A 51,655-nucleotide genomic window follows, 5' to 3' on the forward strand; every position below is an offset into this window, starting at 1 on the left:
ATCGCATGTAAAAAAGATGAGCATAGTCTGGGTACTGTGCTGGATAAATCTGAAATTAAATATTCAGTAACACAGGATCTCACTGCTGATCCAGGTGGTAATACCGTGATCTTGAAAAACCTCACGCCTGCTACTTTGCCGATGTGGGATTATAGCACGGGTACTTCCAACAGAATGACTGATACAGTAAGATTTCCTTTTGTGGGTGATTATAAGATCAAATTTTCCGTATCCACAGGAGGATCAATTGTTCAGTTAGACTCTGTCATCGTGAAAGTAACTAAAGATAACCTGGCCTATGTGAATGATCCGTTATGGCTTGATATTTCTGGCGGCGTAGGGAACGAAAAACAATGGGTGCTTGATGTTAACGCTAAGAATTTTAATGGTCCTATGGCATTTTATGGCACTACAAATGGCTGGCTTGCTGAAGGTGGACCATGGTCTTCTGGTGCTTTTTCAACTGGTTGTTATGGTGGCGACTGCTGGACATGGGGGCCGGACCTTGCAACCATTTATGGAGGTATGATGACTAAGGGTGACTATGGTGTGATGACTTTCGGTTTGAAAAATACCGCTTCGTTTAATGCAGTTAAATTGATGGAAAATGGTGTAATACAAAACGGAAGTTATACGATCAACACAGGTGCTAAAATATTAACCATCAACAATGGCAATATCCTGCGTGGTTATAAACCGGCCAAAAATGGGATTACCGGAATCAGTAACTGGACTACTTATAAAATCCTGACCTTAAATGAGAACTTTATGCAGTTAGGCGTAATTAGGGACAAAGATGTAGATGGCGAGGGCCCCGCAATGATTGTTTACAACTTCATTTCAAAGAGTTTCGCTGATAATTAGTTATTTCCTGGCGTTCTCTTTTAATAATAACGGTCATTAAATCGTTGAAAAGCCTGAAAGCATTTTTTGCTATTCGGGCTTTTTTAAAAACTTATATACTTAAACTTATTCCCTTGAAGATATTTCCAATTTTTAAGCTAGTACTTCTCGTTTCCTGTGTAACGGGCTCATTGTTTGCACAGCAGAATCCCAGGGTCATTTCGGATTTTAACGCGGACTGGAGATTTATATTAGGTAATCAGACTGGCGCCTCTGCTAAAGTGTATGCAGATAAAAACTGGCGTAGTTTGAATTTGCCGCACGACTGGAGTATTGAAGGCAAATTCAGTAAAGACCATCCTGCAACAGTAGGGGGTGGAGCATTACCCGGTGGAACAGGCTGGTACCGTAAAACGTTCACCATTCCCGCAACAGCTAAAGGAAAATACATCGCGATTGATTTTGATGGCGTTTACCGCAACAGTGAAGTATGGATCAACGGGCATTTCCTGGGTAAACGCCCTAACGGTTACATTGCCTTCCGTTATGAATTGTCGCCCTACCTGGTTTACGGCGGAAAAAACACCATTGCTGTTAAAGTGGATAACTCGAAACAGCCCAATTCGCGATGGTACAGTGGTTCGGGAATTTACAGAGATGTAAAACTGATTACTTTAAACAAGACGCATGTAGACCAGTGGGGCACTTTTGTAACTACTCCGGTTGTAACGGCAGAACAGGCACAGGTTAAGGTGCAGATCAAATTAAGCTCTTCTGTAAAAACCACCCAGCAGGTTACGGTAAAAACACAGCTATTTGATCAGGATAAAAAACTTGCAGGCAGTTCTTCGAAGATAATTGCACTGAATCTAAATGCCACTCTGAACGATGAAATTAATGTAAAACAGCCAAACCTCTGGTCTGATGTCAATCCTTACCTATATACTGTTCAAACGCAGCTATTGGTTAAAGGTATAGTCGTAGATCAGTGTACCAGTTCTTTGGGGATCCGCAGCTTCAGTTTCGATGCTGACAAAGGTTTTGTACTGAATGGTAAAGAACTGAAGATCCGGGGCGTTTGCAATCACCATGACCTTGGTGCCTTAGGTGCTGCATTTAATGTCCGTGCTGCGGAAAGACAGCTGGAAATGCTGAAAGTAATGGGCTGTAACGGTATCAGGACATCACATAATCCTCCTGCTTCGGCACTGCTGGACTTATGTGATAAAATGGGCTTTATCGTAATGGATGAGGCTTTCGATCTGTGGGCAAAAAAGAAGAATGACTTCGACTATCATCTGGACTGGGCGAAATGGCATAAAAAAGATCTGGAAGATCAGATTTTGCGCGACAGAAACCATGCTTCGGTTTTTATCTGGAGTATTGGAAATGAAATTCAGGAGCAGTGGGGTACAGGCGCTGATACTGCAGGCCGCGTAATTGCGAGAGCGCTGGCCGGCATCGTCAGGAAGCTGGATATGACCAGACCTATCACTACAGCTAACAATGATGTTGCCCTATACAATAACCTGATACAGTCGGGCGCAACCGACATCATCGGTTACAATTACAACCACGACAAATGGAAAGATTTTCATAAAACCTACCCGGGTAAAAAATTGATCGCTACAGAAACTACTTCTGCCTTACAGACCCGCGGACATTATGATATGCCGTCCGACAGTGCCAGAATCTGGCCTACTGCCTGGGATAAACCCTTACTGACAGGTAACGCAGATTTCAGCTGCTCTGCATATGATAATTGTTATGCGCCCTGGGGTTCTTCACATGAGCAAACGCTAAAAGCATTTGAAAACGATCCTGTAGTTTCGGGTATGTTCGTATGGACGGGATTCGATTACCTCGGCGAGCCTACACCTTATGTATGGCCGGCCAGAAGTTCCTACTTCGGCATAATTGATATCGCAGGTTTCCCGAAGGATGTGTATTACCTCTACCAGAGTGTATGGACGAACAAACCAGTGCTGCATATTTTTCCGCATTGGAACTGGAAGGCCGGTCAGACGGTTGATGTTTGGGCTTATTATAGTCAGGCAGATGAGGTTGAGCTGTACCTGAGCGGTAAATCATTAGGTAAAAAGACGAAACAGGGCCGGGACATGAAAGTGACCTGGAGAGTGAAATACGAGGCTGGAGAAATTAAAGCGGTATCGCGAAAAAATGGAGCGACTGTATTGGAGCAGGTGATCCATACAGCTGGTAAAGCGGCTAAATTAATGCTGGTAGCAGATCGCAGCAAGATCAGCGCAGACGGTAAAGATCTGTCGTTTATTACGGTGAAAGTATTGGACAAGGAAGGAAATCTGGTACCCGATGCAGATCAGCTGATTCATTTTAAAATCGAAGGAGATGCAACGCTGGAAGGTGTTGATAATGGCAGCCCGATTAGTCATGAATCCTTCAAAGGTAAGCAGCATAAAGCTTTTAACGGACTGGCCCTGGCCATCGTGAAAGCTGGTAAAACTGCCTCGACAATCAAACTGATCGCTACCAGTGAAGGATTGGGACGCGAAAGTATAACAATAGACCTGGAGTCTCCCAACCTTAAATAAGCGTGGATATGAAGAAAAGAATATTTTGCCTTCTTCCTTTTATAATAGGAACAATCTTAAGCTACGGACAAACAGGTCAGTTTTTACAACCTGAGCGAGGGTTTACCAGCTGGCAACCTGCGGAAAACTGGGAGCAGTCGTTACTGACCGGAAACGGAACTATGGGGGCAATGGTAACAGGACAGCCATATGAGGAAACGATCATCCTGAGTCATGCTGCCCTCTATCTTCCGCAAAAAAGATCAGGAAAGGTGTATGAGCAAAAGAGTCAGCTAGCCGCCATCAAAAAGATGCTGCTCGCGGGTAAGTATGCTGAAGCAGGAACGCTGACAGCAACCATGCGTAAGGAACAGGGATTTAACGACATCAGAGACCCGTTTATTCCTGCTTTTGATTTAAAAATTGAGCAGAATCCTAAAAATGTGATCAAATACCAGCGATCGGTTAATTTTGAAACGGGCGAAGCAATTGTAGACTGGCAGGATGACGAAGGTACCTACCAGCGTAAAGTATTTGCATCAAGAACAGATAGTGTAGTGGTCGTTTCCATCAAAGGGACAAAAAAAATCAATTGTGCGATCAATTTTGCACAAAGACCTGTGGCGTATGACCAATGGGCATTTGTGAAGGATGGAATCAAAGAAATGAAAGCGGGAGCAGAAGAAGATTACCTGAGCTTCAGCAGTGAGTTTAACCATAAATATCCCAAAGGATTAACAGGTTATGCTGGCTTGGGGAAACTAGTGCAAAAAGGTGGGAGTCACCAGTTACAAAACGGTCGCCTGCTCATCAAAGATGCCGATGAAATTACATTACTGATCAAAATAAAACCTGCCTATGCCAATATCAGCGATCTGTTGCCCGGATTAAAATCAGACTTAACAGTTGCATCAGGGAAAAATTACAAGGCATTAATTCAGTCTCATACTGCTGTTCATGGAGCCTTGTTCAGTAAAGTTAAGCTTGACCTGGAAGGGAGTGCCGAAGAAAGAAACCTCAGCAGTGAGGCATTGATCCAGTTGGGTAACCACCAAAATAGCAAGGCGCTCATCGAACGCACTTTTGATGCAGGCAGATACAATATACTCAGCGCAACCGGCAGCCTCCCACCCAACCTGCAGGGCTTATGGTCGGGCACCTGGACAGCCCCATGGAGTTCCGGTTTTACAGTAGACGGCAATTTACCCACCGCTATTTCGATCCTGATGCCGGGCAACATGCCTGAACTGATGAAGGGGTATTTCGATTACCATGAAAAGCAGATGGGGGATTATCGCCAGGAAGCTAAACAACTCTATGGAACAAGGGGAATCCATATTCCTGTGCAAATTACGACCAGGGGAGTTGAAACTGATTTCGGTGCTACCTGGTGCCTGACCTATTGGACAGGCGGTGCAGGGTGGACCGCTAACTTTTTCAATGATTACTATTTGTATACCGGAGACAGGAAATTTTTACAGGAGCATGCCTATCCTTTTATGAAAGAAGCCGCCTTGTTTTATGAAGATTTCCTTAAAACCGGAGCAGATGGTAAACTTCTTTTTAACCCCTCATATTCTCCCGAAAATAATCCAAAGGGGATAGAAGCGCAGGCGACAATCAATGCAACGATGGATGTGATGATAGCGAAACAATTGCTGAATAATTGTATAGCTGCAGCCAAAACGCTTCATACAGATACTGAAAAAGTTAAGTTGTGGCAAAACATGCTGTCTAAAATGCCCGCTTATGAAATCAATAAAGAAGGTGCGTTGAGAGAATGGATCTGGCCCGGTCTGGAAGATAACTACAGTCACAGGCATGCGTCACAATTATACGATCTGTATGATGGCGTGAGTCCTGATTTTCAGCAAGATACCGCTTTAGTAAAAGCTGCAGGCGTTCTGCTGGATAAGAAAATGGATTTCCGGAAAGCAGAAGGAGGGGGCGAAATGGCTTTCGGACTGGTACAGTTAGGTGCTGCTGCAGCACATTTAGGTGATGCAGGAAAGGCCGGCCAGCTACTTAACTGGCTTGCTGCTACGTACTGGTCAAAGGGCATGGGTTCTTATCACAATGTTAAAAGCATGTTTAACACCGATATCAGCGGTGGTTTGCCTTACCTGGTTACGCAAATGTTATGTTATGCAGAAAGAGATGAAATCCATGTGCTGCCTGCATTACCCGAAAGCTGGAGCAAAGGCAGAATAGAAGGACTTTTATTAAGGGGACAAGTGACGGTCGATCAGCTGGAGTGGAACGATCAGGAAGCAGTGATCATACTCAGGTCTCCTGTTGCTCAGTCGCTGAAATTGAATTCAGGTACTTCAGTAGTCAACGTTGAGCTAAGGGCTGGAAAACCGCAGACCTTTAAATTGAAACGTTAAGATATCAGTGGTGCTTTAAGGGTGGTTGTTTATCCAACAGCATTATAAAACCTGTAGCGCTGATCACAAGGCTATAATTAAAGCGCCCGATTTTCTGATCGGGCGCTTTAATGCAATATTATTATTTAGATAATTCACTGAACTCTTCTTCAGTAAGTTCAATATTTGCCGCAGCCAGGTTTTCCTGTAAATGTTCAACAGATTTTGTGCCTGGGATCAGCAAAATGTTTGGTGATCTTTTTAACAACCATGTCAATGCAATCTGTGCAGTGGTTGCTTCATATTTAGCAGCTATTTTATTGATTTTTTCGGCTAATTTATCAGGTCCTGACGCAAGCGGAAACCAGGGAATAAATGCCATTTCTCTTTTTGCGGTATAGTCCACAATCTCATCCCATTGTTTGTTTCCCAGATTGTACAGATTCTGCACAGATACTATCGGCACTACTTTTTCTGCCTGCTCAATCTGTGCGATATTCACTTCCGATAAACCGACATATTTGATCTTGCCTGCTTTCACCGCTTCCAGCACGGGTGCCAGTGTTTCTTCAACAGGTATCTTTGGATCAAACCTATGCAGCTGCCATAAATCAATTGTTTCTACCTTCAGACGCTTTAAACTGCCCTCTATATTCTGACGGATATACTCAGGATCACCATTGGGTTCCCATTTATTGGGGCCTGGGCGATCGAATCCACCTTTTGTGGCTATCACCAGATCATTTGTATAAGGATATAAAGCCTCAGCAATGAGCGACTCGTTCAGTTCAGGGCCGTATGCTTCTGCCGTATCGATAAAGTTAACACCAGACATTACTGCCTGTTGCAATACCTTTTTCGCATTTTCACGGTCCGACACTTCTCCGAAGACGCCAAATCCGGTTAATTGCATCGCACCGTATCCAATTCTGTTGATGTCCAGCTGTCCTCCGATTTTGTAGGTCAGCGTTTGTTTTGTTGTTTCCATCTGTAAAAATTTGATTTGTAAGTCATTCAATTACGTCTACAGAAGTGCTATTACCCGGCTTTTGTTTGGATTGTTGCAGAAATTGACATAAGTCAAACGGATAGCCGTCACCCGGACTGCCAGCGCTGTTAAAAAATCAAAGAATATAATATAGGATTAATATAAATAAGCGTACATTCACAGAATATATATAATTGCATTCCTATGACATTTTTAGACACCGTTTTAGATCCCCCTGCTTACGGGTGGGCCGATCAAAAAGGCGAACTATCTAAACCTACTGCTGCTCAAATCTGGAAAGAATTCTTCTCCCGTCTGAATATCTTCAAAACAAGAAAAAACTGGTTACCTGCATTCAGCTGGTTTAAAGTGTTACTGACTATCCCTTTGTTAGCTATGTTCATTTTCTACTACTTTAGCTGGCCTTTACTGGGTGCTGCCTTTATTTACAGCATGATTGTAATGGGAACCCATGGTACCATCTGGCACCACAGGTTTTGTACGCATAATGCTTATCAGTTTAAGAATAGATTCTGGAAGTTTTTTACACAGAACCTGACGATTTCAATGATCCCTGAAGAGATTTACGTGGTATCACATCACGTGCACCATGCAAAATCAGACATGCCGGGAGATCCCTATAATGCTTCAGGAGGCTTCCTGTATTGTTTCCTTGCGGACGTAAATCATCAGCCTATCGCAAAAGATCTGAGTGAAAAAGATTATTACCGGGCTACACGTTTAATGAAACATACGGGTATTACGCCAAATACCTATGCACAATATCAGAAATGGGGTTCTATCGCCAATCCGGGAAGAACCGTACTGGCGACAGTACTCAACTGGGGATTCTGGTATGCTGCTTTTTATTTGATAGGCGGTCATGGATTGGCATGCACCTTATTTGGCGCTGCAGGGATCTGGGCAGTCGGCGTAAGGACTTTTAACTACGAAGGTCATGGTAAAGGCAAGGATATGAGAAGGGATCATACAGATTTTAACCGGAATGACATGTCCATTAATCAGTTATGGCCAGGTTTTGTAGCGGGCGAGTGGCATAATAACCACCATCTCTTTCCAAAAAGTGCAAGAACAGGATTTCTTCCTCACCAGATTGATATTGCTTATTATTATATCTTCCTGATGCACAAATTAGGGCCAATTGCTGCCTACAGAGATTCTAAGAAGGATTTTTATAACGATCACGTGAATAAGAAGGAGTGATACATCCAATTTTTATTCAAATGGCCGGCAGGATTTCATACATCCTCAATATTTTTCTTAATTTTATCAGCGCGTAATTCCCGTTGATTACAATTAAATTTTATAGCATTTTGGATATTCAGTCGACTGAAACAAAAGACCTCGAAAAGCAGGTTGCAGCCCGTGAAGCGGTGAAGTTTATTAAAAATAATGATATCGTAGGATTAGGTACAGGTTCTACTGCTTACTTCGCCATTGTGGAAATAGCAGAACTGGTCAGAAATGGCCTTAAAATCAAAGGCGTGCCTACCTCAGAACATACTGCTGCACTCGCTACCTCATTGGGTATAGAATTGCTGGATATGAATGAGGTGAATACGATTGATGTGACTATCGATGGCGCGGATGAATTTGATGAGCAGCTTAACCTGATTAAAGGTGGTGGCGGTGCTTTATTCCGCGAGAAAATTGTTGCTTCTCTCACTAAAAAAGAAATCATCATCGCCGATGCTGCAAAGAAAGTAGAAAAACTAGGCGCGTTCAGAGTGCCGGTAGAAGTGGTGCCTTTAGCGCTTAATTACGTTTTGCAGGAATTGAGCAAGCTGAATGGTGTGGGTACCGTTAGAATGAAAGGTAATGTTCCTTTTATCTCAGATAATCACAATTATATTGTAGACACTGATTTCGGACTGATCGAAAATGCCGCATTTTTATCCGGGAGTTTAAATCAGATTGATGGTGTTTTGGCACATGGACTTTTTGTAAACCTTACTTCGATAGTTATTATGGGTAAAGGATCAGAAACTGTCACTTATGCTAAACATTAACTTCAACCCTTTTCCTAATTTATTGTCAGACCGGTTGCGTCTTCGGCGGATTACCGCTGACGATGTGTATGAGGTCTTTTTACTCAGGTCTGATCCTGAGATCATGAAGTATATTCCAAGGCCTCTTGCAAAAAACAAGACAGATGCCATGGATCATATCACAATGGTGAATAAAGGGGTTGCTGATAATACATCAATCAATTGGGCGATTACCATGAAGGAGGATAACAAACTGATTGGAATGATCTGCCTGATCCGCATGCAGCCCGAAAATTTCAGAACGGAGATTGGTTATATACTTCATCCTGCTTATCATGGGATGGGTATTATGCATGAGGCTGTCGGCGTGCTGATCAATTATGCTTTTAACATTCTTGGCTTTCACTCACTGGAGGCAGTCATAGATCCTGATAACAAAGCTTCCGAACAGGTGCTCCTGAAGCACCATTTCGTGAAGGAAGCACATTACAAAGAAAATACTTTTTATGATGGCAAATTTCTTGATGCAGTGGTGTATTCACTGATCAGGCCGGCCTGAATTTAAATCTAAAAAACGATACGATAGAATGGAGTGGAAAGAATTATTGTCTGCCAGGCGGTGGGGTACAAAAGAGGCGGATTATACAGACCAGGATTTGGCACGTTCACAGTTTCAGCGGGATTACGACCGATTGATATTTTCATCTCCATTCAGAAGGTTACAGAATAAAACACAGGTTTTCCCTTTGCCGGGAAGCGTTTTTGTGCATAACAGGTTAACACATAGTCTTGAAGTAGCCAGTGTTGGTCGTTCGCTGGGCCGTATATTTTATAACCAGCTCAAAAAAGATAATCCTTTGCTGGACGAAGAAAATCCCCTCATCAGTGAAGTAGGAAATATCGTTGCAGCAGCCTGTCTTGCACATGATCTTGGCAATCCTGCATTCGGACATTCCGGTGAAGCGGCTATCTCCAGATATTTTACAGATGGAGACGGCACAAGGTATCAGCAGGATGTTACTGAAGCGCAATGGAAAGACCTGATTAATTTTGAAGGTAATGCCAACGCGATCAGGATCCTGACACATCCCTTTAATGGTAAAGGTTTTGGTGCTTTTGCGCTGACCTACTCTACATTGGCAGCAATTGGAAAGTATCCCTGTGCAGCTATTGCGGGGCATCAGAAGAAGATCCTGCATAGAAAGAAATATGGTTTTTTCCAGTCAGAACAAAATACTTACAAAGAGATAGCTGAGTTTTTAGGTGTGCAGAAAGAAAGCGAAGAGCCGCTGATTTTTAAGCGTCATCCGCTAACCTTCCTCGTAGAGGCAGCTGATGATATTTGTTACAATATCATTGACCTAGAAGATGCGCACCGTTTAAAAATCCTGACTTTTGCTGAGGTTCGTGCCTTGCTGGAGCCCTTATGTAATGATAAAAATCTGGATACACGTTTTCTAAGCGAAGGCTATGATGATGACGCCAAGGTAAGTCTGATGCGTGCGAAAGCGATCAATACACTCACGCAGGAATGTTCCAGGATTTTTTATGAGGAACAGCCGCAGATTCTGGCAGGGGAATACAACAGGAGTATCACGGATGCTATCCCTGAACCTTACCTGACCGCCTGGAAAAATATTGAAACGATTTCCGTACAGAAGATCTACAATTCCTCCTCTGTGATTCAGAAGGAAGTAGCCGGTTATAAAGTAATGGCCGGACTGCTGGAAGAATTTATTCCTGCGCTATTACATAACAATACCCATTATTATAAAAAGCTGGTACAACTGATACCGCCGCAGTTCCACACAGACAAGGAAGATACCTATTCAAGGATACAGAGTGTGCTGGATTTTGTATCGGGCATGACAGATTTATACGCAGTAGAACTGTACAGTAAAATTAAAGGGATATCTTTTCCTTCGATTAGTTAGATTTACTAGGTTCATTATTGTTTTGGATTGATTAGTAGAAGCGAGATAACGGACTGTTACCATCTTATAAAAAAACAATTGCGCTTAAAGGAAATAACAATGCGGCTTACAGGCGCTTAAACTTGTATTTGTTTTTCACAAAGGCATTAAAATATTGTCCTTTGGATCCCGCTGTTTTTAATCCCTGAAACACCTCATCCGGAACACTTTTATAAATATATACTTTGCCCGACAGAAAAGTAATCTTCAATTCTGATGATTCCGCATGGTAACTGAAATGGTCTATTACTGTGGATGGCATAATATCCAGACATTTTATGGCTAAACCTTTTATAAGTCAAATAGTTTGCCATAAGAACGAAAAAACCCCTTCGCAAATGAGCTGAAGGGGTTAACGAGCGAGTGTTGAATTTTTTAATATGATTATGTCCCAAAAGACCGGATTGTCTTCGAAAGGAGTGAAGCGAATGTAATGTCTTCTTTATGAGCAGTTTTTTTAAGCTCTTTCAACTTCCGGCCCAGGTATTGAATTTTCACCTTTTTATGCAGCTCATCGTAAGCTATAATATGTTGCTCTAAATTGATGAGCATTTTTTGGTAATTCGCATACATTAAATCCAGTTCATTCCTGTATTCTCTGACTTGCAGTAATTGGTTATAACTCCTGTCGCCATCGCTTACAATTTCTTCCAGCTGATTCAGCGCTTTCAGGAGATGAACATGTTTGGATTTATTGATGCCCTGCATGAGTTTATTGTAATGATTTATTTAAAAGCAGATGAATAATCCTGAATGTTATAACTATCTCCAAGCATTGTAAAAGGATCAGATGTTGCCGGACTAATCGATAATAACTGACTGTCTCCAGGCACAAAATTATCAATCGTACTCACAATGTTCGCCGGATCTACATTACTTAGGTCAACTTTGTCTGTATATGGTAATTCTTTAGTTCCGGCTTTATAAACTTTGATAGCGTATCTTAAGAGATAGGTATCGGCAGTTTGCAGTGTTGGCAGTTCAATAAATTCGCTGAATGAACCTGTTACATTTTTGATAACTTTAAAACTGGTATAAGTAAATTCAAAAGTTTCGTAATCTAACTTTTGAACAAAGAGCTCAACATCTACTGGTCCTCCATAAAAAGCGCCAAATGTTGTACTAAAGTTTACTCTTATTCCCATGTTATCAGGATTGGTTACAGGTGTAAGCTCTACATTATCGGAAACGTTTATTCCATCATAAAATATTTTTCTTGTCTGATTGAAGTTCGTACCCAAAGTAAATTCTCCAAGTGATTTAGTCGTTGATTTCTTACGGATCTGTACCTTACTATTGGCACTATATAGTTTGCCATTCGTGATGAATGTGTTGTCAAATCCAGTACTAATTATGTTGTCATTGATTAAAAATTCCAGGGTATCTGATAAAATCAGACCCTGGAGATTAACCTGAACAAGTTTTTCCTGATCTTGATGGAATAATTCCTGCTTTTTACAAGATGCCAGTGTTAATAGGGAGACTAAGAGGAAAAAGTATTTAATTTTTATCATTTTTGATATTTTGTTTAAAAATTGGAGCGCGGTTTCCTGCGCTCCAATTTTAATTTGATTTTATGAGGATTAGTAAGCGAATTTAGTCCAGCTTGCTATCCAGTTAGTAGATGTTGATGTAACCGCGCCTCTTGCTCCCAAGAAGTTTAGGTTAGCAGGAGCACCAGCTAAGTTAAACCATGGTTGAACCATTGTCAGGTTATTAGCAGTAGCACTCGAAGTTTGAGTAATTCCAGCATAAGTTCCGGCAGGTAATACAGCAGGAGATACAAATGAATTCACTGCATCATTAGTGAAGCTAGATAATGCTGGTGTAGTTCCATCGAAAATAAATGCGGTATTGAAACCAGTAATGATAGAATTATTCAATGTTACTTCTGAACCTCTGCGGTTACGGTAACCATATCTGTAACCAAGGCCGGTTGCTACTGAAGCAGTTCTTGTACCAATTACACTGAAATTATTCAATGTAGGATGAGTTTTTGGTAATAGACCAAAAGTTGCATCTTCAGCTGGTGCATTGTTATCTGACTCTATACCATTAGAATCACTTACTCCGCCGCTCACGCTATGTGTAGAATTACCATCAGCTAAAGCTATTGCGAAACTAATAGTTCCTGTAAAGCCATTGTCAAAATCAAACTGATCATCGTCATTACCTAAAGCTACCAGATAAGAAGGACTTACAGTACCACCAAAGAACTCAAATCCGTCATCTAAACCATAAGATACTTGTACGTGATCAACTGTAGTACCTGATCCAACGGCACCTAATGTTAGTCCATTGACTTCAATATTTTCAGCTAATACATAACCAGCATATTCAATGCGAACATATTGGAACGTTCCACGGTTATCTGCATTATTATTGCCACCATAAAAATATTTAGATTCGTTTGGAAGACCCTCAATTAATTTTGATCCACCCGGTGCATTAATTACTGCGTTACCTAATATAATTACGCCGCCGAATTCACCTGGTTTTCCAACTGTAGCTGCATTGTTATCTAATAAGTTACGGCTGGTAAATACGATTGGGTTTGCAGCTGTTCCGGTTGCATTGATGTTACCATCTTTTCCAATTACTAAAACTCCGTTTGCAGCACTGGTGTTCACAGAAGATTTAATATAGGTACCTGGTGCGATAGTTAAAGTTGCACCATTTCTAACAGTTACAATGCCTGAAATTTCCCAAACATGATCAGCATCCCAGGTAGTATTGGTAGTAATATCACCGCTCACAGCTGTTACTGGTAGGGTAGAAGCACTATAATCAGCAGCAGCAGTACTGCGGTTTGCGAAGTTAGCAGAGTTATCTCCGTCTTTTTTACATGAAGTAGCTGTGATGGCTGCTAAAAGTACTACAGCACATAATGTTTTTAAATTTTTCATATTTTTTGTTCGTTACAAACAGGATTAATTAAAATCCTTTTTTTAATTATTGGTTCGGTTCTGGATGTTCATTATTAGCCTGATAATGATTTGGTTTTTTGCAGTTGATTTAAAATTTACTACATTGGCTTTCCGGTAATCAATTTTTACTTTCGGGTGTTTCCTGATTGTGCCTTTGTCTACATTATCGGATATTAAGCGAGAGGCTCTGATACAGTCTTTCGCTTTTTTTTGGACAATGGGAATACACGATGTTATCCTCCTTTCTTTTTAAGATGTGACCATTTATATCTACATTCATGATGTATTCAATTAAAAGTTATAGCTTATAGAAGTACTGTAAGTGCGGCCGAATTTCTGACGGAACATCACCTGATCACCCTCCTCATATTTATTTGTGAAACCTGGTTTCAGGCGCAATGCATCGCTGGTATCACCCCCGCCTAACTGGAAATCCGGATTTACTTCGTAACTAGCGGTATTTCTATAAAACAGTGAAGCTCTGTTCAGTAAATTTCCTGCATTCACTTTGATTTCCATTTTACCTTTCAATAATTTGTAGCTGATCTGTCCATCAATCTGCTCTCTCGATTTCTCATACTCAATATCAGTAGGTAGTTCACTAACTACATATGTTTTATAGCCGGATCTGTTATACATAATATTGAAACCAAAATGACTGTCATTATATTGAAGTCCGGCATTAATCAGGTAAGGTGATTGACCATACATGGAACGCTTTTGTGTACTAGTTGCGTAATAGATACCGGTTGCGTTCGGATCCGGATTCTGAGAAACATAAGTCCCTTTAACTTTAGAATTTTGCAGCGTTAGATTTCCGTAAAGTGATAGATTGCTTAGAATTCTTGTGTCGGAAATAAAGCTGAGGCTTTTTCTCAATTCGAATTCCAAACCATAAACTTTAGCCATATCTGCATTCCTGAGGTAATAAGCGATATTACCCGAAAACGTATTCAGCGTAAGTTCTACGGGCTGGTCGAATTTTTTATAAAATCCACCCACAGAAAGTATTTCGCCTAATCCGGGAAACCACTCCGCTTTTACATCAAAACTATTGATCCTTGTGCTGCTCAAACCAGCATTACCTACCTGTGCACCAAAAAATGCGTTGTATCTCCAGAACTGACTATTGTCCATTAATTCTGGTCTCACTACACTACTGGAATAGGCAGCCCGGAGATTTATTGCAGAAACAGGACTGTAGGTTAAATTAGCAGATGGTAACCATTGCCATTTCTGATCTGCTTTTCTTTCATACACGCTATTTTTCTCATTGCTTGGATTGTTGATCTCTGTGTAATGGAAATATTCACCTCTTACTCCCCATACCAAGCGCAATTTCTCCAATAGCCTGCTATCGAACATCAGGTAACCCGCATGGGATTCGCTTTTTCCTTCATACCTGTCTACACCAGCTGGTGTAACCTGATAGGAGAATCCGTTGGCACCTAAATACTCAGGTTTTAGCATCTCTGCCAGAGAAAGATATCTTAAGCTATCAGGTAAGGTTGCTGACTGACTAAAATCAGCGATTTGCCAGCCAAAGCTGCCTTTTTTTCTGATGCCGAAGTAGCCTGTTTTTAAACTGTTGTTTATACCGGCAACTTTAAAAGGAATTGTTGCAGCGGCACTCCAGGAATAATGTTCTTCGCTGGTGTTGTAGTTATGGCGCGACATTGGAACGACTTTAGGTTCAGTAACATTACCAGCGTAATAGAAATATTGATAATTGCCGTTCACCAATACTGGTCTGCTGGTGGCGATACTCAGGTCCTTTTCGTTCCTGTCAATTGAAGTCCTTGCTACATTCCACTCTATTTTTACTTTTCCTGCCTGATGTTGTCCGGTTATTTTATTTTGCAATAAATCTGTAAACGTAGGATCATCCGCTTCTTCGATGCGATCTGGAACTACATTAGGCCCCGCATTCGGTCCCTCGCCGGCATCATCATAACCGACAGTTCTAATCAGCGTATTATCATACATATGCGTATAGGTATTGCGCATACTGAAGCGGTTTGTACCTAACTGCAGCCCTGCATTCAATAATGCTCCCCAGGTGGTATTGAAACCATATGTCGAACCGTTGTTATCGTAATCATCTCTCCAGGCTGTTCTTGTCTGATGATCAAACACATTTATATTTTGTGTATTCCGGTAACTCAATGAACCTGTGAATCCGAGTTTATTCTGGTTTGCAGTGTCTAAAGCAATCAGATGGCCAACTGTGAACTGGTAATTTTGTGAAGGAACGGCCTTTGTTTTATATAAAGTAAAATTGTCATTGGTAAATCGTTTGCTTTGATCATCTACCTTTTTCTGATATTGTTCCGGTGTTAATTCTGTATTGGGAGATGTATTCACGTTAGTTTGTACCAGTCCCTGAGGATAATCACGTCTTCCGTCATCAAATCCCAGATAATCATATTTACCGCGTTTGTGGCTCAGGAAATCCTTACCCGTACTTTGGTCATTATAAGAGCTGCCTATGGTAAAACTCATAAAATTCTCATTAGGAATGTCTTTGGTATTGATTTGAATCAATCCACCACCAAAACTGGCATTCATATCCGGTGTAACTGTTTTACTGACCACCACATTATCTACCAGATTGGACGGAATCAGATCAAAAGAAAAGTTTCTTGTTTGTGCTTCAGTACTTGGCAAAACTGTACCATCGAGGGTCGCCGAATTGTAACGCTCACCAATTCCTCTAACCAGCACGAATTTATTATCCATTGTACTTACACCGCTAATTCGTTTTAAGCTTTCTCCAATGTTTTTATCGGGTGTACGTGCCAATTGTTCAGCACTAATACCGTTGCTTAATTCCGCAGCATTTTTCTGACGTACCAATAAACCTTCTACCGAAGCTTTTTTATAGTTAGCCGTCACCATCACCTCTTTCAGGCCTTTCGAATCCTGTTTCAGGGAAACATCCAATGGGGTGTTTTTTCCTTCCGCTACGACCACACCAGTAATGCGTTTTGATTGGTAGGAAATATAACTTACTTCTAAAGTATAGGTTCCCGGAGCAATGCTCATGATATAAGTACCATCTACGCCAGTTTGTGTACCGGCACCAGTTTCTACCACTCTGATTGAAGCGCCGGGCAAGGTCTCGCCTTTGTCATCCAGCACGCGACCACTGATTTTGCCTGGCTTAACAGGATCTGGCAACTTATATAATAAGATAGTTTTTGAATCTTCAAACTTGAAGCCTACGTGGGTATTTGCAAGCATTCTTGTCAGCACCTGCTGCAGGGACATTCCTTTTACGTCTATGCTGATATTGCTGTTGTTTTTGAAAAGAGACTGATTATAATTGATCACACATCCTGTTTTGCTTTCCAATACGGAAAGACCAGCCGGAATAGTTACTGCAGTTAGCTTAAGGTTGATAGCCTGTTCTGGTTGTGAATAGCTTACCGTAGCCGCCATCACGTTATTCAGAAAGCAAAATAATAAGACCGTAACCATCAGGGGACGGACTTTCAAAGTGCTAAAATATTCTTTTAAATGAGAGAAAACCTCTATATTCATAGGTTCAATGCGTTTTTTAATTTTCACGAGTTACGAAACTTTTGTTTTTTGGCCGTTCTGTTGACGCAGAACGGTTTTTGTTTTTATTGCTAGTACAATTGTTTTGGTGCTGGTTGATTTAATGGTAAAAAAGCCCAAACACCACTTTTTATCTTATGTATAAGTTAATAGCTCATTGACATCCTTCCCCCCATAAGGCAATCGTATTTTTATTATTGTTGATCTTATATTTGATTTTATTTCCGCTCATCACCCTTAACTGCTCCATTACCTGTTTAATGCTCTTGTTGTTAAACGTGGCATTAAAGTGGCAGCCGGCCAGATCGGGATTCTTCAATTCAAAATGAACGTTGTAGTATCGTTCAAGTCTCTCAAGCATCATACCCAGGTTCTCTTTGTGAAACACAAACCGGTTTTCTGTCCAGCTTTTCACATCTTCCACACGTTCAGTATTGATTGCATATCTGCTGCTCTTCTCCTGATAGGTTAGACTCATGCCCGGCGTAAGAATTGAAAGAGCCTTGGTTTTACCGTTAATATGCTCTGCTACTGCAACTTTTCCTGTTCTCACTGTCACACTGAAGGCCTGATCATCAGGATAAGCATAGATATTAAATGAAGTACCTAATACCTGCGTCTTTAAATGTGCGGCATATACAATAAAGGGGCTGCTCACATCATGCTTCACTTCAAAGAACGCTTCACCTTCCAGGCGTACATTACGCAGACTGCCTTTGATAAAACGCGCCGGCCAGCTTAATTTACTTTTACTGCCCAGGTAAACGATTGAACTGTCTGGCAGGATCATTTTAACTTTTTCACCAGCACCAGTAGTTTTACTCACCCATTCTATCACAGCTTCTGTTTTCTGTTTTTGATAACTATACCAGCCTAAACCGGCCGATGCAAAAAGTATAACCGATGCTGCATATTTTAATAACAGGAACCGGTGGTCTTTCCTTTGTTTCTTTTGTTCTACTTTATTCCAGATTTGATTTAATCCTTCTGCAGCGGCAGATGATTCATCACGTGATGCTGGTTGTTCTTCCCATGCCTGTGACATCAGATCGTTAAAATCCTGATCGTTTTTTTTATTGTTCTTCAGGTAACTGAATAATATTTTCTCCTGCTGTGGGTTTGTACCGCCCTGCAGATATAGCTTAAATAATCTTTTTATGTCTTCGTATTGTTCCAATCTTTTAATATTAAATCTTTCCTGTATTCCGCTTTCTATAACTATATATGCACTGCAAAGAGACAACAGCTAGTCACAATTGAAATTTATTTTGAGATTTATTTAAATAGCTGTAAATCAGTTTACTATTTTTGATATTTTAGTGCAAAAAATAAGAATAGCCTAAAATAGAAATTGCCCTTTCGGGCAATTCAATATATCATTTTAGATTTAAGGTATTAGATTACTGCAAAAGCAGGATCCATAAAATGGAGGAAATTATAGTTTCCGGTGAGTAGCTGTTAAAATGTTTACGAATATGACCAAGCGATTTTTTGATATGGTTGTTCACCGTATTCTTAGTGATGCCCATTTGCGAAGAAATATTTTCATGAGAAAATCCTTCATTGCGACTCAGCATATAAGCCATTTTTGCCTGCGGAGGTAAGGTCTCAATAGCCTGGTTGGCCAATTGCTGACAATCTTTAAAATCAATATAGTTTTCAATGGAATTCATCATCGGCTCATCTTCCAGCATCTCATTTCTGAATACATTCATTTTTGCCTTTCTCCTCAATGCACCTAAAAAGATATTGCGGATAATGGTAAACAGATAAGCATCGAAATTTTGTGAAGGATCAATTTTCTCTCTGTTTTCCCAAAGACGAACAAATACATCTTGCGTAAGCTCTTCTGCCTCTTCCGTACAGCGTACAAAACGATAAGCATAACCCTGAACCTTTTTGCGGTACCTGCAATAAACCTCGTTAAAGGCATCACTATTCCCAATTTGTACTGCAATAAGAAGTCGTTCAACTGTATAATCGTACAAGTGTTCCATATAGGCAATGGTTTTAAACAACGGCAAGTTAGGGTTGTAAGTTTAACTCAATGTTAAGTTTACAAAAATTATAAATATTAACGATGGGTAAAGACCAGGCTGTTAGCTGCATCAAGCGTTCTGGTGTCTGTAAGCACTTTTCCTGCTTTTAAATTACTTGTTCTGAGTTTTGAATTTACCGATGCAGTATTGCTGCTGCCCGTTATACTATTAATCGCGGCCTGAACCAGCGGATCGCCGGTATCACCTAAGGCGAGCAGTGGAAGTGATGATAACTCGTTCACTGCAATGTCTGGTGCGATGCCTGAGCTGTAGTTGCCGCTGCCAGCAGCATTGAATAGCTTATACACAATAGGATGTAGTTCCCATTCCACCTGCTTTGGATTTCGCATATCAGCTATAGTAAAAGAAGCTTCATCTTTGCCCCGGGTTTTTTCTCCTACCACTATCACCTGCATGTAGGGCTTTAAATTATTGATCATGATTTCAGCGGCCGATGCCGTGGCACCTGTTGCTAAAATAAAAATTCTTCTCAAGTCAAGATTGCGCTGTAGCAAGCTATTAAAATTCAGGCTGCGGTCGAACGTTGATGCCGTGCCGATAGATTCAGTTTTCGCTCCACCGTTTTTATTTCCTTTGTAGGTGATGAAAGGAGTGCCATAAGTAATCCCCGGTGCGATCATCGTACACAGTCCGGCAGCTTCCGCTACCTGACCGCCAGAATTATAACGCAGATCAAGAATTAACTCTGTTACTCCTGCATTTTTGAAATTGCTGAATGTATTATTTAATGAGCTGGCCAGTCCGGTGTTAAAGTCGTTGGTATATAAATAGCCGGTTTTAACATTTCCTGTTTGTAAGATTTTGCTGATGGAAGGTTGTTCAAAAGTAGCACCTGCATTAATTTCGACAGGGCCGGCGTCCATTCCGAGCAGTACTTTATTTGCACTGATGACTTCCTGTTGCAGTGCCGCTGCATCCGCAGAATTTAGCTGTTTTCCGTTAATCTGATAAATATAGTCTCCTCGTTTTAATCCGGCTCTGGATGCCGGCGAATCGTTTAAAACCTGTTTAATAACGCCGATAATATTTCCACTGGACTCTTCTGTGAAGGTGGTATAATCAAAACCATACTTGCTTCTGGTAGATACTGTTCCTGTTGAGGGGTCTGAGGGAAGTATAAGATAAGAAAAGCGGTCGGCAGTATTGCGTATTGCATTCAAGAATGATTTAGGATCAGGCGTAAGATCTGGTTTGCCGGGCAGGCTTTCATTCCAGTAATAATAACGTTGCAGACTATCTAAAATCCAGGTGTTTATGTTCTCGTTAGTTCCTGCCGGATAATCTGGTTTAGCGATGTTTTTTTTGCAGGATTGTAATATTAGTAACAGCAGAATCAGCGCTGTAAATTTATGCAAATGGCTGTTTAGAGGAAAAAAATCACGCTGCATAGTGTCGTATTTTTAGGAAATATATACAAACATAGCTTACGAATGTTAATATATGGTTAAGTTTTGGATATGCTGTAAGGTTTAAATTCGGGAATGAAAAAATTCAGCAATCAGCTACTCTGAATATAAATTAACTGAGGGTGAACACTAGTCAGGTTAGATTCATCCTTGGGATGGGCTCGGATTTGCCTGCGGAATTGATGGAATGCAGCTCGTATTTTGGTCGGCAAGGAACCAGGTTGGAAGCAAGGTGGAAGCACGGTAAAAGCACGTTTTTTCAATAAAACCTGCTTTTTTCTTACTTCCGGTCAGGATCCATTCTGCTTTGGATATGTAGGACGTCCGCACAACGTTCGACCAGCTATTGAACTATTTTAGAGCCAGCTATTGACAAAGGTCCTTTCAGTGCTTATCTTTAACGAAATTAAATCATATAAAAAATGGGAAAAATCAAAAATGGATTTGTGACGGGGCCTGTCGGACCCGTTACTTATAGAAAAGACGGCGATCAACAAATAATACAGTCCAGACCTGGAAAGGGTAACACTAACATGTCTGAAGTGACAATGGAATTTGCTTCCAGCTTTTCGATTGCCAGTGCTTTGGGATCAAACATCAGGGAGTGCTTTCAGAAAAGTATCAACGGTTGGTATGAGGGCAAGATTGTTAACCAATTGAATGGATTGCTGAATACCATTGTCACACAGTGCCGGGATGTAAAGACGCAAAAGCTGTCTTATGATGAATACAGCTTTAAAAAATTAGCTGGTTTTGAATTTAACCCTACATCGGCTTTAGGTAAACAGATTGGTTTTGATGTTCAGACTCAATGGTTATCTGGCCAGTTGAAGGTCACTATTCCCCGGATACACCTGCCTTTACAATTAAAATTTCCGGCAGGAGTGAACAGATGTGAGCTCTGTTTCAGTCTGGGTATAATGAGACCTCAGGAAGGTTACCGGCTTCAATATCCTGAGCGGAGATCAATGGTTGTATTAAAGCATCAGCCTGAAACTGAAGAAACAGTATTTACTTTCAATGTGCCTGAAGGCTGTCTTTACCTCTTAACCTTAGGTCTGCGATACATTACGCAGCGAGGTAACACTGAAACACTGTTTAACAGTAAGACCTTTAATCCGGTGGGCATTCTTGAAGCTTATTTGGTCCCGGGTATCTATTCAGGCGAGGACGGGCTGGAATGGATCGATATGCCTCGTGTAAAAATCAATTAATTGTACACCTTAAAATTTATTAAAAATGGGAATATTAAATAAAGGCCTCCTGGGCGCAGTTTCAGGAAAAGTAGGTCCGGTGATAGGTGTCATACGCAAGGCAATGGCGATTATCCGCTCCTTACCTAGGGAAAGTAAGAAAAAGGCTTCGGAAGCTCAGGTATTTAACAGAAATAAATTTGGTAGCATATCCGCCTTGCTGTCAGAATTCAGAGAGCTCATAGAGATTGGTTTTTATGATAAAAAAGAACCAGGTAATCAGATGGATAGGGCTATCAGCTGGAATGGGAAGCATGTTTTTGGAATTGATGGTATGCAAGTAAAGCCCGACTTATCAAAATTGGTATTGAGTATGGGTACTTTATTCAGGACAACAGGTGCGAAGCTGATTCCCGGGCCGGAAAAAAGTTTGCGGCTGACCTGGAATGATGATGAAGAACACTGGTCAGATCAGCATGCGATGCAGCGAGGGGCTGATCACGCGATGGTGGCAGTGATGTATAAGATAAAAAAGGATTATAATGTCGATATTTACTATGAACAGGGCAGAAGAGCAGATCTGGAGTTGAACTTGCAGCTGAAATATGCCGATATTAAGCATCCAGTGCACCTGTGGCTGTTTTTCGCTTCAGAAGACAGGACGGCAGCGTCGAAAAGTGAGTATTTTCAGACAATGCTCGCACAAGATTAACTTGGCAGCTGGATCAATAAGATGGGGATCCTTGTCCCCATTTTCAAATTTCTTCCTGATAATGCATCTTAAAAACTTACCTTTGTCATTCCAAAAATCACGTTGTATTGATTGGAGTATAAATTTTTTTAAATTCACATATAAATCATAGTTGTAGATGATTAACATTACACTTCCTGATGGCTCTGTCCGTCCTTATGAAAATGGGACTACTGCACATCAAATTGCCTTATCAATTTCTGAAGGCTTAGCGCGTAACGTACTGGCTGCCGAAGTTAACGGCGAGGTTTGGGATTCAAGCCGCCCTATTGAAACAGATGCTGCTGTTAAATTACTGACATGGAACGACCAGGCTGGTAAAGCTACATTCTGGCATTCTTCTGCGCATATTATGGCAGAAGCACTGGAAGCTTTATACCCGGGTACTAAATTCGGTATAGGTCCAGCTATTGAAACCGGTTTCTATTATGATGTGGATTTCGGCGACCGTGAGTTTTCTTCGGATGATTTCAAGGCAATCGAAACTAAAATCATTGAGCTGGCTAAACAGAAAGAAGTTTTTGTCAGAGAGAGCGTTTCTAAATCAGACGCGGTAGCCTATTTTACTGAAAAAGGCGACGAATATAAACTGGATCTGATTGATGGTCTGGAAGACGGAAAAATTACGTTCTATTCGCAAGGACAGTTCACTGATTTATGTCGCGGTCCGCATATCCCGAATACCGGATTTGTAAAAGCGGTTAAATTAATGAATGTTGCAGGTGCTTACTGGAGAGGTGATGAGACCAAAAAACAGCTGACACGTATTTATGGGGTTACTTTCCCTAAAGCAAGTGAGCTGACTGAGTATCTTTTAATGATTGAGGAAGCTAAAAAACGCGACCACAGGAAATTAGGTAAAGAGCTGGAGTTATTCGCTTTCTCAGAGAAGGTAGGTATGGGCTTGCCATTATGGTTGCCTAAAGGAACTGCTTTACGTGAGCGTCTGGTGAACTTCCTGACCAAAGCACAGTCAAAAGCTGGCTATGAGCAGGTCATTACACCGCATATCGGCCACAAGAATTTATATATTACTTCCGGTCACTGGGAGAAATATGGTAAAGACTCTTTTCAGTCGATCAAAACCCCGCAGGAAGGGGAGGAGTTCTTGTTAAAACCAATGAACTGTCCGCATCACTGTGAGATTTACAAAGTTAAACCACGTTCTTATAAAGATCTTCCATTACGTTTTGCAGAATTCGGCACGGTTTACCGTTATGAGCAAAGCGGGGAACTGCATGGACTTACCAGGGTAAGAGGATTTACTCAGGATGATGCACATTTGTTTTGTCGCCCGGACCAGGTTAAAGAAGAATTCAAGAAGGTGATTGACCTTGTATTGTATGTGTTTAAGTCATTAGGTTTTACTGATTACACTGCGCAGATCTCGCTGAGAGATCCTGAAAACAAGGCCAAATACATCGGCACTGATGAAAACTGGAAACTGGCAGAGGATGCAATTATTGAAGCATCGGCTGAGAAAGGATTGCCGACAGTAGTAGAATTGGGCGAAGCTGCATTTTACGGACCAAAGTTAGATTTCATGGTGAAAGATGCATTGGGCAGAAAATGGCAGCTGGGTACGATTCAGGTTGATTATAATTTACCGGAAAGATTTGAGCTGGAATACACAGGCAGCGATAATTTAAAACACCGTCCGGTAATGATCCACCGTGCGCCCTTTGGCTCTCTGGAGCGTTTTGTTGCGGTTTTGATTGAGCATTGTGCTGGTAATTTCCCGTTATGGCTGTCGCCCGAACAATTTATTATCCTGCCGATCTCAGAAAAATATGAAGATTATGCTAAAAAAGTTTCAGATGAACTAAATAATTCCGATATTCGCGGTTTGATTGACTTTCGGGATGAGAAAATAGGAAGGAAAATCAGGGACGCAGAGATGAAGAAAATCCCTTATATGCTGATTATCGGTGAAAAGGAGATGTTGGAAGGTAAGGTTTCAGTAAGGAAACATGGTGAGGGAGATTTAGGAGAAATGACACTTGAAGCGTTTAGTGAATTATTAATTAAAGAAATAACAGTTTAAATAGTATACAAATTTGGCATTAGGCAGACCAGGATTTAACAGGGGACCACGTCCTCCTTTTAAGAAAAAAGAAGCAGAACATAATATTAATCAGTTTATCCGCGCCCAGGAGGTGAGGTTAGCTGGAGATAATGTTGAGCCGGGGATTTATCCTTTGGCAAAAGCTTTAGCCCTTGCTGATGAACTGGAACTGGATCTTGTAGAGATATCTCCAAATGCAGTACCTCCGGTTTGTAGAATAATCGATTATAGCAAATTTGTTTACGAACAAAAGAAGAAGCAAAAAGAGATTAAAGCAAATGCTAAGCAAACGGTAATTAAAGAGATCCGTTTTGGTCCTAACACGAATGACCATGATTTTCAGTTTAAACTGAAACATGCGCAGAGTTTCCTCGAAAGTGGAGAGAAAGTTAGGGCATATGTGCATTTCAAAGGTAGAGCAATCGTTTATAAGGAACAGGGAGAGATCCTTTTACTTAAATTCGCTCAGGCTTTGGAAGATATAGGTAAGGTAGAATTATTACCAAAGTTAGAGGGTAAGCGTATGTTTTTGACGCTGGCTCCAAAAGTTGCAAAAAAATAATAAATTACATAAATAAGAATAGGTTATGCCAAAAATGAAAACCAATTCCAGTGCTAAAAAGCGCTTCAGGCTTACTGGAACAGGTAAAATCGCAAGAAAAAACGCATACAAAAGTCACATCTTGACAAAGATGTCTACTAAACGTAAGCGTAATTTGGGTCAGACTAGTATGGTCTCTGCAGCTGATATGGGCAACGTTAAGCGTATGCTTGCTATCGGTAAATAATTAAATTCGTAACCAGGTAACCGGTAGTAAGTTTGCTGAAATACGCAGCACCGCTTATCAAAAAACAACAACACTATGCCACGTTCGGTAAACGCAGTAGCTTCGAGAAGAAGACGGAAGAAAGTCCTTAATATGGCCAAAGGCTATTGGGGATCAAGAAGTAAAGTATTCACTGTAGCTAAAAATACGGTTGAGAAAGGTTTGCAATATGCATACCGTGACCGTAAGGTTAAGAAAAGAGAATTCCGCGGACTATGGATTCAACGTATCAACGCTGGAGCTCGTCAACACGGTATTTCTTACTCTCAATTGATTGGTAAATTAGCCGCTAAAAACATTGGTTTAAACCGTAAGGTTTTAGCTGACTTAGCGATGAATCATCCGGAAGCTTTCAAAGCAGTAATTGATACAGTTAAATAGAAATATATAACGCAACAAAAAAGGGGAGCAAATTTTGCTCCCCTTTTTTGTTGGTATTCATTTGATGTCTGACCTTTAACAGGATTCAGTTAAGCAGCCTTGGCTGCTTTTTTATGTCCTTTATGATCACCTTTTTTGTCTTTATGCTCAGCCTTAATGGCGTCAAGTTTTTTCTTCTGATCTGCTGTCAGCACCTGATTCAATTTAGTATCAGTTTCATTTTTAACGGCTTCATGCTGGTCTTTCATCGCTTTCCTGGCATCTTTATTTTTCTTATGCCACGCTTCAGATTTTTTAAACTTATCGAGTTCAATTGCATAAACTTTTTGCTTTTGATCTGCTGTCAATGTGAGTTCCTGTTGAAGTTTAGCCGTACTTTTTTCTGCCTTTTGTTCAGGAGTCAATTTATCTTTAGTACCATGCTGTGCGTAGGTAGAGGTTAAACCTGCTACTGCCAATGCTAATGTTAACAATATCTTTTTCATGTTTTATGTGTTGTATGCAGGTATAGAGTGCTATTGGAAAAAAAGGTTTAAAAACAATAGTGATAAATACATTAGTTTTTATTCATCTGTGATAGTGACTTCTGCATTTGTGTCATCATATTGGTAAGCGTCTCAATAGTTGGATCCGGAGTAGGATCTGGCAAAGATGAACTGATATAAGCCTTTGCTTTCCAGATTTCCAGAATGTCTTCTGCAGGTACCATATACGGATCATAGATCTTATTGTCTGAAACCAGCTTTAGTTCTTTATTCTCTTTAAAACGGTTGCCGGCACGTTTGTATACCACACCTTCGTTTTTACTAACGATGACGTAAGTTTCGCCAGTTTTCACTTCATTCCAGTTGTCCATATACTCGCCGACAATTACACTTCCCGGCTGAATAGGCAACATGGAATCCCCGACAATTTCGAATGCCCTGAAGGTACCCTGTTTAAGTGCAGGTAAAGGCAGCTGGAATTTAGGGAGATCTTTGATGTATTCCGGATCCGAAAATCCATTCAGGTAACCTGCACTTGCCTTTACCGGAACCATTTCTATATTCTCATTGTCGTTCTGGTCTACAGAAATACTGAGGATCCGGAGGTTGGATCCCTGGCTTTTTAGCTTCGGTCTCCACTTCTCGTTGATGGTTTCATTGATAAATTCATCCATCGTCAGTTCATAGTGTTCTGCTATTTTCTTTAGCAATTCGTATTTGGGTTCGGCACGGTCTTCCTCATAAGCTCCAACAAGTGATCTCTTAATTCCCATTAAATCAGCAAACTGCTGCTGTGTGTGGCCTTTTTTCTTTCTCAGGTATTTCAGATTGGTGGATATATTCGACATAAAAATAAATTTTAAAAATAGTTTGTTTGTACTAAAAAAGTTAGTAATATTGTACCAATAAAGTTAGTAATATTTATTCGTGTTGCAAATATATATACTAATTTAATTAGTGGTGATAATTTAAACTGAAAGCAATGAAAAAATTTGTGTACATCGTGACAGATAGAAACAGGACTAGTTTACATGTAGGAATGAGTGCTGACCTGATTAAGACGCTTGATTTTTATAAGCAGATGCCAAGCTTGTTTTTTGATAGCGGACAGCAGTTAACACGACTGGTTTATTTTGAAGAATTTAAAACTGAATCCCAGGCACTGAACCGCTTCAAACTGGTGAGCAGATTTACCAGGATGCAGAAGGAACGTCTGGTCCGGGCATGTAATCCTGATTGGGTGGATCTGACCATCGGACTGGATTTTGAGCATATTACAATGAACAGGCCGATTTCTAATCAGGTAAAACTGACGCTGAATATGATGTCTTAGATAAAGCGACCTATTTTAATTGATTGCACGCGCTCTGCGCTGATGTCAATGGCAGGATTTCCTGCCATTTTTTTTTGCTTTTTAAAATGCAGTGCTGAAAATGGAAGAGCGTGAAACAGGTGGAAAAATATAATTTGATAGTGCTTGCTTTGTACTAATATAATTAGTAATATTGTACTAATAAAATTAGTAATCAGGTTTAACGCTGGTTTCTTCTTTACTGATCAGCAAGAGCAACAATTAATCGAAGTACAATGGAAAATTTTGTATACATTATAACAGATAGCAACAGAACCAATTTACATGTTGGTATGAGTGCAGATTTATCCGGAACACTGGACAAATACAAATTGGCTGCGGCTTCTTTCTTTAACAGGAAACAGCAACTCACTAGGCTGGTGTATGTGAAAACATTTAACACAGAAAAACAAGCATTAAACTACCTGGAGCTGCTCAGTGGCTATACAAGAATGCAGCGGGAACGCCTGGTACGCTCCTGTAATCCCAATTGGCACAACCTGACAAGTGCTACCGGCTTCAACCATATGGTAATTTCAGGTACCAATCCTCCGGTACAGCGATCAGCACATCTTGTTCCCTGATTTCTGCCGCAATTGCCCATTAAATAACAAAAGAATAACCAGATAATAAATCGTATGAATACAAAAGAGACAGGGGATAACTTCATCACGGATGAAATGATCATGAATTGTATCTATGTAGTGAGGGGACAGAAAGTAATGATCGATGTGGATCTGGCCGACTTATACCAGATCGATAAGCTTTATTTTACCAGGGAGGTTATCGTTAACGTATGTCATTTTCCGGATGACCTGATTATTGAACTGAATGATGAAGATTTCAGGTCTTTGGGTAAACAAAATAAGGAAGTTAAAAGACTGACAAGCGATCGGAATGTGCGCATTGCTTTCACTGAAAGAGCTATACCAATGTTATCCTGTATTCTGGATGGCGATTTAGTGCTGAAGGTAAATAACAGGCTAATCAGGATATTTTACCTGATCAGACAGCTCATGGATCAATGTGGGGAGTATAGAACTTATCAATAAGGCTTAATGCTGCTTTAGCAATTTGCTGACATGGCTTTCATCCGTTAGTCCAAATTCTGCAGCGATCTGTTTTAGTCGGTAGTTTCCGCTGTTTATTCGTTGTCTGATTAGATTGATTCTGTAGCTATTCATGTAATTTTTTAAGGTTAATCCCGTATTCCTTTTGAAGTATGGACCTATGTAGTCTTTCGTGAAATTAAAGTGACTGGCCATCACCTCAGCTCTCAGCTTTTCAGGATGGTAGATATGTTTATGGATATAACAGAAAACTGCCTGCATATCTTTACTTCGATGAAACGTATCGTTAATTTCTGGCATGTTGCGTTGCAGGAGGTGAGCTATCGTAAATAGCTGCATCCAGATCAGTTGCTCATTTCTGAGCATATCATCTTTCAGGGAAAGAATCACATCGAAGATAGTACTGACAGTGTTTTGGTCATTGCCGGTAATGCTAAACGCAGATAAATGTGTTTCCCGGCTTTTGATCAGGTATTCTAAATGTTGTAAGCCAGTATTGAAACCTCCCTGTTCTGCTTGATTTATATAAAGATCGGTGAACTTCAGGTAGATAAATCTTGTGCTTTCCTTAATTTCAAAGTAGTGTTCTTCTTCAGGCCCCAGTAAAAACAAGTTTCCCGGACGATAATCAACATTGACCTTATTGATTATATGTGTCCCTGATCCGTATTTAATGTAGATCAGTTCATAGTGGTTATGTTTATGTAAAGGATGATTCCAGGTAGCTGACTCAAAATCAGCTACTACTATTGGCTGAAACTGTTTATATCGCTTGCTCATAGATTGGTACAAAATTATCATAGTTTTTTACAATTATCGCAGCTTTTATATGATCTAATTTCGTAAAAGCAAATCAGCTCAATTAGAAAGAATGAAATATGGAAACGAGACACACGGCACTGGTAGTAGGCGCTAATGGCGTCATTGGCAGTAATTTAATTGCATATCTGGAGGAAATTGATGGATGGGATATTGTAGGCCTGTCACGTCGGGGTGGGCAGAATACAGCTAAAACTACCTATATAGCTGTCAATTTACTGGATATTGAAGATTGTAGTCAGCAACTGCAGCAGCTGACAAGCATAACGCATATCTTTTATGCTGCATATCAGGAAAGGCCTTCCTGGAATGAATTAGTACAGCCAAACCTGGATATGCTGGTCAATGTGGTGCAGCTCATTGAACGTGTAGCTATTGATCTTCACCATGTCAGCCTCATGCAGGGTTATAAAGTTTATGGTGCACATTATGGTCCCTTCAAAACTCCTGCAAAAGAAAGTGATGGCGGACATATGCCCCCGGAATTCAATGTTAGTCAGCAACAGTTTCTGGAAACCACGCAAAAGGGTAAAAAATGGACCTGGTCTGCATTAAGACCTTCGGTAGTGGGAGGTACGGCATTAGGTAATCCAATGAACCTCGTTATGGTAATCGCCATATATGCTGTGATTTCAAAAGAACTGGGACTACCGCTCCGATTTCCGGGAAAGTTGGGGGCGTATGACAGGTTGCTGGATCTGACGGATGCGGGATTGCTTGCCAGGGCAACCCTATGGGCGGCGACTAATTCGCAATGTGCTAACCAGGCATTCAATATGACTAATGGTGATCTGATCCGCTGGAATGACTTGTGGCCTAAAATTGCTGCGTATTTCGAGATGGAAACGGCGCCGCCATTACAAATGCCACTACAAACGATCATGGCAGATAAGGAAGAAGTTTGGAAGTCCATACAAGAAAAATATCAGTTGGAAAAGCACAGTTATCAGGCGCTTTCTTCCTGGGGATTCGGTGATTTTGTATTTTCCCGGGATTACGATTTCTTTTCTGACGGGACCAAGGCCAGAAGAATGGGCTTCCACGAATTTATAGATACGGAGAAGATGTTTTTTGATCTTTTTGATCAGCTGAAGGAGAAAAAAGTTATTCCTGCGGGATCATGAGCTCATCTGAGCTGTTCATCAGCCTGGTGACCATGTTTATCTTAAATCTGTGAATTAAAACGGCCGGTTCAGCAATTTGCTGAACCGGCCGTTTCAATTAGTTATTGTTCTCTCTCTTTTTTCTTTCTTTTTCTTCCTGACGCTGTTTCTTTCTCAGTTCGCGTTCCTCTTTCCTGGTCAGCGGTACTGGCGGCTGCTGCTTAGGCTGTTCGACCGGTTTTTTCTCTTCTGTTTTTTGTATTTCGTCCGTTTTTTCTACCGGAGTTCCTGTGTTTTCAGTTGGCACCTCAGTGCCCGCAGAATCAACGTCAAGGCTATCTGTACTTGTTGTATCCTGTACATATACAGGGGTAGGACAGTTGATAGACCTGGTGATCGGTACCGTTGCTTTAGGAAAAGGTCCATAGGTATAACCTGTACTTGGATCATGGTAAACTTTCTCCATGAACTTAGCGAATATAGGCAGGGCTGTACGGGAGCCTTCACCCGTTTCACCATTATTGAAATGCGCTGTACGCTCATCACAACCAACCCAGACACCCGTAACCAGGTCTTTTGTAATGCCCATATACCAGGCATCCACATAGTCTGAAGAGGTACCTGTCTTACCACCAATCTGGTTGTTCTTTTTCCAAAGGTCCCATTCCCACAAGGCTCTGGAAGTACCACCCGGTTCTTCCATACCACCTCTGAACATATATAACATCAGCCATGCGATCTCTTCTGATAATACTCTTTTGGTCTTGGCTACGAAATCTTCGATGACATTGTCGTCCTGATCGGTAATTTTCTCTACCAGGATAGGATCTGTTCTTACACCTTTATTCAGAAAGGTACTGTAAGCCCGAACCATTTCATAAACTGAAACGTCATTAGACCCCAGACTTACTGAAGGTACAGATTTCAGGTAACTGTCGATACCACATTCATGCGCCCATTTCACTACGTTTTCCCAGCCTACTTTTTCCGTTACCTGAGCAGTAACCGTATTGACAGATTTACCCATTGCTGCACGTAGCGACATCTCTCTATAGGTATTGCTCCAATCTGCATTTCTCGGCTCCCAATACTCGGTCTTACCATTTTCCTCATATTTGATCCTTACCGGTTTATCGGTAAAGGTGTCACATGGCCCCATCCCGCTTTCAAATGCGGCAAGATAAGCGAAAGGTTTAAAGGTTGAGCCTGCCTGACGTTTAGCCTGGTTTACGTGGTCATATTTAAAGAATTTATGGTCTACACCACCCACCCATACTTTAATTTTTCCACTGAATGGATCCAGTGTCATCATTCCCGTATTCATGATTTTTCCATAATAACGGATAGAATCCATGGTAGAGAATAATGTATCGCGATCGCCTTTCCAGGAGAAAATCTTCATTTTTTTCTTCTTATTGAAATAGGCCTCTATAGAATCAGGCGTATTTGCATATTTTTTCTCCAGCATGGCATAGATTGGCAGGTTATGCATGGCGCGGTTTGGGTAATCTACTTTTTTCTTTTCAGAATCCTGCCATGGATCTTCACCGTTCCATACATTGTAAAAACGCTTCTGAATGATTTTCATTTGTTCAGCAACAGCTTCTTCCGCATACTTCTGCAGTTTTGAATCAATGGTCGTATAGATTTTTAGTCCGTCTTCGTACAGGTCATATCCATTTTTCTCACACCATTTTTCCAGGTATTTGGATACAGCGGCTCTTAAATAGGAATCTCCGTCACTGCCTTCATCTACCCGGCCTTCTTTTAATTTAATGGGCGTGCTTTTGTAGGTATTTAGTTCTGCATTGCTGATATAGCCGTACTTATTCATTTGTGATAAAGAGACGTTTCTTCTCTCCAAAGCTCTTTCCGGATAACGGATAGGGTTATAGGTTGTCGTTCCTTTCAACATGCCTACAAGCAGGGCAGATTCCGGGACCGTGAGTGAATCTGTCTCTTTATCAAAATAAATTCTGGCAGCCGTTTTTATACCGTAAGTATTGTTCCCGAATGGAACAGTATTCAGGTACATGGTAATGATATCATTTTTGGAATAGTTAGACTCCAGCTTTACAGCGGTCATCCATTCCTTGAACTTCGAAACGATAGTGCGTACAAGGGGAATATATTTGATTGCTCCCTGGGATTTGTTGTAGCGGGTACGGTACAGGTTTTTGGCTAATTGCTGAGTGATGGTACTTGCACCACGTTTATCTCCTGTGGCAGTAGAGATACTGCTGGAAAGGACAGACCGGAAGTCTATACCCATATGCTGATAAAAGCGGGCATCTTCTGTGGCTACCAACGCGTGGATCACGCTGGGAGATATTTGCTTGAAGTCTACCGGTGTACGGTTTTCTTTGTAGTAGCGGCCTATTAGTTTACCGTCTGATGTATATAATTCAGAACCCACCCTTAAGGTAGGGGTTTGTATATCATGGTAAGACGGAGAGTATCCGAATAACCAGAGAAAATTCAGCTGGAGTGCACAGAAGAAGATGACAATACAAAAAATAAATACGGATAGAAAACGCAGGTATTTATTATGGATTTCTTTAAACATGTGGTAATATCAAATATAGGTCAAACAGTTTTTACAAAAATCGTGTTAAGATGTAGATTGCAAATTAACGCAAATATATTTCTAAAATTTTAGGCATCTGCTAAAATACATCATTAATGAAAAAAGAAATCACTCAATACATAGCCGTACCCGGAAAGAAAACGAAACTTAAAGATTTTAGCACAACATACAGTGGTGATTTGGACAAGGAAACAGGTAAACTCGAGCTGCAGGAGATTAAACTGAAACTGAGCGACTATCAGGAGACCCTTTATGCCGGTAACTCACGGTCGGTCCTGATTATCTTTCAGGCAATGGATGCAGCAGGGAAAGACAGTGCGATATCACATGTCATGTCCGGATTAAACCCGCAGGGCTGCCAGGTATTTACTTTTAAAACACCTACTGAAAAAGAATATGAGCATGATTTTTTATGGCGCCATTACCTTGCACTGCCTCAGCGGGGGCGCATAGGGATTCATAACCGTTCGCATTATGAAAATGTACTGGTATGCAAGGTACATCCTGAATATATACTCAAAGAGCGGATTCCCGGATATGAAGAGGTGAAAAACGTGGATGATGATTTTTGGAAAAACAGGTATGAAAGCATCCGGAATTTCGAGAAACACCTGACAGAGAACGGGACGGTTATACTTAAGTTTTTCCTGCATGTTTCTGAGGAAAAACAGAAAGAGCGCTTCCTGGACAGGATCAACGATCCTGCTAAAAACTGGAAGTTCTCATCAGCGGATATTACGGAACGGGCTTTATGGCCAAAGTACATGGAGGTATATGAAGAGGCAATTAATGAAACTTCTACAGACGATGCTCCCTGGTTTATTATTCCTGCGGATAAAAAATGGTATGCAAGACTCATTATCAGTCAGGTGATAGAACAGACTTTTTCTTCGCTTAAATTAGCTTATCCTGTATTGCCTGAAGCAGAAGCAATAGTATTGGATGACTATAAAAGGAAGTTACTCAAGGAATCATAATTCCATTATTTTTAAATCTTAACTGAATTTAACAGGTTTTGATGTTTGTTACGTTCAAATTTGATAGATTTGCACTGCTTTTGGTTCCTGCCGGATTTATCTGATCAGGATTAAAAGGGAATACGGCGTAATTCCGTAACTGTCCCGCAGCTGTAAGCTCCTTAACGGAATTCAAATCGTCGCCACTCTTCTTTTTTGAAGGGGAAGGCAGGATCTCCGGGAGTAAGTCAGAAGACCTGCCTCCAGCAAAATTTCATGGTTTTCGTGGATTGAAACTATGAATGGGTGCCTTTTTTGACGATTCATTCCAACATCAAAATGAAAAAATACAAATTTGCCTTTTTTGGCATTTGTAATTCTTCTTCTGTTTTTTATACTGTCCTGTGTATCGGGCTGGGTATATCTTTTTGTGCGGAGGGGCAGAGCGACTCGCTGAAGAAAGCCCCTGAACTGAATGAGGTAAAAATCAGAGAAATAAAACTGGGTAAACGACAGCTTTCCGCTTCGCCGCTGCAGATTTTATCAGGTGCAGCACTGGAAAGAATGAACAGCCTGTCGGTAGCCGATGCTGTACGCTATTTTTCCGGGGTACAACTAAAAGATTATGGTGGTATAGGTGGCTTAAAGACCATCAACGTGAGAAGTATGGGTACCAACCATACGGCCGTGTTTTATGACGGTGTGCAATTGGGTAATGCGCAGAACGGTCAGGTAGATCTTGGGAAGTTCTCGCTCGATAACATTGAGGAGATTGAACTTTATAACGGGCAGAAGAGTACAATATTCCAGCCTGCGAAGGGTTTTGCTTCGGGCAGTTCCTTATATCTGACTGCAAAGCAGCCTGAGTTTGTGGCGGGAGAGCGCAGTCATTTACGGGCGACGGTTAAAACAGGATCTTTTGCCTTATTCAATCCATCCCTGTTATGGCAAACAAAAATCAGTGAACATATTTCTGCGAGTTTAAGCACGGAATACAAAAAATCTGATGGTAAGTATAAGTTCAGGTATACAAACGGGGTGTATGATTCCACCTTTGTCCGGACAAATGCCGACATCGAAACGATGCGTATCGAAGGTGGACTAAATGGTCGCCTGCCGGACAGCAGTCAATGGTCGGCTAAATTCTATTATTATAAAGATGAGCAGGGTTTGCCCGGTGCGATCGTTGGCAATGTTTATAATTTCAGCCAGCGTTTATGGAACAGGAACTTTTTCTTTCAGTCGGCCTACAGGAAGGAATCAGGCAGGTACAACCTGATGGCTTCTTTTAAATATGCAAATGACTACGCCCGTTTTCTGGATCCTGATTTTGTGAAGGATGACGGACTATTGAACAATATATATAAACAACAGGAGCTTTATTTTTCATTGGTTAACCGTTATCGGCTTACGCCGTTCTGGGATGTGGTGTTGTCTGGCGACTATCAGCGGAATACTTTAGATGCCAACTTATACCGGTTTGTATATCCCACCAGGAATACCCTACTCGGAGCAATAGCAACACAATTTCATTTCGATCGGTTAGACGTGCAGGCAAACCTGCTGGGTACCTACGTAAATGACAGGGTGGAACAGTATTTTTCTGCAGGTAATAAAAACGAACTGACGCCGGCCCTGCTGGTATCCTGGCAGCCTTTCGCCAGCAAAGAATTCAGGCTGCGCAGTTTCTATAAAAGCATCTTCAGGATGCCTACGTTTAATGATTTATATTATACGGCTATTGGCAATACTTTCCTGATGCCGGAATACACAAAGCAATTTGATCTGGGCGCAACTTACATCAGGGCCTTTGAAGATCAGCTTTTAAGCCAGGTATCGGTTCAGGTAGACGCCTATTATAATAAGGTGAAAGATAAGATCATTGCCGTACCCGGAGCGAGTCTTTTCAGGTGGAGCATGCAGAATTTAGGTAAGGTAGAGATTAAAGGGCTGGATGTAAATGTACAGTCGGCCTGGCGACCTGCGCGCACTGTTGCCTTATCTGCGGGACTGACCTATACTTATCAGCAGGCGCTGAATGTGACAGATAAAGCGCTCAATTATAAAAATCAGCTAATTTATGTTCCTGTAAACAGCGGTTCTTTCATTGCGGGGGCAGACTGGAAAAATTTCGGCGTCAATTACAGTTATATCTATACCGGGGAACGCTATAATCAGAGCGCCAATATTGCATATAATTATGTGCCGGCCTGGTATATGCATGATATTGCTTTCCATTATCGTCAGCATTTCGCCCGACATCAGTTTAAGATTTCTGCCGAAGTAAACAACCTGCTGAATCAATATTATGACGTGATTACCAGTTTCCCCATGCCGGGCCGTTCTTATCGTTTTACTTTATCTTACTCTTATTGATATGATCAGTAGTATTAAAATTAATCACTTTACCATCCTTCTTCTTTCTGTTTCGTTACTGGCCTGCAGGAAAGACGCAAGTCCGGTTAAGGAAGAAACAGAAGTGCTGAAAGCAGATCCTGCAAGTGTTGCCAAAGGGCTTTACCTGGTGAATGAAGGAAATATGAACATGAACAAGGCTTCGCTGGATTATCTCGATTTCAGGGCAGGGATATACCGGAGGAATATTTACGGTCAAGTGAATCCTGAAGTGGTAAAGGGGCTGGGAGATGTTGCAAATGATATCGCTATCTATGGGAGTAAACTCTATGTGGTTGTAAATGTTTCCAATAAAGTAGAAGTGATGGATGTAAAGACTGGCCGGCGGATCAGTCAGATTGATATACTGAATTGTCGTTATATCACCTTTCACAAAGGCAAAGCCTATGTGAGTGCGTATTTAGGGCAGGTTGGCGATCCGGGAGCTCCGCAGGGGATTGTTGCTCAGATTGATACTGCAAGTTTACAGGAAGAAAAAAGGATTGAGGTTGGTCGCCAGCCCGAGGAAATGGCCATAGTGGGGGATAAGCTGTATGTAGCCAATTCAGGAGGATATAGTCCTAATAATTATGAAAGAACAGTGGCGGTGCTGGACCTGAATAGCTTTCAGCTGATTAAAAAAATTGATGTGGCGGTGAATCTGCACCACATCAAAGCAGATCGGTATGGAGATTTATATGTGACCTCACGAGGGGATTATTACGATATCCCCTCGAAGTTGTTTGTGATTGATACCAGGACCGACCTGGTTAAAAAGACCTTTGATTTTGGGGTAAGTAACCTGGCTATCGATGAGGATAATGCCTATTACTACAGTACAGAGTTCAGTTACCTTAGCGGCAAAAACACCATTACCTACGGGATATTAAATGTGAAAGATGAAGCAGTCACGGGCAGGAGTTTTATCACTGATGGCACCGACGGGAAGATTATGATTCCTTATGGAATAGCGGTGAATCCATATACCAAAGAGGTGTTCGTGACTGATGCAAAGGACTATGTTTCGCCAGGTACCCTGTATTGTTTCGATGCTGCGGGAAGGAAAAAATACGCAGTGACTACCGGTGATATACCTGCACATTTCGCTTTTGTCTATTAATGAACCAATATTTTAAAATGATATGATTAAAAGAGTACCAATTAATTTAAAAACCTGCTTCGTATATGCGCTGTTTGTTGCTGGCTTGATTGCAGGTTGTAAAAAAGAAGAAGATGAGGTGGAAGTTGAACCTCCGGTGATAGTACCTGTGGTGCCGGTTGTGCCGGTAACGCCCGCGAGCAGCAGGTTCATCAGTAAGGTATATGAATATCTTCCTGCTCCGGGACAGTTTATTAATGAGAGTCTGGGGAGCCTTGAAGGTGCGCAGAAAATTATAGGCAATGTGAAAAATACAGGTCTAATCTCTTTGGGAAGTTATGGTGGTTATATCATTTTTGGCTTCGACCATTCAGTAGTCAATAACAATGGTAAAGATCTGGCGATCTATGGTAATCCTATCGGTGGCGTTAACAACTGGTCGGAACCAGGTATTGTAATGGTGAGTCAGGATGTGAATGGAAACGGAAAAGCAGATGATGCATGGTACGAGTTGGCTGGCAGCGAATACAATGCGGCCGGTACGGTAAAAAATTATGAAATCACCTATACTAATCCAAAAAGTACTGCAAATGTTAGCTGGACAGATAACCAGGGAAAAAGTGGTGCAGTAGCGTTAAACAGTTACCATAACCACAACTATTATCCGCTTTTTGCAGCAAATCAGGAAAGTCTGACTTTTAAAGGCACTTTATTAAGCTCTACCTGGGGTGTAACCGCGAATGGAATCTTTTTCAATAATCCTTTTTCCTGGGGCTATTCCGACAGCTATTCTACGGAAGACGATTTTGCTGCAAACAGCTACAATTCCTTTGATATTTCACAAGCTGTGGATGCCAGCGGAAAAGTGGTGGATTTAAAGACAATTGACTTTGTAAAAGTTTATACCGGTCAGAATGAGAAGGGGAATAGTTTAATGGGAGAGATTTCTACCGAGGTAAGAGGTGCAGCAGATTTGGGCATCAAAGAAACAGTAACAGCACAATAACAATTTATACTATTTAAAAATGATCTGTAAAAAAATACTGCCCTATTTATTTAGCGGCTTATTAATGGTATCCATCACCTCTTGTGAAAAAGATGAGCAGCAAACCTTTTCAAAACCAGAACTGAGAACTGAACTGGCAGATAATGGTAAGGATTCTACCACTGTTGGTGCTTTGCTGGTATTGCATCCCAAATTGGAAAATGTAACTGATGCAGGTTACAGCTGGACAGTGAATGGAACTAAGATGGGGGCCGATTCTGTATTTACCTTTAAACCAGTTGCGGCTGGTGATTATAAAATCAGACTCCGCACTGTAACAAAAGGGGGCGAAGTGAATCTGAACTACCAGATACACGTTTGGGCCAGATATGAAAATGGTTTTTATATTGTAAATGAAGGCTGGTTTGGTCATGGATCAGGAACAGTTAGTTTTTACCGTTACGACACACAAGCCATGGAAGACAGTTTATTTGTGAAAGAAAATCCGGGGAAAGATCTGGGCAGCGTAGCTTCCACTTTACAGTCGGGCGTAATTTTCAATAAAAAACTTTTTCTGGTAGTGAAAGCAGGCGGGCCGGTAGTGGTGACAGATCAGTATTCATTGAAAGAGCAGTCCAGGATACCGGCAACGGCAGGCAGTTATTGGTTATCCTTTGTTGGAATTGATGCCAATAAAGGTTTGCTGAGTTCTACCACAGGTTTGTACCCGGTAGATTTGAATACACTGGCAATTGGTACTAAAATTACGGGTCTTAACGGACAGACAGGAGATTTAATCAAACAGGGCAATTATATTTTCGCTTTGTCACAGACAGACGGTGTAGTCATCCTGAATGCGGCAGACCTGACGGTTGTTAAAAAGATAGCAGGGGCTGCTGTTGGTTTTACGCGTACAGCCGATGGTGCTGTATGGGCTGCGGGAACAACAAAAATCTTCAAAATTTCACCGGTAACACTCGATGTGGAAACAACGACTGTGCCATTTACTATTTTTGGTTCATGGGGTGCATGGCATCCGGGCTCTATTTCAGCATCCACAAAAGAGAATGCGGTTTATTTTGCCAGAAGCGGATCTTTTGGAGGCGGAACGATGATTTACAAATATATTCCGGGTAATGCCGCATCATTGCAGGCTCCATTTGCGACGCTGCCGACAGGAAAAATATTTTATGGCGCTGGTATAAGTTATAATGCAGTACTCGACCGTTTACTGGTCACAACCGTGCAATCAGGTTATGGAGATAATTACAAGGTCAATAACTTATATTTTTATGACCCTGTAACTGCAGCTATTAAACAAACAGTTTCTTATGACGGTTTCTATTTCCCATCAGTAATAGTGCCTCATCAGTAACAGTTTATTATAAATTGGTGTGTTTGTAAGCCCTTTCTCCCATTGGAGAAGGGGCTTTTTAGTGCTTGCCGTTGCTTCTGATTTCATCACCTATCCGCTGTACGGTAATCTCGTCCAAAACGACATCCAGCCTGTCTGCTTTCAGGTTATGCTGATACAGCGGCAAATCGCCTGCTTCTACGTCATCATCTGGAACCTTTTCCCAGCTTTCATTATCATCCTCCAATCTAACGGCACCCAATACCCCTCCGTAATAGATCACTTTGAAATAACCTTTATCGGTCGGCAGAATTGTAAGTGTTACCTCATTTGCTCCATATCCTGTTTTTATGTTGAATACTTCCATGCTGCTTTAACCATTTTCAATGCAAAATGTTTCGATTCTTCCCTTTAAAGTTAATACATGAACAGAATGGGACACATCGCCGGACTTAATTTTTGCAGAATTATAGAATAATATAACATAATCATGTAAATCATTAGTTGTTGCAGGGCTTATCTTTGTATAAAAATCACTCATCATGGCCAATTCGATACAAACTTTGTCTCTTCCTGTGCTGGGTATGACCTGTGCAGGATGCGCTTCCAGTGTGCAGTCTATTTTAAGCGCGCAGGAAGGGGTTGTAAGTGCAGATGTAAATTACGCTACCCAGCAAGTTAAAGTGGCTTATTCGTCAGATTTGGTGCAGCCAATTCAATTTAAGAAAGCTTTGCAGGATCTTGGTTATGATATACTGCTCGATGAGGTTTCGGGTAAAGCAGAACAAATAGAGATTCAGCAGAATAATTTTAAAGATTTAAAACGGAGAACTGCCGGTGCAGCACTATTGACGCTGCCGGTTGTGGTGATTGGTATGTTTATGATGGACTTGCCATATGCAAATTATATCATGCTCGCTTTCACTGCTCCGGTACTGTTTCTCTTTGGCAGGAACTTTTTTATCAATGCTTTCAGACAGGCCAGACATAGTCGCGCCAATATGGATAGTCTTGTGGCTTTGAGCACGGGGATTGCTTTTGTATTCAGCCTTTTCAATACGTTTTATCCGGAATTCTGGCATAGTAAAGGGATTCATCCTCATGTATATTACGAGGCTTCAGCTGTAGTTATTGTTTTTATTATGCTGGGCAAGTTACTGGAAGAAAATGCGAAGTCAAATACCTCTTCTGCGATAAAAAAGCTGATCGGACTGCAGCCCGCAACGGTTTGGCTGATTAGTGAAAAAGGCGAGGCGGAAGTACCCATCTCTGCCGTACAGGTGGGCGATTTGCTCCTGGTACGTGCCGGGGATAAAATTGCGGTTGACGGAAAGATAGAAGAGGGGAGTTCCTATGTGGACGAAAGTATGCTCAGCGGAGAAGCTGTTCCCGTTTCTAAAATTGCCGGGGATCAGGTGTTTTCAGGTACAATTAATCAGCAGGGAAGTTTTCGCTTCAGGGCGCAGAAAGTCGGGCACGAAACACTGCTTGCCAGGATCATTGCCCAGGTGCAGGAGGCACAGGGATCAAAGGCCCCGGTGCAGCAGCTGGTAGATAAAGTTGCCGGGATATTTGTGCCGGTGGTGTTGTTTATTGCTGTATGTACCTTAGGCGCATGGCTGCTGTTTGGTGGTACATATAAACTCAGTCAGGGTTTGCTGGCAATGGTAACGGTGCTGGTGATTGCCTGTCCATGTGCATTAGGTCTGGCAACGCCGACAGCCATTATGGTCGGGATAGGAAAAGGTGCGGCAAACGGGATGCTGATTAAGGATGCGGAAGCGTTGGAAGCCGGATATAAAGTTGATGTTGTTGTGCTGGATAAGACTGGTACCATCACTACCGGAGAACCTGTGGTCAGCGATTTTGAATGGCTGCCGGGGCTTGAAAATGAGCGGGAAGAACTCGCCGGTATACTGCTGGCAATGGAACAATCATCTGCACACCCACTGTCGGCCGCGATAATTAACTACCTAAAGCCTTTGGTGAGCAAGTCTGTTAAAATATCAGAATTTGAGAGTATTACGGGATACGGTGTTAATTGTTTTTTCGGTAAAAGAAAATTCAAGGCGGGAAATCTGAAGCTGATTACGGAGGGAAAAATAGCTATTGCCCCTGCTCTGCGTATCAGAGAAGAGGCATTTTATGCTGCTGCAAAAACAGTAATTTACTTTGCCGATGACACGCGTGTGCTGGCACTTATTGCGATTGCCGACCCGGTTAAGGAGGGATCCGCAATTGCTGTGAAGGAACTGCAGAAAAAGGGAATTGAGGTGTATATGCTAACCGGAGATAATGCATTTACGGCAGCAGCAATTGCTGCAGAAGTAGGTATATTGAACTGTAAAGCAGAGGTATTGCCAGGAGAAAAGGCAGCATTTATAAAGGAGCTTCAGCAGCAGAAAAAGGTAGTGGCGATGATTGGTGACGGCATCAATGACAGTCAGGCGCTGGCACAATCAGACCTCTCCATTGCCATGGGTAAAGGATCTGATATTGCAATAGATGTAGCTTCGGTTACACTCCTGTCATCTGATCTGAGGCAGGTTGCCAGAGCAATTGAATTATCCAAAGCTACCGTACGCACTATCAGGCAGAACTTATTCTGGGCTTTTATTTATAACTTGATCGGTATCCCACTGGCGGCAGGAATTTTGTATCCTTTTAATGGCTTCCTGCTCAATCCTATGATTGCAGGGGGGGCAATGGCTTTGAGTTCTGTATCAGTGGTGAGTAACAGTCTCCGGTTAAAACTGAAATCATTGTAAGCGAAGAAGTTAAATAGTATAATTTAAGAATAGATATGGATACTTTAAAATTTAAAACGAATATCAAATGTGGCGGATGTATCGCCACTGTAAAACCGCATTTAGACAGTTTGAATGATTTAAAAAGCTGGGAAGTGGATACGCAGGGCGCTGATAAAATATTAACAGCAGATGGCGATGTGGCCAATTTAAGTCAGCAGATTATTGATGTATTAGCTAAGGCGGGATTTAAGGCAGAAAAAATCTAATGGTTTTGTATGTTAAAAATATGGTCTGCGATCGCTGTATACTCATCGTAAAACAGCAGCTGGAAGGTCTGGGATTTGCTGTCGGACCTGTCACTCTGGGTAAAGTTGAAGTAATGCCTGCGCCTGATGAAAGTCAGCGGCAGGACATTGCTGCTGCTTTCCAGGTATTGGGATTTGAACTGATTGATAAGGATAAGGACCAGCTGGTGGAACAGGTAAAAACTGCTGTCATCAATCTTGTTCACTATTCCGATCTGAATGCTATGCGGCAGAGTATGACTACTGTTATCGCTGCTCAGCTCAACAAAGAATACGCTTACCTGAGCAGGTTATTCTCTGATGTGGAAGGGACTACGATAGAGAAATATATCATCAGCCAGAAAATTGAAAAGGTTAAGGAATTGCTGGAGTATGGAGAATTAAACCTGAACGAAATCGCAGATCAAATGGGCTATAGCAGCAGTGCCCATCTGTCAACACAGTTCAAATCTATTACAGGTAGCTCACCGACTAAATTTAAAACCGGTTTGTCTGGCGGCAGAAAACCACTGGATCAGATCGGATAAAATGCACTGCTGCTGAAGAAATAAAAAATATCAGCCATTTTCCTTTCTCATTTGTTATTGCTATAAATCAATAAGGATTTACCCAAAAATATCTCTTATGAAAGCAATTTACAATGGACAGGTAGTCGCAGAAAGCGATGATACTGTTGTGGTCGAAAATAACCATTACTTCCCCGCAGACGCTATTAATAAAGCCTTTTTCAAGTCGTCCGACAAACATACTTCCTGCCCCTGGAAAGGGGAGGCTTCTTATTATACACTGGAAGTTGACGGTGCGGTGAATGCCGATGCCGCATGGTATTATCCTGAGCCAAAAGATGCTGCGAAAGAGATAAAAGACCATGTTGCCTTTTGGAAAGGCGTAGAAATTACTCAATAAACAAGATGAAAGAATTTGATGCGATTGTAATAGGCGCCGGTCAGGCTGGTGTGCCTTTAGCAAAAAAACTGGCCCAGTCCGGCTTAAAAACGGCACTTATAGAGAAGAGGATGGTCGGCGGTACCTGTATTAACGATGGCTGCACGCCTACTAAAGCCATGGTGGCTTCTGCCCGCCTCGCTTATTTAGCTTCGCGGAGCAGTGACCTCGGTATTGACATTCCAGCCTATACAATCGATTTTAAAGCAGTAATGGCACGTAAGTCCGCAATTGTAACGCAGTTCCGTGAAGGTGCACTTAAAGGTGTGGAGAAAACAGAAAACCTGACACTGATTTACGGGGAGGCCAAATTCAAAGACGATCAGACAATCTATGTCAACGGCAGGGATGGAAATTTTGAAAATTATACTGCCAAACAGATATTTATCAATACCGGTGCAAGTCCCGTTATCCCGCAGATTGAAGGTGTGAACGAGATTAAATACCTTACTTCCACGACCATTCTTCAGCTGGAAGAGATTCCTGAGCATTTGCTGATTGTGGGAGGCGGATATATCGGCCTTGAATTCGGACAGATGTTCAGGCGTTTTGGCTCAAAAGTTACTCTCCTGGAGAAATCGCGCAGGCTGATGCCTAAGGAAGATGATGATGTATGTGAGGTGATGTCTGAGATCTTTAAAGAAGATGGCATAGAGATCCTGACGGAGGCAGAAGTAACGAAGTTTAGTAACAGTGCCAATGGCAAGATCAGTGTTACCGTAAAGCTGGAAGGAAAAGAAAGCAAACACACCTGTACACATGTTTTACTGGCTTCGGGCAGAAAACCACAAACGGAAGCACTGGGACTGGAAAACACTGCGGTGGAATGTGATGATCACGGACATGTGAAAGTGAATGAATTTCTGGAAACCAAAGCTAAAAATGTGTATGCCTTAGGCGATGTAAAAGGTGGGCCTGCCTTTACCCAGATCTCCTATAACGACTATGTGATAGTGACCAAAAACCTGCTTGAAAATGCGAAAATGAGCACGATCAACAGGATGGTTCCATACTGTATGTTTACGGATCCGCAATTGGGCAGGGTAGGTATTACAGAAGATGAGGCTAAAGCGCAGGGTCTGGACTACCTGGTAGCTAAGATTCCTATGAAAAATGTAGCAAGGGCTATTGAAACAGCTGAAACCAGGGGTTTTATGAAAGCCGTTGTAGATAAAAAAACAAAACAGATTCTTGGCGCAACAGTTATAGGTGAACAGGGCGGAGAAATTATGACCGTTTTACAGATGGCCATGATGGGAAAGGTTACCTACGAAGAAGTAAGATTTGCTACATTCGCTCATCCGCTGTATGCGGAATCATTAAATAACCTGTTCATGTCGCTCGCATAAATGATTACAGCACAAAACCTCATTAAGCATTTTGGAACGGCTACAGCCGTTAACAATATCAGTTTTGAGGTAAAAGAAGGAGAAAACCTTGTTTTACTTGGAACCAGCGGCTGCGGTAAAACCACTACGCTGCGGATGATCAACAGGCTTATCGAGCCTGATTCGGGAACTGTATTTGTGAATGGCACCGATATCAGGACCCAGCAGCCGGAGGTTTTGCGGCGTGGAATAGGTTATGTGTTACAAAACCATGGTCTGTTCCCGCATTATACGGTAGCTGAAAATATTGCCATTGTGCCCCGATTGCTGAAATGGGCAGATCAGGATATCAGAAAACGTGCGGATGAACTGTTTCAGAAGCTGAACCTTGATGCTTCTCTGGCTGGTCAATATCCAGCTGCATTGAGCGGCGGACAGCAGCAGCGGGTTGGCCTGGCCAGGTCACTGATGGTGAATCCGCCCCTTTTACTGATGGATGAGCCTTTTGGCGCCCTGGATAATTTAACGCGGATCAGCATCAGGAAGGAATTCAGGGCACTGGACGAGCTGGTGAAAAAAACGATTGTTATGGTGACCCATGATGTACAGGAAGCATTTGAGATGGGGGACAGGATTTGTTTAATGGACAAAGGTGAGATTAAGCAGATAGGTACACCAGAAGAGTTATTGTTTAAACCGGCCAACGACTTTGTGCGGGGATTCTTTGATGAGCAGCGCTTACAGCTGGAGCTCAGATCAGTATTACTGAAAGAAGTTTTTCCTGAATCCGACGCCAGTAGTGAGGTTTCGGTATGGGACAGGATGGATGCATTATTACATCCTGAAAATGGAAATTTGCCCGCTGACGATATTAGAATAGGAGACCTGATGCGTGCTTTTGAAACCTATAAAAGAAAATAAATGGAGCAGACAACAGGTTTCTGGCAATTTATAGCGCAGCAGTCCGACAAACTCTGGAGTCAGACCCTGGCACATGTGGGGCTGACCCTGATCTCATTGATTATCGCAATTCTCATCGCAGTCCCATTGGGGATATGGATTGCCAGGAAACAGCGTATTGCGGGTGCGGTGCTTGGTTTTGCAGGTGTTTTACAGACGATCCCAAGTATTGCTTTATTAGGAATTATGATTCCTTTCCTGGGAATAGGTCCTAAACCTGCAATTCTGGCTCTTTTTCTATACGCTTTATTGCCCATTATCAGAAATACCTATACGGGTATCAGTGGCGTTAATGCAGCTGTTATTGATGCGGCACGGGGAATGGGGATGAGCAACTGGCAGATTCTGACTAAAGTGGAACTACCTTTAGCCTTTCCGGTCTTGATGGCCGGCATACGCACTGCTACGGTGATTAACGTTGGTGTGGCCACCCTCGCCGCTTATATTGCTGCCGGCGGTTTGGGGGAATTTATCTTCGGCGGTATTGCGCTGAACAATTCCAATATGATCCTTGCCGGTGCAATTCCTGCGGCATTACTCGCGATCCTGCTTGATTTTCTGCTTTCCCTGCTGCAGAGAGTAAACCTGAAGCGGGTGCGGGTCACTTATGTAATTTTACCTTTTATACTGGTAACGATGAGCTCCTTCTATTTGCTGCCTACACAAATTGGCGGCAGAATGCTCGGGGGCTTTACGCCTGAATTTATGGGCAGGCAAGATGGTTATCTGGGTCTGAAAAAAGTGTACCATTTAGGAATTGAAACGGTGGTGATCAGCGATGCAGTGATGTACAAAGCGGCCTTCGAGAAAAAATTGGATGTGATTAGCGGATATAGTACTGACGGGCGCTTGAAGGCTTTTAACCTGATCACCCTGGTGGACGACCGGCACATCTTTCCCCCTTATTATGCGGCACCTATTGTCAGGCAGGCCGTTCTGGACAAACATCCGGAACTGGAAGCTATTCTCAACCAGTTAGCGGGAGTGATTAACGACTCGACCATGACGGCATTGAATTACAAGGTGGATGAGCTCAAACAGAGTCCGGAGAAAGTGGCCATGGATTTTATGCGTTCCCGTCATTTGTATAGACCAGCCAGAAATGGCAGTGGCGGAACGATCAGGATAGGGTCCAAAATATTTGGTGAACAATATATTTTAGCGCAGATGTATAAAATCCTGATTAACGGGAATTCTGAGCTCCAGGTAGAGACCAAAACTGGTTTGGGTGGGACAAAGATTTGTTTTGATGCACTGACTAATAACCAGATCGACTTTTATCCTGAATATACTGGGACGGGTTTTCTGGTCCTGCTGCAGCCTGATGAACAGACTACTAAAAAACTAGGTGGTGATACCGATGGAGTTTACCGCTATGTGAGTCAGCAGTTTAATGAAAAATACCAGATTAAGTGGCTAAAACCGATAGGATTTAATAATACCTATGCATTGATGATGAGGCGAGAACAGGCACAGAGTTTGCAGATCAAATCTATAACAGACTTAACAAAACATCTAAACAAAAATTAATATGTCACTCTGGGAGAAATACGCAGCAGTTAGGGCGCATAGCGTGCTGATTTGTTCAAAACTGCAGAAAGAAGACTACGTAGTACAACCAGTAGCAGATGTGAGTCCGCCTAAATGGCACCTTGGGCACACCACCTGGTTCTTTGAAACTTTCATCCTGATCCCGAATGCCGTAGCCTATCAGCCATTCAATGCTGATTACAATTACGTTTTTAACAGTTATTACGAAAATATAGGAGCAAGAGTGATCCGCACGGACAGGGGAAACCTGAGCAGGCCGACTGTAGACGACGTGTTTAAATACCGCGCTTATGTAGACGGGGCAATAGAGAAGTTCCTGTCCTGTGCCTGTAGCGAGGAAGTTAAAGAGTTGCTGGAACTAGGTTTAAATCATGAACAACAACACCAGGAACTTCTATGGTATGACATCAAATATATATTAGGACATAATCCTCTTTTTCCGGCCTATGCTACCGAGAATATTGAAAATCAGCTGAAAAATGCCGGACAGGGCTGGCTTTCGTTTGAAGAAGGCGTATATGAAGTGGGGTATAATGGCACTGATTTCCACTTCGATAATGAGCTGGGGAGGCATAAGGTCTATATCCAGAATTTCAGTATATCAGCAAGTTTAGTTACCAATGGTGAATACCTGCAGTTTATACTGGCCGGTGCTTACCAGGATTTTAATTTATGGCATGCCGAAGGCTGGGACTGGGTGAAGAACAATTCAGTAACTGCTCCCATGTATTGGTATGAAATAGAGGGCACCTGGCACCGTTACAGTCTGTCTGGCTTAATGCTGCTGGATCCTGATGCACCCGTGTCCAACATCAGCTACTATGAAGCTGCGGCATATGCACAGTGGAAAGGTATGCGATTGCCTACTGAATTTGAATGGGAGGTAGCTTCTGCTCAACTGGAGTGGGGAACTTTATGGGAGTGGACAGAAAGTGCCTATCTCCCTTATCCTGGTTTCTCTAAAGCTGCTGGTGCATTAGGAGAATACAACGGGAAATTTATGGTTAACCAGAAAGTCTTGCGTGGTGCATCGATAGCCACCCCGAAAGACCATAGCAGAAATACCTATCGCAATTTTTTTCACCCAAATTTACGCTGGATGTTTAGCGGCATCAGGCTCTCCAAATAGATATGAATCAATTTTTAGAAGAGGTTTTAAATGACCTTTCCAATTCTCCCAAGAGATTAAACTCCAAGTATTTTTACGATGAGAAAGGCGACAAGCTCTTTCAGGATATTATGAACTGTCCGGAATACTATCCTACAGATTGTGAGATGGAGATATTTACTGCCCACACCAAAGAGCTTGCCCTGGCATTGAAAAACGGTTTCAATACATTTGATCTGGTAGAGTTAGGTGCTGGTGATGCGACTAAGTCGAGCCACCTGTTGCGGGAACTTGTCGATATGCAGGTAGAATTTACCTATATGCCTATAGATATTTCTTCTTCTATGATCAGCTATCTGGAAGAATCATTGCCCCTGAAAATAGAGGGGCTTAGTGTGCAGGGCTTAAACGGAGAGTATTTTGATATGCTCCAGCAATCGAATCAACTCTCGTCAAGGAAAAAGGTGGTGTTGATGCTGGGTGGTAATCTGGGGAATGAAACACCTGAAAATGCATTGGCATTTTGTCGTAAGATGCGTTCCGTTTTACAGGAAGGTGATATTTTGTTAGTGGGATTCGATTTGAAAAAGCATCCGGCAACTATACTGGCTGCTTACAATGACGCTGCCGGCTTTACCAGGGATTTTAACCTGAATTTGCTGCATCGCATTAACAGTGAGCTGGGAGGCAATTTTGACAGTACACAATTTGAACATTATCCAACATACGACCCCTCAACCGGCGCCTGTAAAAGCTTTCTGATTAGCAAGATAGACCAGGAGGTAATTATTTCAGGACAAACTTTTATATTTGAGGCGAACGAATTCATTTTTATGGAAATCTCTCAAAAGTATAGTGTTACTGAAACAGAAGAACTTGCAGCTGCCTGCGGGTTTAGGACGGTAAGACATTTCTTCGACCATAAACAATGGTTTGTAGATACTGTTTGGCAATGCGTGTAGAAAAATGTGATATTGTTATATGCGGCGCGGGTTTAGCAGGTATGAGCCTTTTATACCGTGCCATGAAATCGGGCTTGTGGAAGGATCAGTCGGTCATCGTCATTGACAGTATAATCAGGGACAAGGAAGAGCGGATCTGGTCGTTCTGGAAACAGGGAAAGACGGATTTTGACGAACTGATTTTCAAGGACTGGCACCATTTGATTTTTTATAGTAATAAGGTTGAACGCAAAGCATTAAAAACAGGGCAGTACACTTATAATTCCATATCCAGCGTTGATTTTTTTAGTCATGTGTTCGATTATCTGTATGCGCTGCCGAATATCAGCTTTATCACAGCTGAAGTGAACGAAGTCATTAACGAACAGCAGTATTGCCGCGTCATTACTCCGGAAGTTACTTACAGCAGTACCTACGTTTTTAACTCCATTTATAAAAAGCCGGAACTGAGGAACGGCGACTATTATTTGCTGCAGCATTTTAAAGGCTGGCGGATCAAATGCAGTTATGACAGGCCTGCATTAGACGAAGCTTATCTGATGGATTTTCGCGCCAGTCAGGTTCATGGGACTACTTTTTTTTATACTTTACCAGTTGCTGAAGACGTACTTTTTGTGGAATATACACTCTTTTCAGAAGTTGTATTGCCAGATAAAGAGTACACTACACATCTGCATGCTTACATTACGCGTGTGCTGGGTATCAATACCTATGAAATACTGAAAGAGGAATTTGGCGTCATACCAATGACCAATCATCGGTTCGAGCGTTTTGATGGAAATATTATTTATCTCGGCACTGCTGGAGGAGATACGAGGGCAAGCACGGGATACACCTTTACCAATCTGCAAAAGACCATTACTAAAATACTCGATTCCTGGGAGAAGACCGGGACACCTTTTTTCAAAAAAGAAACACTGGGTTTAAAACAGTCTTTATATGACGCGACCTTGCTGGGCGTATTGTCGCGGCGAAAATATCATGGCTACCAGTTATTTGGTGATTTATTTAAAAAGACACCTGCGACCATTATTTTTAAGTTTCTTGATGCTGAAACTTCCCTGTGGGAGGATATGATGGTGATGAAGAGTTTGAGGATATTCCCTTTCCTTAAAGCCTTTATTGTTGCTGTTTTCTGGAAAATCTTCTCCAAAAAATAATCTGTAAATTGCGGAGGTAAACAATCTTTAGCTCCTTTATATCATGCAATCTTATTTAAAATTGACACTGCCACCGGAAATGGCGGCTGTTCCTGCTCCTTTAGCGGGTTTCAATGCCCTGCAAATTAATCTGCTCATTGCGTATAATGCTGAGCAGATCGCTTATATGCTACAGTCTTATTATTCCAGAGAGAAGGTGAGTGCTGTGCAGGTGAATGCTGATAGCATTAGCCTTAACAGCAGTTCGGAAATTAGTTTAAAACTTGAATATGTGAAGGAGGAATTTAATGCCTGTAGTGCAGTGGATACACTGAACAAGGATAAAATGACCGTTAAACTAAGTCAGGATCAAGCTGGAGACTATGTTTTAACCGGGGAATACTGGCCTGAACGCAGCGGGGAATTCTAAATGGTGTAAACAAAAAAAGACCTGCCGTTAGGCAGGTCTTTTTTAATTATAGCCGGTTCTGATTAAAATAAT

Annotated in this window: 47 protein-coding genes and 1 riboswitch (1 of these 48 running past the window's edge); of the genes, 33 read left to right on the plus strand and 14 right to left on the minus strand. The window is 41.7% G+C overall.

Annotated features, from left to right (window positions below; all coding sequences use genetic code 11):
• The 3 genes from OQX62_RS24425 to OQX62_RS24435 all read left to right on the plus strand — a co-directional run.
• Positions 1–864: the 3' portion of a hypothetical protein gene (locus OQX62_RS24425; protein ID WP_265834292.1), read on the plus strand. Its footprint begins 51 nt before the window's first position; only the last 864 of its 915 coding nucleotides appear in the window; the start codon falls outside the window, past its left edge; its stop codon occupies positions 862–864.
• A gap of 113 nt (positions 865–977) precedes the next feature.
• Entirely contained in the window at positions 978–3,416 is a 2,439-nt protein-coding gene (gene galB, locus OQX62_RS24430) for a beta-galactosidase GalB (protein WP_265834293.1), read from the plus strand.
• A gap of 8 nt (positions 3,417–3,424) precedes the next feature.
• Positions 3,425–5,782, plus strand: a complete 2,358-nt coding sequence (locus tag OQX62_RS24435; protein WP_265834294.1) for a glycosyl hydrolase family 95 catalytic domain-containing protein — start codon at positions 3,425–3,427, stop codon at positions 5,780–5,782.
• A gap of 121 nt (positions 5,783–5,903) precedes the next feature.
• Here the strand turns inward: OQX62_RS24435 and OQX62_RS24440 are convergent, their stop codons facing one another.
• Entirely contained in the window at positions 5,904–6,749 is an 846-nt protein-coding gene (locus tag OQX62_RS24440; RefSeq protein WP_265834295.1) for an aldo/keto reductase, read from the minus strand.
• A 204-nt stretch (positions 6,750–6,953) separates the two neighbouring features.
• Here OQX62_RS24440 and OQX62_RS24445 point away from each other — a divergent pair, with 204 nt between their 5' ends.
• From OQX62_RS24445 to OQX62_RS24460, 4 genes are all read left to right on the plus strand, one after another.
• Complete coding sequence (locus tag OQX62_RS24445) at positions 6,954–7,973, plus strand: fatty acid desaturase (RefSeq protein ID WP_265834296.1); 1,020 nt, start codon at positions 6,954–6,956, stop codon at positions 7,971–7,973.
• Positions 7,974–8,083: 110 nt separating this feature from the next.
• Entirely contained in the window at positions 8,084–8,779 is a 696-nt protein-coding gene (gene rpiA / locus OQX62_RS24450; RefSeq protein WP_265834297.1) for a ribose-5-phosphate isomerase RpiA, read from the plus strand.
• Complete coding sequence (locus tag OQX62_RS24455; RefSeq protein WP_265834298.1) at positions 8,766–9,317, plus strand: GNAT family N-acetyltransferase; 552 nt, start codon at positions 8,766–8,768, stop codon at positions 9,315–9,317. The genes rpiA and OQX62_RS24455 overlap by 14 nt, the downstream gene beginning before the upstream one ends.
• Positions 9,318–9,345: 28 nt before the next feature.
• Positions 9,346–10,692 carry a deoxyguanosinetriphosphate triphosphohydrolase gene (locus tag OQX62_RS24460; protein WP_265834299.1) on the plus strand — a complete coding sequence of 449 codons (1,347 nt, stop codon included), beginning with the start codon at positions 9,346–9,348 and terminating at the stop codon, positions 10,690–10,692.
• A gap of 106 nt (positions 10,693–10,798) precedes the next feature.
• On the opposite strand, the gene OQX62_RS24465 is transcribed toward OQX62_RS24460, so the two are convergent.
• The 8 genes from OQX62_RS24465 to OQX62_RS24500 form a co-directional block, all read right to left on the minus strand.
• Positions 10,799–10,993, minus strand: coding sequence for a KTSC domain-containing protein (locus OQX62_RS24465; RefSeq protein WP_265834300.1), 195 nt, complete (start codon positions 10,991–10,993; stop codon positions 10,799–10,801).
• A gap of 122 nt (positions 10,994–11,115) precedes the next feature.
• Positions 11,116–11,439, minus strand: coding sequence for a hypothetical protein (locus tag OQX62_RS24470; protein ID WP_265834301.1), 324 nt, complete (start codon positions 11,437–11,439; stop codon positions 11,116–11,118).
• Between the two features lie 17 nt (positions 11,440–11,456).
• Positions 11,457–12,245, minus strand: a complete 789-nt coding sequence (locus tag OQX62_RS24475) for a hypothetical protein (protein ID WP_265834302.1) — start codon at positions 12,243–12,245, stop codon at positions 11,457–11,459.
• Positions 12,246–12,314: 69 nt separating this feature from the next.
• The gene (locus tag OQX62_RS24480) at positions 12,315–13,637 is read right to left on the minus strand and encodes a hypothetical protein (protein ID WP_265834303.1); all 1,323 of its coding nucleotides are present in this window, start codon (positions 13,635–13,637) and stop codon (positions 12,315–12,317) included.
• 312 nt (positions 13,638–13,949) lie between these two features.
• Positions 13,950–17,201: a TonB-dependent receptor gene (locus OQX62_RS24485; protein ID WP_265834304.1), complete on the minus strand. Its 3,252-nt coding sequence runs from the start codon at positions 17,199–17,201 to the stop codon at positions 13,950–13,952.
• A gap of 172 nt (positions 17,202–17,373) precedes the next feature.
• On the minus strand, positions 17,374–18,396 hold the full coding sequence (locus tag OQX62_RS24490) for a FecR family protein (protein ID WP_265834305.1): 1,023 nt from the start codon (positions 18,394–18,396) through the stop codon (positions 17,374–17,376).
• A gap of 223 nt (positions 18,397–18,619) precedes the next feature.
• Positions 18,620–19,216 carry an RNA polymerase sigma-70 factor gene (locus OQX62_RS24495; protein ID WP_265834306.1) on the minus strand — a complete coding sequence of 199 codons (597 nt, stop codon included), beginning with the start codon at positions 19,214–19,216 and terminating at the stop codon, positions 18,620–18,622.
• Positions 19,217–19,293: 77 nt separating this feature from the next.
• A complete protein-coding gene (locus OQX62_RS24500; protein ID WP_265834307.1) occupies positions 19,294–20,667 on the minus strand; it encodes a S41 family peptidase in 1,374 nt (457 codons plus the stop codon).
• Positions 20,668–21,107: 440 nt separating this feature from the next.
• Here OQX62_RS24500 and OQX62_RS24505 point away from each other — a divergent pair, with 440 nt between their 5' ends.
• The 6 genes from OQX62_RS24505 (at position 21,108) to rplT (ending at position 25,902) form a co-directional block, all read left to right on the plus strand.
• Positions 21,108–21,899, plus strand: coding sequence for a hypothetical protein (locus OQX62_RS24505; RefSeq protein ID WP_265834308.1), 792 nt, complete (start codon positions 21,108–21,110; stop codon positions 21,897–21,899).
• 25 nt (positions 21,900–21,924) lie between these two features.
• Positions 21,925–22,590 carry a DUF6266 family protein gene (locus OQX62_RS24510; RefSeq protein ID WP_265834309.1) on the plus strand — a complete coding sequence of 222 codons (666 nt, stop codon included), beginning with the start codon at positions 21,925–21,927 and terminating at the stop codon, positions 22,588–22,590.
• Positions 22,591–22,747: 157 nt separating this feature from the next.
• Entirely contained in the window at positions 22,748–24,673 is a 1,926-nt protein-coding gene (thrS, locus tag OQX62_RS24515) for a threonine--tRNA ligase (protein ID WP_265834310.1), read from the plus strand.
• A gap of 13 nt (positions 24,674–24,686) precedes the next feature.
• The gene (gene infC, locus OQX62_RS24520) at positions 24,687–25,256 is read left to right on the plus strand and encodes a translation initiation factor IF-3 (RefSeq protein ID WP_265792083.1); all 570 of its coding nucleotides are present in this window, start codon (positions 24,687–24,689) and stop codon (positions 25,254–25,256) included.
• 25 nt (positions 25,257–25,281) lie between these two features.
• Positions 25,282–25,482: a 50S ribosomal protein L35 gene (gene rpmI / locus OQX62_RS25135; RefSeq protein ID WP_265834311.1), complete on the plus strand. Its 201-nt coding sequence runs from the start codon at positions 25,282–25,284 to the stop codon at positions 25,480–25,482.
• Between the two features lie 75 nt (positions 25,483–25,557).
• Complete coding sequence (gene rplT / locus OQX62_RS24530; RefSeq protein ID WP_265834312.1) at positions 25,558–25,902, plus strand: 50S ribosomal protein L20; 345 nt, start codon at positions 25,558–25,560, stop codon at positions 25,900–25,902.
• An 89-nt stretch (positions 25,903–25,991) separates the two neighbouring features.
• Here the strand turns inward: rplT and OQX62_RS24535 are convergent, their stop codons facing one another.
• Entirely contained in the window at positions 25,992–26,387 is a 396-nt protein-coding gene (locus tag OQX62_RS24535; RefSeq protein ID WP_265834313.1) for a hypothetical protein, read from the minus strand.
• A 71-nt stretch (positions 26,388–26,458) separates the two neighbouring features.
• Positions 26,459–27,235 (minus strand): XRE family transcriptional regulator, encoded by a 777-nt coding sequence (locus OQX62_RS24540; RefSeq protein WP_265834314.1) that lies wholly within the window; start codon positions 27,233–27,235, stop codon positions 26,459–26,461.
• Between the two features lie 134 nt (positions 27,236–27,369).
• On the opposite strand from OQX62_RS24540, the gene OQX62_RS24545 reads away from it, so the two are divergent.
• The 3 genes from OQX62_RS24545 (at position 27,370) to OQX62_RS24555 (ending at position 28,790) form a co-directional block, all read left to right on the plus strand.
• Positions 27,370–27,720 (plus strand): GIY-YIG nuclease family protein, encoded by a 351-nt coding sequence (locus tag OQX62_RS24545; protein WP_265834315.1) that lies wholly within the window; start codon positions 27,370–27,372, stop codon positions 27,718–27,720.
• 254 nt (positions 27,721–27,974) lie between these two features.
• On the plus strand, positions 27,975–28,322 hold the full coding sequence (locus OQX62_RS24550; RefSeq protein ID WP_265834316.1) for a GIY-YIG nuclease family protein: 348 nt from the start codon (positions 27,975–27,977) through the stop codon (positions 28,320–28,322).
• Positions 28,323–28,376: 54 nt separating this feature from the next.
• On the plus strand, positions 28,377–28,790 hold the full coding sequence (locus OQX62_RS24555) for an ORF6N domain-containing protein (protein WP_265834317.1): 414 nt from the start codon (positions 28,377–28,379) through the stop codon (positions 28,788–28,790).
• A 3-nt stretch (positions 28,791–28,793) separates the two neighbouring features.
• Here the strand turns inward: OQX62_RS24555 and OQX62_RS24560 are convergent, their stop codons facing one another.
• Complete coding sequence (locus OQX62_RS24560; protein ID WP_265834318.1) at positions 28,794–29,588, minus strand: AraC family transcriptional regulator; 795 nt, start codon at positions 29,586–29,588, stop codon at positions 28,794–28,796.
• Positions 29,589–29,686: 98 nt separating this feature from the next.
• On the opposite strand from OQX62_RS24560, the gene OQX62_RS24565 reads away from it, so the two are divergent.
• The gene (locus OQX62_RS24565; protein ID WP_265834319.1) at positions 29,687–30,751 is read left to right on the plus strand and encodes an SDR family oxidoreductase; all 1,065 of its coding nucleotides are present in this window, start codon (positions 29,687–29,689) and stop codon (positions 30,749–30,751) included.
• A 97-nt stretch (positions 30,752–30,848) separates the two neighbouring features.
• Here OQX62_RS24565 and OQX62_RS24570 read toward each other — a convergent pair whose 3' ends face one another.
• Complete coding sequence (locus OQX62_RS24570; RefSeq protein ID WP_265834320.1) at positions 30,849–33,296, minus strand: penicillin-binding protein 1A; 2,448 nt, start codon at positions 33,294–33,296, stop codon at positions 30,849–30,851.
• Between the two features lie 116 nt (positions 33,297–33,412).
• Here OQX62_RS24570 and OQX62_RS24575 point away from each other — a divergent pair, with 116 nt between their 5' ends.
• From OQX62_RS24575 to OQX62_RS24595, 5 genes are all read left to right on the plus strand, one after another.
• Complete coding sequence (locus OQX62_RS24575) at positions 33,413–34,294, plus strand: polyphosphate kinase 2 family protein (protein WP_265834321.1); 882 nt, start codon at positions 33,413–33,415, stop codon at positions 34,292–34,294.
• 64 nt (positions 34,295–34,358) lie between these two features.
• Positions 34,359–34,553, plus strand: a riboswitch (cobalamin riboswitch).
• 59 nt (positions 34,554–34,612) lie between these two features.
• Positions 34,613–36,649: a TonB-dependent receptor plug domain-containing protein gene (locus OQX62_RS24580; protein ID WP_265834322.1), complete on the plus strand. Its 2,037-nt coding sequence runs from the start codon at positions 34,613–34,615 to the stop codon at positions 36,647–36,649.
• Position 36,650: 1 nt separating this feature from the next.
• Positions 36,651–37,787 carry a YncE family protein gene (locus OQX62_RS24585; protein ID WP_265834323.1) on the plus strand — a complete coding sequence of 379 codons (1,137 nt, stop codon included), beginning with the start codon at positions 36,651–36,653 and terminating at the stop codon, positions 37,785–37,787.
• A gap of 22 nt (positions 37,788–37,809) precedes the next feature.
• Positions 37,810–38,772, plus strand: coding sequence for a PKD domain-containing protein (locus OQX62_RS24590; protein WP_265834324.1), 963 nt, complete (start codon positions 37,810–37,812; stop codon positions 38,770–38,772).
• A gap of 19 nt (positions 38,773–38,791) precedes the next feature.
• Positions 38,792–40,126 (plus strand): DUF5074 domain-containing protein, encoded by a 1,335-nt coding sequence (locus tag OQX62_RS24595; RefSeq protein WP_265834325.1) that lies wholly within the window; start codon positions 38,792–38,794, stop codon positions 40,124–40,126.
• A gap of 58 nt (positions 40,127–40,184) precedes the next feature.
• On the opposite strand, the gene OQX62_RS24600 is transcribed toward OQX62_RS24595, so the two are convergent.
• Positions 40,185–40,472 (minus strand): hypothetical protein, encoded by a 288-nt coding sequence (locus OQX62_RS24600; protein WP_265834326.1) that lies wholly within the window; start codon positions 40,470–40,472, stop codon positions 40,185–40,187.
• 175 nt (positions 40,473–40,647) lie between these two features.
• Here OQX62_RS24600 and OQX62_RS24605 point away from each other — a divergent pair, with 175 nt between their 5' ends.
• The 11 genes from OQX62_RS24605 to OQX62_RS24655 all read left to right on the plus strand — a co-directional run bounded on the left by OQX62_RS24605 (position 40,648) and on the right by OQX62_RS24655 (position 51,583).
• Positions 40,648–42,873, plus strand: coding sequence for a heavy metal translocating P-type ATPase (locus OQX62_RS24605; protein ID WP_265834327.1), 2,226 nt, complete (start codon positions 40,648–40,650; stop codon positions 42,871–42,873).
• 35 nt (positions 42,874–42,908) lie between these two features.
• Entirely contained in the window at positions 42,909–43,121 is a 213-nt protein-coding gene (locus OQX62_RS24610) for a heavy-metal-associated domain-containing protein (RefSeq protein WP_265834328.1), read from the plus strand.
• A gap of 20 nt (positions 43,122–43,141) precedes the next feature.
• On the plus strand, positions 43,142–43,687 hold the full coding sequence (locus tag OQX62_RS24615; RefSeq protein ID WP_265834329.1) for a helix-turn-helix domain-containing protein: 546 nt from the start codon (positions 43,142–43,144) through the stop codon (positions 43,685–43,687).
• Between the two features lie 97 nt (positions 43,688–43,784).
• On the plus strand, positions 43,785–44,066 hold the full coding sequence (locus OQX62_RS24620) for a DUF427 domain-containing protein (RefSeq protein ID WP_265834330.1): 282 nt from the start codon (positions 43,785–43,787) through the stop codon (positions 44,064–44,066).
• A 5-nt stretch (positions 44,067–44,071) separates the two neighbouring features.
• Positions 44,072–45,454: a mercuric reductase gene (locus OQX62_RS24625; protein ID WP_265834331.1), complete on the plus strand. Its 1,383-nt coding sequence runs from the start codon at positions 44,072–44,074 to the stop codon at positions 45,452–45,454.
• Positions 45,455–46,354: an ABC transporter ATP-binding protein gene (locus OQX62_RS24630; protein WP_265834332.1), complete on the plus strand. Its 900-nt coding sequence runs from the start codon at positions 45,455–45,457 to the stop codon at positions 46,352–46,354.
• Entirely contained in the window at positions 46,355–47,923 is a 1,569-nt protein-coding gene (locus OQX62_RS24635; RefSeq protein ID WP_265834333.1) for an ABC transporter permease/substrate-binding protein, read from the plus strand.
• A 1-nt stretch (position 47,924) separates the two neighbouring features.
• Complete coding sequence (egtB, locus tag OQX62_RS24640) at positions 47,925–49,073, plus strand: ergothioneine biosynthesis protein EgtB (RefSeq protein ID WP_265834334.1); 1,149 nt, start codon at positions 47,925–47,927, stop codon at positions 49,071–49,073.
• A gap of 2 nt (positions 49,074–49,075) precedes the next feature.
• Positions 49,076–50,014, plus strand: coding sequence for an L-histidine N(alpha)-methyltransferase (locus tag OQX62_RS24645; protein ID WP_265834335.1), 939 nt, complete (start codon positions 49,076–49,078; stop codon positions 50,012–50,014).
• Positions 50,005–51,174: a lycopene cyclase family protein gene (locus OQX62_RS24650; protein ID WP_265834336.1), complete on the plus strand. Its 1,170-nt coding sequence runs from the start codon at positions 50,005–50,007 to the stop codon at positions 51,172–51,174. The genes OQX62_RS24645 and OQX62_RS24650 overlap by 10 nt, the downstream gene beginning before the upstream one ends.
• Before the next feature lie 43 nt (positions 51,175–51,217).
• Positions 51,218–51,583 carry a hypothetical protein gene (locus tag OQX62_RS24655; protein ID WP_265834337.1) on the plus strand — a complete coding sequence of 122 codons (366 nt, stop codon included), beginning with the start codon at positions 51,218–51,220 and terminating at the stop codon, positions 51,581–51,583.
• Positions 51,584–51,655: the final 72 nt, after the last annotated feature.

The organism is Pedobacter sp. MR2016-24 (assembly GCF_026239655.1).
In the GTDB taxonomy this organism is placed as follows: Bacteria; Bacteroidota; Bacteroidia; order Sphingobacteriales; family Sphingobacteriaceae; genus Pedobacter.

Coding starts and splice junctions, on each gene's coding strand:
- OQX62_RS24435 (WP_265834294.1), top strand. CDS start 3,425: ATGAAGAAAAGAATATTTTGCCTTCTTCCTTTTATAATAGGAACAATC.
- OQX62_RS24440 (WP_265834295.1), bottom strand. CDS start 6,749: ATGGAAACAACAAAACAAACGCTGACCTACAAAATCGGAGGACAGCTG.
- OQX62_RS24445 (WP_265834296.1), top strand. CDS start 6,954: ATGACATTTTTAGACACCGTTTTAGATCCCCCTGCTTACGGGTGGGCC.
- OQX62_RS24455 (WP_265834298.1), top strand. CDS start 8,766: ATGCTAAACATTAACTTCAACCCTTTTCCTAATTTATTGTCAGACCGG.
- OQX62_RS24460 (WP_265834299.1), top strand. CDS start 9,346: ATGGAGTGGAAAGAATTATTGTCTGCCAGGCGGTGGGGTACAAAAGAG.
- OQX62_RS24465 (WP_265834300.1), bottom strand. CDS start 10,993: ATGCCATCCACAGTAATAGACCATTTCAGTTACCATGCGGAATCATCA.
- OQX62_RS24470 (WP_265834301.1), bottom strand. CDS start 11,439: ATGCAGGGCATCAATAAATCCAAACATGTTCATCTCCTGAAAGCGCTG.
- OQX62_RS24475 (WP_265834302.1), bottom strand. CDS start 12,245: ATGATAAAAATTAAATACTTTTTCCTCTTAGTCTCCCTATTAACACTG.
- OQX62_RS24480 (WP_265834303.1), bottom strand. CDS start 13,637: ATGAAAAATTTAAAAACATTATGTGCTGTAGTACTTTTAGCAGCCATC.
- OQX62_RS24485 (WP_265834304.1), bottom strand. CDS start 17,201: ATGAATATAGAGGTTTTCTCTCATTTAAAAGAATATTTTAGCACTTTG.
- OQX62_RS24495 (WP_265834306.1), bottom strand. CDS start 19,216: ATGGAACACTTGTACGATTATACAGTTGAACGACTTCTTATTGCAGTA.
- OQX62_RS24500 (WP_265834307.1), bottom strand. CDS start 20,667: ATGCAGCGTGATTTTTTTCCTCTAAACAGCCATTTGCATAAATTTACA.
- OQX62_RS24505 (WP_265834308.1), top strand. CDS start 21,108: ATGGGAAAAATCAAAAATGGATTTGTGACGGGGCCTGTCGGACCCGTT.
- OQX62_RS24510 (WP_265834309.1), top strand. CDS start 21,925: ATGGGAATATTAAATAAAGGCCTCCTGGGCGCAGTTTCAGGAAAAGTA.
- thrS (WP_265834310.1), top strand. CDS start 22,748: ATGATTAACATTACACTTCCTGATGGCTCTGTCCGTCCTTATGAAAAT.
- rpmI (WP_265834311.1), top strand. CDS start 25,282: ATGCCAAAAATGAAAACCAATTCCAGTGCTAAAAAGCGCTTCAGGCTT.
- rplT (WP_265834312.1), top strand. CDS start 25,558: ATGCCACGTTCGGTAAACGCAGTAGCTTCGAGAAGAAGACGGAAGAAA.
- OQX62_RS24535 (WP_265834313.1), bottom strand. CDS start 26,387: ATGAAAAAGATATTGTTAACATTAGCATTGGCAGTAGCAGGTTTAACC.
- OQX62_RS24540 (WP_265834314.1), bottom strand. CDS start 27,235: ATGTCGAATATATCCACCAATCTGAAATACCTGAGAAAGAAAAAAGGC.
- OQX62_RS24545 (WP_265834315.1), top strand. CDS start 27,370: ATGAAAAAATTTGTGTACATCGTGACAGATAGAAACAGGACTAGTTTA.
- OQX62_RS24550 (WP_265834316.1), top strand. CDS start 27,975: ATGGAAAATTTTGTATACATTATAACAGATAGCAACAGAACCAATTTA.
- OQX62_RS24555 (WP_265834317.1), top strand. CDS start 28,377: ATGAATACAAAAGAGACAGGGGATAACTTCATCACGGATGAAATGATC.
- OQX62_RS24560 (WP_265834318.1), bottom strand. CDS start 29,588: ATGAGCAAGCGATATAAACAGTTTCAGCCAATAGTAGTAGCTGATTTT.
- OQX62_RS24565 (WP_265834319.1), top strand. CDS start 29,687: ATGGAAACGAGACACACGGCACTGGTAGTAGGCGCTAATGGCGTCATT.
- OQX62_RS24570 (WP_265834320.1), bottom strand. CDS start 33,296: ATGTTTAAAGAAATCCATAATAAATACCTGCGTTTTCTATCCGTATTT.
- OQX62_RS24575 (WP_265834321.1), top strand. CDS start 33,413: ATGAAAAAAGAAATCACTCAATACATAGCCGTACCCGGAAAGAAAACG.
- OQX62_RS24580 (WP_265834322.1), top strand. CDS start 34,613: ATGAAAAAATACAAATTTGCCTTTTTTGGCATTTGTAATTCTTCTTCT.
- OQX62_RS24585 (WP_265834323.1), top strand. CDS start 36,651: ATGATCAGTAGTATTAAAATTAATCACTTTACCATCCTTCTTCTTTCT.
- OQX62_RS24590 (WP_265834324.1), top strand. CDS start 37,810: ATGATTAAAAGAGTACCAATTAATTTAAAAACCTGCTTCGTATATGCG.
- OQX62_RS24595 (WP_265834325.1), top strand. CDS start 38,792: ATGATCTGTAAAAAAATACTGCCCTATTTATTTAGCGGCTTATTAATG.
- OQX62_RS24600 (WP_265834326.1), bottom strand. CDS start 40,472: ATGGAAGTATTCAACATAAAAACAGGATATGGAGCAAATGAGGTAACA.
- OQX62_RS24605 (WP_265834327.1), top strand. CDS start 40,648: ATGGCCAATTCGATACAAACTTTGTCTCTTCCTGTGCTGGGTATGACC.
- OQX62_RS24610 (WP_265834328.1), top strand. CDS start 42,909: ATGGATACTTTAAAATTTAAAACGAATATCAAATGTGGCGGATGTATC.
- OQX62_RS24615 (WP_265834329.1), top strand. CDS start 43,142: ATGGTCTGCGATCGCTGTATACTCATCGTAAAACAGCAGCTGGAAGGT.
- OQX62_RS24620 (WP_265834330.1), top strand. CDS start 43,785: ATGAAAGCAATTTACAATGGACAGGTAGTCGCAGAAAGCGATGATACT.
- OQX62_RS24625 (WP_265834331.1), top strand. CDS start 44,072: ATGAAAGAATTTGATGCGATTGTAATAGGCGCCGGTCAGGCTGGTGTG.
- OQX62_RS24630 (WP_265834332.1), top strand. CDS start 45,455: ATGATTACAGCACAAAACCTCATTAAGCATTTTGGAACGGCTACAGCC.
- OQX62_RS24635 (WP_265834333.1), top strand. CDS start 46,355: ATGGAGCAGACAACAGGTTTCTGGCAATTTATAGCGCAGCAGTCCGAC.
- egtB (WP_265834334.1), top strand. CDS start 47,925: ATGTCACTCTGGGAGAAATACGCAGCAGTTAGGGCGCATAGCGTGCTG.
- OQX62_RS24645 (WP_265834335.1), top strand. CDS start 49,076: ATGAATCAATTTTTAGAAGAGGTTTTAAATGACCTTTCCAATTCTCCC.
- OQX62_RS24650 (WP_265834336.1), top strand. CDS start 50,005: ATGCGTGTAGAAAAATGTGATATTGTTATATGCGGCGCGGGTTTAGCA.
- OQX62_RS24655 (WP_265834337.1), top strand. CDS start 51,218: ATGCAATCTTATTTAAAATTGACACTGCCACCGGAAATGGCGGCTGTT.